We start from the raw sequence: 56,145 nt of genomic DNA, 5'->3' as shown, positions 1-56,145 counted from the left end.
GCAACTTCGTCAAGACGCTGCTGGATCGGGCCTACGCCAAGAAGTTCCGGTTCCCGACGTTCCTGGGCGCGTTCAAGTACTACACCTCCTACACGCTGAAGACGTTCGACGGGAAGCGCTACCTGGAGCGCTTCGAGGACCGCGTGGTCATGGTGGCGCTGACGCTGGCCGCCGGTGACACCATCCTCGCCGAGAAGCTCGTCGACGAGATCATCGACGGACGGTTCCAGCCGGCCACCCCGACGTTTTTGAACTCGGGCAAAAAGCAGCGCGGCGAGCCGGTGAGCTGCTTTCTGCTGCGCATCGAAGACAACATGGAGTCCATCGGGCGATCGATCAACTCCGCGCTGCAGCTGTCCAAGCGGGGCGGGGGAGTTGCGTTGCTGCTGAGCAACATCCGCGAGCACGGCGCCCCGATCAAGAACATCGAGAACCAGTCCTCGGGCGTCATCCCGATCATGAAGCTGCTCGAGGACTCGTTCTCCTACGCCAACCAGCTCGGGGCGCGCCAGGGCGCGGGCGCGGTGTACCTGCACGCGCACCACCCCGACATCTACCGATTCCTGGACACCAAGCGCGAGAACGCCGACGAGAAGATCCGCATCAAGACGCTGAGCCTGGGCGTGGTGATTCCCGACATCACCTTCGAGCTGGCCAAGAAGAACGAGGACATGTACCTGTTCTCGCCCTATGACGTCGAGCGGGTGTACGGCCTGCCGTTCGCCGACATCTCGGTCACCGAGAAGTACTACGAGATGGTCGACGACGCCCGCATTCGCAAGACCAAGATCAAGGCGCGCGAGTTCTTCCAGACGCTGGCCGAGCTGCAGTTCGAATCCGGCTACCCCTACATCATGTTCGAGGACACGGTGAACCGGGCCAACCCGATCGACGGCAAGATCACCCACTCGAACCTGTGCTCGGAGATCCTGCAGGTCTCCACGCCGTCGGTGTTCAATGATGACCTGTCGTATGCCAAAGTGGGCAAGGACATTTCGTGCAACCTGGGGTCGCTGAACATCGCCAAGACGATGGACTCGCCCGACTTCGCCCAGACCATCGAGGTGGCGATCCGCGCGCTGACGGCGGTGAGCGATCAGACGCACATCACCTCGGTGCCCTCAATCGAGCAGGGCAACAACGAGTCCCACGCGATCGGGCTCGGACAGATGAACCTGCACGGCTATTTGGCCCGCGAGCGCATCCACTACGGCTCCGAAGAGGGCGTCGACTTCACCAACATCTACTTCTACACCGTGCTCTACCACGCGCTGCGCGCGTCGAATCGTATTGCGATCGAACGGGGAAGCAAGTTCGGTGGCTTCGAGAGGTCGAAATACGCCTCGGGTGAGTTCTTCGACAAGTACACCGAGCAGGTGTGGGAGCCGGCCACCCCGCGGGTCCGCGAGATCTTCGCCGAGGCGGGCATTCGCATTCCGACGCAAGACGATTGGCGGCGGCTAAAGGAGTCGGTGGCCGAGCACGGCATCTACAACCAGAACCTGCAGGCCGTCCCGCCGACGGGGTCGATCAGCTACATCAACCACTCGACCAGCTCGATCCACCCGGTGGCGAGCAAGATCGAGATCCGCAAGGAAGGCAAGATCGGCCGCGTCTACTACCCGGCGCCGTATCTGACCAACGACAACCTGGAGTACTACCAGGACGCCTACGAGATCGGCTACGAGAAGATCATCGACACCTACGCCGCGGCCACCCAGCACGTGGATCAGGGGCTGTCGCTGACGCTGTTCTTCAAGGACACGGCCACCACCCGCGACGTGAACAAGGCGCAGATCTACGCCTGGCGCAAGGGAATCAAGACGCTGTACTACATCCGTCTTCGCCAACTGGCATTGGAGGGCACCGAGGTCGAGGGCTGCGTGTCCTGCATGCTGTAGGACACCGATTCACTCTCCGGGAGTGCTTTACAGGTTGTCGGCGCCCCAGCTGGCAAGCCGGTGTTCGCGCTCGGCGGGATCCATGTCTTCGACCCTTGTCATGATCGACCAGCGTTGCCCGAAAGGGTCGACGATTGAGCCGAACCGGTCGCCCGTGACGAAGGTCTGGGCCTCTTCGCGTACCGTCGCGCCCGCTCGCTGGGCCCGCGCCAGCACGGCGTCGACGTCGGTGCAGTAAAACACCACCGAATGGGTCACCGATTCTGTCCGGCCGGGGGCTTCGAGGTGGTAGCCGGGGTTGGGATCGGACAGCTGCAACCTGCCGTGGCCGAAGTCCAGTTCCGCGTGCGCGATCGTGTCATTCGGTCCGGCCATCTTCTCGACGAGTGTCGCGCCGAAGACGTCGATGTAAAAGCTGATGGCGGCTTCGGCGCCATCGACGACCAAGAACGGGGTCAAACTCGTGTAGCCCTCGGGAATCGGTTGCACATTCATGCAATCCAGGTTGGCTAGATTCGTCATGTGGAGGCTTGGAAAAACGCGCCACAGGCGATCGGTCCACAGCCGGGCGTGGTCGGACGCGCGGGCAGCGCATCGACGTTCGACCTCCGTCGCCAAGCGCCGTCGCAGGCCGCAGCCAAGTTCGTCGAGCATTTTTGGTCGGTGTGCTGGGATCTGACGGGACAGCCGCCGCGTGAAAGTCAGGTGATCACTTTCCCGTCGATCAACCTGAGCCATGAATGGGGCACCGACTCCCCGCGCCATGGATTCGCTTTGCCCGCCACGTTGGTACACGGCGTCGTCGAGAGGGTCTTCACCATCACGTTGTCGGGGCGTGGTGCGGTTGTCGGTGCGCGCTTCCGCGCCGGCGGGTTCACCGCCCGATTCGGACGCGATGCGGCTGCGCTGACCGGCCGAATCGTTCGAGTCGACGACGACTTGTTCAGCGGTCCAACGCTTTTCGACGACGACATCGAGCTCGCCGCCGCACAACTGGACATGGCGATCGGCGCTGCGACCATCTGCGACCCGACCTACGACGCCCTCACGGCGCTGCTCCGCCGGATGCACGACGACGAGGCTTTGCACCGCGTGGAGCAGGTGATGGCGTGCTCGCCCTGGAGCGCGCGAACCACTCAGCGCGTGTTCCGGCGCTATGTCGGTGTGCCGGTCAAGTGGGTGCTGTGCCGTTACCGCCTGCAGCAAGCTGCGTTGGCGATCGAGAGCGATCGACGCGTCGACTTCGCCGACCTGGCCGTCCGGCTCGGCTGGTATGACCAGGCGCATTTCACCAACGAGTTCCGGTCGATGCTCGGCTGCAGCCCGGGGGAGTACGCCCAGCGGCACCGTTAACCGCGGTGTCTTCGTCTGGGCCAGTCTGCCCAGGTCAGAAGCGACGACGGGGTAAAGTGCGTGAGGTGGTGAGAATGCCTCGACCTCCCAGGCCCCACCCGGCCGCCAAGCCGGGGGCCAAGGTCGACGCGCGCAGCGAACGCTGGCGCGAGCACCGCAAGAAGGTGCGCGGCGAGATCGTCGACGCGGCGTTCCGCGCCATCGACCGCCTGGGACCCGAGCTCTCCGTGCGGGAGATCGCCGAGGAGGCGGGCACCGCCAAACCGAAGATCTACCGGCATTTTCACGACAAGTCCGACCTGTTCCAGGCGATCGGGGAGCGGCTGCGCGACATGTTGTGGGCGGCGATCTTCCCGTCCATCGACCTGAAAACGGACTCGTCCCGCGAGGTGATCCGGCGCGCCGTCGAGGAGTACGTCAACCTGGTCGACAAGCACCCCAACGTGCTGCGGGTCTTCATTCAGGGCCGCTCGCCGGCGAGCCCCCAGATCCTCAACGAGGGACGCGGCATCACCCTGGCGGTGGCCGACATGTTCGACAACGAGTTGCGCGAGATGGAGCTGGACCACGCGGCCGTCGAGCTGGCCGGGAACGCGGCGTTCGGCTGCGCCGCCTCGGCCACCGAGTGGTGGCTGGGCCCCGACCCCGACAGCCCCCTTCGCATGCCGCGCGAGCAATTCGTCGCCCACCTCACGACCATCATGATGGGGGTCATCGTCGGCACCGCCGAGGCGCTCGGCATCCGCATGGACCCTGACCAGCCGATCCACAGCGTGGTCCCGGCCAACCGCGCCGCGGGCTGAGAACCTTCGGCACGTTGACATCACCCTGGCGATCGTCAACACTCGTCCCAACCGATACCCTGGGTACTGGGTATCTGCGCCAGCCGGGCGGCTACGGCCGAGGATGCCGGCGAGCGCCGACCCGAGACTGGCCCGACTAGAAAGACCGATCGACCGTGACCGACGTCGTGACACACACCGAGACCGCCCCGGTTCCGGCGGCCAAGGCCTCCAAACCCGTCCACACCCGCGCCGTCATCATCGGGACCGGGTTCTCCGGCCTGGGGATGGCCATCGCGCTGCAGAAGCAGGGTGTGGGCTTCGTCATCCTGGAAAAGGCCGACGACATCGGCGGCACCTGGCGCGACAACAGCTACCCCGGGTGCGCCTGCGACATCCCGTCGCACCTGTATTCGTTTTCGTTCGAGCCCAAGCCGGACTGGAAGAACCCGTTCTCGTATCAGCCCGAGATCTGGGACTATCTCCAGGGCGTCACAGAGAAGTACGGGCTGCGCCGCTACATCGAGTTCAACTCGCTGGTGGATCGGGCCCACTGGGACGACGACGAGCACCGCTGGCACGTGTTCACCGCCGACGGGCGCGAATACGTCGCGCAGTTCCTGATCTCGGGCGCCGGCGCGCTGCACATCCCGTCCATGCCCGACATCGAGGGTCGCGACGAATTCGCCGGTCCCGCTTTCCATTCCGCGGAGTGGGACCACAGCGTCGACCTGACCGGCAAGCGGGTGGCGGTGATCGGTACCGGCGCCAGCGCGATCCAGATCGTGCCGGAGATCGTCGGGCAGGTCGCCGAACTTCAGCTCTACCAACGCACCCCGCCGTGGGTGGTGCCGCGCTCGAACCCCGAGATCCCGTTGGCGGTGCGCCGGGCCATGGAGAACGTGCCCGGCCTGCGCGCGCTCGTGCGACTTGTCATCTACTGGGGCCAGGAGGCTTTGGCCTTCGGCATGACCAAGCGGCCCAACCTGCTCAAGTTCATTGAGGCGTACTGCAAGTACAACATTCGCCGATCGGTCAAGGATCGGGAGTTGCGCCGCAAGCTGATTCCCAACTACCGCGTCGGGTGCAAGCGCATCCTGAACTCCTCCACCTATTACGGTGCGGTCGCCGACCCGAAGACCGAACTGGTCACCGACCACATCGCCCGGATCACCGCCGACGGCATCGACACCGTCGACGGCACGCACCGCCAGGCCGACGTGATCGTGTACGCCACCGGCTTTCACGTCACCGACTCCTACACCTACGTCCAGATCAAGGGCCTGCACGGCGAGGATCTGGTGGACCGCTGGAACCGCGAGGGCATCGGCGCCCACCGCGGGATCACCGTGGCCGACGTGCCCAACCTGTTCTTCCTGCTGGGCCCCAACACCGGGCTGGGACACAACTCGGTGGTGTTCATGATCGAGTCCCAAATCCGTTACGTCGCCGACGCGATCGCCACCTGCGACAAGCTGGGCGCGCAGGCGCTCGCCCCGACCCGGGCCGCCCAGGACGAGTTCAACGACGAGCTGCAGCGCCGGCTGGGCCCGTCGGTGTGGAACAGCGGCGGCTGCAGCAGCTGGTATCTGGACGAGCACGGCAAGAACACCGTGCTGTGGGGCGGCTACACCTGGGAGTACTGGCGGGCCACGCGCTCGGTCAGGCCCGCGGAGTATCAGTTCTTCGGGGTCGGCACGGGCAGGCACGCGGCCGCCGTGCAAAGTTGAGCCAATTCGTTTGGAGATTTGGCCGCCGCCGGGCGTTACAGTGACAGGGAAATGAGCGCCTATCAGACCGTCGTGGTCGGCACCGATGGCTCGGACTCGTCGCTGCTCGCGGTGGAGCGCGCGGCGGCGATCGCCGCGGACCACGGCGCGCGATTGATCGTGGTGACGGCGCATCTCCCCGTCCCCAAGGAACGCGGCCGCTACGCCATCCCGCCTGGGAGCGACCACGGCCAGGACTATCGGACGGTTGGGGAGGCCCCGTACTACAGGATCCTTCGCGACGCCACGGAACGGGCGCACCAAGCGGGGGCCAATAACGTGGAGGAACGGTCGATCGTCGGCGCGCCCATCAACGTGCTGGTGCAGGTCGCCGAGGAGGTCCGTGCCGACCTGATGGTCGTGGGCAACGTCGGGCTCAACAGCGTCGCCGGGCGGCTGCTGGGATCGGTGCCGTCCGAGGTCTCCCGCCGGGTCAAGACCGATGTCCTGATCGTGCACACCGCCAACTGAGGCACCGGTACGAATCAGCGGAGCAGTTCCGCGAAGGCGCGCGCGGCCGCGTCCACGCCGGCGTCATCGTCGGTGGCCACGAGATCCAGTAGCAGGCCACGGATTACGGCCAGCCCGAGCCTCGCCAGGGCGGGGTCGACCGGGCCGTCGGCGGCCTCCTTGACCTCGCCCAGCCAGCCGTCGACGGCGCCGGGAACCATTCGCGCGAAAGGCTTTTCGCCCTGCGCGGCGCGGGCGTAACACTCGAAGAAGAGGCGCTCGAACTGTCGCAGTTCGGGCCGGCGGACATCGGCCCACATGGCGGCGAAGCCCTCGACCGGGTCGTCGGGCAACTCGGCCAGCAGCCCCATCTGGCGGCGCTCGACCTCCTCGACGATCGCTACCAGCAGTCCTTCCCGAGACCCGAAGTGGTGCAACAACATTCGGTGACTGGTGCCGACCGCGTCGGCCACCGCGCGCAGCGACCGGTCGCCGACGCCGCCGGTGGCGAACTCGGTGACGAGGGCATCGAGGAGTTGGCGGCGCCGCTCGGTGTCAGGGGTGCGCGCCATCGGCGCGGCTGAGCTGCTCGGAGCGGGCCTTGAGGCCCTGGGCCTCGAGTTTGAGGTATCGCCGGGTCATCGATCGCATGAGCCGCCCGACCAGCGCGCCGAGCATGCCGTTCTGGTCGATGCGCTGGCGCACCAGGGTGCCGCCGCCGGGCTGCGCGATCACATCATGGCGGGCGCTGGCCCGCGCGCCGGGGGCGCGTTGCTCCCAGGTCCAGGACGTCCCCGGCTCGAGCTCGGTGATCTTCCAGACCAGCTTCGACATGCGTGGCTGCTTGATCGCGAACCGCTTGCCGACCGCGAGCCCGGGCCCGTCCACCGCGGCCAGCGACGTCACCGAGGCCGTCCACTCGGGCCAGCGCTCGACATCGCTGAACACCTTCCACACCACGTGCGCCGGCGCGTCGATCTCGACGCTGTCTTCGGTAATCATGTACCAAATGGTACATCCCGTCCCCGGTTATGCCCACGAAACGCCGGCCCCCGCGCGCATACTGGAGTGAAGAGGCAAATCCGGCGGCCCGCGGGCGTCCGCGACACGCAAAACACAACTTCTTGTGTTGCGCTCGGTTGTCGTACCCCAGGGGTAGTGTCTGGAGCCTGACGTCCCTCAGGCAAAACGGCGTGTGAAGCGGGGTTCTGGTGACCGAAAACATGAAGCTGATTGACCGCGTTTCGGCGATCAACTGGAACCGGCTGCAGGACGAAAAAGACGCGGAGGTGTGGGACCGGCTCACCGGCAACTTCTGGTTGCCCGAGAAGGTGCCGGTGTCCAACGACCTGCCGTCGTGGGGCACCCTGACCGCCCACGAAAAGCAGATGACCATGCGGGTGTTCACCGGCCTGACGCTGCTGGACACCATCCAGGGCACGGTCGGGGCGGTCAGCCTCATTCCCGACGCGCTGACCCCGCACGAGGAGGCCGTCTACACCAACATCGCCTTCATGGAGTCGGTGCACGCGCGCAGCTACAGCAACATCTTCTCCACGCTGTGCTCGACGGCCGAGATCGACGACGCGTTCCGCTGGTCGGAGGAGAACCCCAACCTGCAGCGCAAGGCCGAGATCGTCATGCAGTACTACAAGGGCGACGAACCGCTCAAGCGCAAGGTCGCCTCCACGCTGCTGGAAAGCTTCCTCTTCTACTCCGGCTTCTACCTGCCGATGTACTGGTCGAGCCGGGCCAAGCTGACCAACACCGCCGACATGATCCGGCTGATCATCCGCGACGAGGCCGTCCACGGCTACTACATCGGCTACAAATTCCAGCGCGGCCTGGCGCTGGTCGACGACGCACGCAAGCAGGAGCTCAAGGACTACACCTACGAGTTGCTCTTCGAGCTCTACGACAACGAGGTGGAGTACACCCAGGACCTCTACGACGAGGTCGGGCTCACCGAGGACGTCAAGAAGTTCCTGCGCTACAACGCCAACAAGGCGCTGATGAACCTCGGCTACGAGGCGCTGTTCCCGCGCGACGAGACTGACGTGAACCCGGCGATACTGTCGGCGCTCTCACCGAACGCCGACGAGAACCACGACTTCTTCTCCGGCTCGGGCTCGTCGTACGTGATCGGCAAGGCCGTCGTCACCGAGGACGAGGACTGGGACTTCTAGCAGGGCATTCAGCCAAGCGGTGTGTGAACGCCGCGTGAATTGTGGCGACCCCGCGGCGGCCCGGTGGCGCCGCCGGCCGGGTTGCCGGGAGACTGGTGGGCGTGGCGATTACCCCATCTTCTACGGCCGCTTTCTTCCGTTCAGTGATCCAGTGGCTGCAATGCGGCTACCCCGACGGCGTTCCCGGACCCGACCGTGTACCGCTGTTGGAGCTGCTGCGCAGCACCCCGCTGACCGAGGACCAGATCAAGGAAGTCGTCGACGCGATAGACGAGGAAACCAGGCCGGGCGAGGAGATCAACCGCGACGTGATCGCCGATTTCATCTCCGACATGACCCACTACGACGCCGGCCCGGAGAACATCGCGCGGGTGGCCGCCCGGCTGGCCGCGGCGGGCTGGCCGCTGGCGGGCATCACACACCCGCCCGAGGCGGCCGAAAATCCCGGCGCGGCCAACGGCAAGGCCGAGCCGGCCCCCCACACGGCGTCCTGAGCCGCTACAGCTTCGAGATGTCGATGACGAAGCGGTAGCGGACGTCGCTGGCCAGGACGCGCTCGTACGCCTCGTTGATGTAGTCGGGGTCGATGACCTCGATTTCGGGCGTCACGTTGTGTTCGGCGCAGAAGTCCAGCATTTCCTGGGTCTCGGCGATCCCGCCGATGTTCGACCCGGACAGGCTGCGGCGCGCCAGCGCCAGCGGGAACGCGCCCACCTCCATGGGGTGCTCGGGGATGCCCAATTCGACGAGGGTGCCGTCGACGTCGAGCAGGCTCAGGTAGTCGTTGAGATTCAGGTTCGCCGAGACGGTGTTGAGCATCAGGTCGAAGCTGCTGCGCAACTTCTTGAAGGTCTCGCGGTCGGCGGTGGCGTAGTAATGCTTGGCGCCCAACCGCAGCCCGTCTTCCATCTTCTTCAGCGACTGCGAGAGCACGGTGACCTCGGCGCCCATCGCCGCGCCCAGCTTGACGCCCATGTGCCCCAGGCCGCCCAGGCCGATGATCGCCAGCCGGGTGCCCGGCCCGGCCTTCCAGTGCCGCAGCGGCGAGAACAGCGTGATGCCCGCGCACAGCAGCGGCGCCGCCTTGTCCAGCGGCAGCGAGTCGGGGATGCGCAAGACGAAGTTCTCGTCGACGACGACCGCCTGGCTGTACCCGCCCTGCGTCGACGTGCCGTCCTTATCGATCGAGTTGTAGGTGAAGGTCGCGCCGTTCTTGCAGTACTGCTCGAGCCCGGCGTCGCAGCTGCTGCACCGGCCGCAGGAATTCACCATGCAACCCACGCCGACGTGGTCGCCCACCTTGAACTTGGTGACCTCGGCGCCGACCTCGGTCACGACGCCGGCGATCTCGTGGCCCACGACCACGGGGTAATTCGGCGTGCCCCATTCGCCCTTGGCGGTGTGGATGTCGGAGTGGCAGATGCCGGCGAATTTGATGTCGATCGCCACGTCGCGCGGGCCCGGGTCGCGCCGCTCGATGGTGGTCTTGGTCAGCGGTTCGGTCGCCGACGTGGCGGCGTATGCCGAAACAGTGCGCATGAATATTCCTCTTCGGTCCGATGGCTTCGACCAAAATTTTAGCTAGGGTAACGTTCTTCCGCCAACTATCGGGGCGAACATCACGTTCGACTGGCCCGGCCTCAGTTGATGGGGGCGTTCACCAGGCGCAGGTCGTCGACGATGCCGCGGGCCGCGATCAGCCCCTCGCCGGTTTGCCAGATCTCGTCGTTGACGACATAGACCCGGTTGTCGCGGTTGGCCGACAGCTTGCGCCACGGGCCGCTGTCGAGCACCGTGGCGGCACGGTCGGCGGCGGCCGGGGTGGCGCACGACAGGTACACCACGTCGGCGTCGGCGATGGACAGGTCGGGATCCTTCGCGAGGTCGGCGTCGGTGGCGCCGATCTCGACGTAGGGCTTGTCGGTGAACCGCTGCGTCGCCGGCCGGTCGACGCCGACCGAGCCGAGCACGCTGGCCGGGAAGTTGTTGGCGCCGTAGACCCGGATCGCCTCGGTGGTCAGTCGCACGATCGACGCCTGAAAGTGGGAGGCGTCGTGGCGCGCGCCTACGTCGGTCGCCCGTTTCGCGAACCCGCCGAGCAACCCGTCCATCTCGGTGCCGCGCGCGGTGGCGGCGCCGACGGCGCGCAGGTTGTCCTCCCACCCCGCGCCCGGCGCGCCGGTGAACACCGTCGGGGCGATCGCCGCCAGCTGCGGATACAGGGTGGGCGTCAACCCCTGGGAGCCCAGGATGAGATCGGGGTGGGCCGCCTCGATCGCCTTCACGTCCGGGTGGGAGCGCGTGCCGGCGCCGGGCACACCGTGCACCGCGCCACCGAGATACGCGGGCTGGGTCGGCGAGCCGTCCGGCAGCGCGGCGGCGACCACCCGCGATTGCAGGCCCAGCGCGCACAACGCGTCGAGCTGATCGCCGGAGAGCACCACGATGCGCTGCGGGTCGGCGGGCACCTGCACCACGTCCGGCTCGACGCCGGCGGCGTTGTGGACGCGCCGCTTCGCGGCCCCCGCGTCGGCCTCGGCGGCCTCGCGGGCGCACGAATCGTCGGGCCGGCGGTCGTTTCCGAGCACCCCGGCCCCCGCGATTTGCGTGGTGGGGGTGACCAGCGAACGGGCCGGGGGCGTGGCGGCGGGCCGGTGGGATCCGCAGCCGCCGCATGCCAGCACGACCGCGGCCGCCACGGCGCCGGCGACGGCGAACCCGGGGGCCAGCCGGGGGGGTCTGATCACGCCGAACGACACACGTCAGACGCTAACATCGCCGACCCCCATGGCGATCGCGAGCGCGGCGGAGCCGGGCGAAGCGGGTCGCCACCATCGACCCGTGGCGATCGCGAGCGCGGCGGAGCCGGGCGAAGCGGGTCGCCACCATCGACCCCTCCCGGCGCCGCGACGAAGGACGCGGCGCCCCGCAGACCCGTTTACGACAGTTTGTAGGACCAGCCCTGACGTCGCCATCATCGACGGCTAAGATTCGACTCAATAGTGATGTTGGGCCAGTGTCCGATCCGGATGTTTGGAGAAGCTGTTGACAGCCGAAGCGCCCCCCTTGGGAGAACTCGAGGCCGTTCGTCCGTACCCGGACCGCATGGGCCCCAAAGGGAACCTCGTCTACAAACTGATCACGACCACCGATCACAAGCTGATCGGCGTGATGTACACCGTCACCTGCTTCGCCTTCTTCTTCATAGGCGGGCTGATGGCGTTGCTGATGCGCACCGAGTTGGCCGCTCCCGGGCTGCAGTTCCTGTCCAACGAGCAGTTCAATCAGCTGTTCACCATGCACGGCACGATCATGCTGCTGCTCTACGCCACCCCGGTGGTGTTCGGTTTCGCCAACCTGGTGCTGCCGCTGCAGATCGGGGCGCCCGACGTGGCGTTCCCGCGGCTGAACGCCTTCTCGTACTGGCTGTTCTTGTTCGGCGGGCTGATCGCCGCGTCCGGCTTCATCGTCCCGGGTGGGGCCGCCGACTTCGGCTGGACCGCCTACACACCGCTGTCTGACGCCGTCCACTCGCCCGGCGCCGGGGGAGACCTGTGGATCACCGGGCTGATCCTCGCCGGTCTGGGGACCATCCTCGGGGCGGTCAACATGATCACCACCGTGGTGTGCATGCGCGCGCCCGGGATGACGATGTTCCGGATGCCGATCTTCACCTGGAACATCCTGGTGACTTCGATCCTGATCCTGATCGCGTTCCCGATCCTGACCGCCGCGCTGTTCGGACTGGCCGCCGACCGCCATCTGGGCGCCCACATCTACGACGCGTCCAACGGCGGAGTCCTGTTGTGGCAGCACCTGTTCTGGTTCTTCGGCCACCCCGAGGTCTACATCATCGCGCTGCCGTTCTTCGGCATCGTCACCGAGATCATCCCGGTGTTCTCGCGCAAGCCGGTCTTCGGCTACACCACGCTGGTGTACGCGACGCTGTCGATCGCGGCCTTGTCGGTAGCTGTGTGGGCGCACCACATGTTCGCCACCGGAGCCGTTCTGCTGCCGTTCTTCTCGTTCATGACGTACCTGATCGCGGTGCCCACCGGGATCAAGTTCTTCAACTGGATCGGCACAATGTGGAAGGGGCAGTTGACCTTTGAGACACCGATGCTGTTCTCGGTCGGCTTCCTGCTCACCTTCCTGCTCGGTGGCCTGACCGGCGTGATGCTGGCCAGCCCGCCGCTGGACTTCCACGTCACCGACAGCTACTTCGTCGTCGCCCACTTCCACTACGTGCTGTTCGGCACCATCGTGTTCGCGACGTATGCGGGCATCTACTTCTGGTTCCCGAAGATGACCGGCCGCCTGCTCGACGAGCGGCTGGGCAAGCTGCACTTCTGGTTGACGTTCATCGGGTTCCACACCACCTTCCTGGTGCAGCACTGGCTGGGCGACCTCGGCATGCCGCGGCGCTACGCCGACTACCTGCCCAGCGACGGCTTCCAGCCCTACAACATCGCGTCGACCGTGGGCGCCTTCATCCTGGGCGCGTCGATGTTCCCGTTCGTCTGGAACGTCTTCAAGAGCTGGCGCTACGGCGAGGTCGTCACGGTCGACGACCCGTGGGGCTACGGCAACTCCCTGGAGTGGGCGACCAGCTGCCCGCCGCCGCGGCACAACTTCACCGAGCTGCCCCGAATCCGTTCGGAGCGGCCGGCATTCGAGTTGCACTACCCGCACATGGTGGAACGGCTGCGCGCCGAGGCGCATGTGGGCCGGGCGCACGGGCCCGCGGACAAGGACGTCACCAGGCTGGACGACGTCCAGGTTCGCAGCTGATGGCCTGACGGGCGGCTGTCGCGAGTGAACTCACCACCCAAGGTGTCGGTGCTGATCACCGTCACCGGCGTGGACCAACCGGGTGTGACCGCGACCCTTTTCGAGGCGTTGTCGCGGCACGGGGTCGAGCTGCTCAACGTCGAACAGGTGGTGATCCGGCACCGGCTGACGCTCGGCGTGCTGGTGTGCTGCCCGGCGGCCGTCGCCGACGGCGACGAGCTTCGCCACGACGTCGAGTCGGCCATCCGCAAGGTGGGCCTGGACGTCAGCATCGAGCGCAGCGACGACGTGCCGATCATCCGGGAACCCTCGACGCACACCATCTTCGTCCTGGGCCGGCCCATCACCGCCGGCGCGTTCGGCGCGGTGGCCCGCGAGGTGGCCGCGCTGGGCGTCAACATCGACCTGATCCGCGGGGTCTCCGACTATCCGGTGACGGGGCTGGAGTTGCGTGTCTCGGTGCCGCCCGGGACCGACGGCCGGCTGCGGACCGCCCTGAACCGGGTGTCCAGCGAGGAGCACGTCGACGTCGCGGTCGAGGACTACACGCTGGAGCGGCGGGCCAAGCGGCTCATCGTGTTCGACGTGGACTCCACCCTGGTGCAGGGTGAGGTCATCGAGATGCTGGCGGCCAAGGCGGGCGCCGAGGGCAAGGTCGCCGCGATCACCGACGCCGCGATGCGCGGCGAGCTGGACTTCGCGCAGTCGCTCGAGCAGCGGGTCGCGACGCTGGCCGGCCTGCCCGCCACGGTGATCGACGAGGTCGCCGATCAGCTGGAGCTGATGCCGGGCGCGCGGACCACGCTGCGGACCCTGCGGCGGCTGGGTTACGCGTGCGGCGTGGTCTCCGGGGGCTTCCGCCGGATCATCGAGCCGCTGGCCGAGGAGCTGATGCTGGACTACGTCGCGGCCAACGAGCTCGAGATCGTCGACGGCACCCTCACCGGGCGCGTGATCGGCCCCATCGTTGACCGGGCCGGAAAAGCAACGGCGCTAAGGGAATTCGCGCAGCACGCCGGTGTTCCGATGGCGCAGACCGTCGCCGTGGGCGACGGCGCCAACGACATCGACATGCTGGCCGCCGCCGGGCTGGGGATCGCGTTCAACGCCAAGCCCGCGCTGCGCGAGGTCGCCGACGCGTCGCTGAGCCACCCGTATCTGGACACGGTGCTGTTCCTGCTGGGCATCACCCGCGGCGAGATCGAGGCGGCCGACGCGATCGACGGCGAGGTCCGCCGGGTGGAAATCCCGCCCGAGTAGGTTGCTTGTGTCGATCCGATGGGCATACGGCACCATGGTCGGGTGCCCGAAAACGGAAGCGAGGCAGCCGACCCCGATCTGCTGATCGAATTGCGCGAGGTGGCGCTGCAGCGCGGCGGCAACGTCCTGGTCGGGCCGTTGGATTGGGCGGTCGAACTCGACGAGCGCTGGGTCATCGTCGGGCCCAACGGGGCGGGCAAAACCTCGCTGCTGCGGATCGCCGCGGCCGCCGAACATCCCTCGTCCGGCGTGGCTTTCGTGCTCGGTGAGCGGCTGGGCCGGATCGACGTGACGGAGTTGCGTTCCCGCATCGGCCTCAGTTCCTCGGCGTTGGCGCAGCGCGTCCCCGGCGACGAGGTGGTGCGCGATCTCGTGGTCTCGGCCGGCTACGCGGTCCTGGGCCGCTGGCGCGAGCGCTACGAAGACGTCGACTACCGCCGGGCGATCGACATGCTGGAGAGCCTGGGCGCGGAGCATCTGGCGGACCGCACCTACGGCACACTGTCGGAGGGCGAGCGCAAGCGGGTGCTGATCGCCCGCGCGCTGATGACCGACCCCGAACTGCTGCTGCTCGACGAACCGGCCGCCGGCCTGGACCTGGGCGGCCGCGAGGAGCTGGTGGCGCGGCTGGCCGACCTGGCCGCCGACCCCGACGCCCCCGCCCTGGTGCTGGTCACGCACCACGTCGAGGAGATCCCGCCCGGGTTCAGTCACTGCATGCTGCTCGCGGAAGGTCGGGTGGTGGCCGCGGGATTGCTCACCGACGTGCTGACCGCGGAGAATCTGTCCACCGCGTTCGGCCAAGCGATCGCCCTCGACGTCGTCGACGGGCGCTACTTCGCGCGGCGAGTCCGCACCCGCGCAGCCCACCGGAGGCAACTATGACGTCACCCGAGGAAGCCCCGCTGGTCCCCAGGCCGGCGGCGACCGTGATGCTGGTCCGAGACACGGGTCCGGGACTGGGCGTCTTCCTGATGCGGCGGCACGCCAAGATGGAGTTCGCCGCCGGGACAATGGTGTTCCCCGGAGGCGGCGTCGACGACCGCGACCGCAACGCCGACATCGCCTGGGCCGGACCGCCGCCGGAGTGGTGGGCGCAGCGCTTCGGCATCGAACCCGACCTGGCCGAGGCGCTGGTCTGCGCCGCGGCCCGCGAGACGTTCGAGGAATCGGGGGTGCTGTTCGCCGGGCCGGCGGGCCGGGGCCGTTCGGCGCCAGACAGTATCGTTGGCGACGCGTCGGTGTACGGCGACGCCCGCCGGGCGCTGGCCGACGGGACGTTGTCGTTCGCGGATTTCCTGCGGCGGGAGAACCTGGAGCTGCGCTCGGACCTGTTGCGGCCGTGGGCCAACTGGGTCACCCCGGAGGCCGAGCGCACGCGGCGCTACGACACCTATTTCTTCGTGGGCGCCCTGCCGAAGGGGCAGCGCGCCGACGGCGAGAACACCGAATCCGACCGGGCGGGCTGGACGACGCCGGAGGCGGCGATCGAGGACTTCGCGGCCGGACGCAGCTTTTTGCTGCCGCCGACCTGGACGCAGCTGGACTCGCTGGCCGGGCGGACCGTCGCCGAGGTGCTGGCCGTGGAGCGCCAGATCGTGCCGGTGCAGCCGCACCTCGAAATCCAGGGCGACAACTGGGTTTTCGAGTTCTTCGATTCCGACCGCTACCACCAGGCGCGGGAAGCCGGCGGGCTGGGGTGGCGGCATTGAGCGAGTTCGTCAGCGTCGTGGTCAGCGACGGCTCGCAGGACGCCGGCCTGGCCATGCTGCTGCTGTCGCGGCCACCGACGAACGCGATGACCCGCCAGGTCTACCGCGAGGTCATCGCCGCGGCCGAGGAACTGGGTCGCCGGGACGACGTCGCCGTCGTGATCCTGTTCGGCGGCCACGAGATCTTCTCGGCCGGCGACGACATGCCCGAACTGCGGACGCTGCGGGGCGCCGAAGCCGAGACCGCCGCCCGGGTCCGGCAGGAGGCCATCGACGCGGTGGCGGCCATCCCCAAGCCGACCGTGGCCGCCATCACCGGATACGCGCTGGGCGCGGGGCTCACGCTGGCGCTGGCCGCCGATTGGCGCATCAGCGGGGACAACGTGAAGTTCGGCGCGACCGAAATCCTGGCCGGCCTGGTGCCCGGCGGCGACGCGATGGCCCGCCTGACCCGGGCCGCCGGGGTGAGCAAGGCCAAGGAACTGGTGTTCAGCGGGCGATTCTTCGACGCCGAGGAAGCCCTGGCGCTGGGCCTCATCGACGAGATGGTGGCGCCCGACGACGTCTACGACGCCGCCGCACGATGGGCGCGCCGTTTCCTCGACGGCCCCCGGCACGCGCTGGCCGCCGCCAAGGCCGGGATCAACGACGTGTTCGACCTGGGGCGCGCCGAGCGGCTCGCCGCCGAACGCCGCCGCTACGCGGAGGTGTTTTCCGCTGGTCAGGGCGGTGGCGATCGGGCGGATCCCGGCGGCCGTTAGGCTGCCCTGCATGACGAGTTCGACCGACGCCGTTCCGACGCCCCACGCCACCGCCGAGCAGGTGGAGGCCGCCCGGCACGACAGCAAGCTGGCCCAGGTGCTCTATCACGACTGGGAGGCCGAAACTTACGACGAGAAGTGGTCGATCTCCTATGACCAGCGCTGCATCGACTACGCGCGGGGCCGTTTCGACGCCATCGTGCCCGACGCGGTGCTGCGGGAGTTGCCCTACGACCGGGCCCTCGAATTGGGCTGCGGCACAGGGTTTTTCCTGCTGAATCTGATCCAGTCCGGGGTCGCTCGCCGCGGGTCGGTGACCGACCTGTCGCCGGGCATGGTCAAGGTCGCCACCCGCAACGGGCAGTCCCTGGGCCTGGACATCGACGGCCGGGTGGCCGACGCCGAGGGCATCCCGTATGAGGACAACACCTTCGATTTGGTCGTCGGGCACGCCGTGCTGCACCACATTCCCGATGTCGAGCTTTCGCTGCGCGAGGTGATCCGGGTGCTGCGCCCGGGCGGGCGGTTCGTCTTCGCCGGCGAACCGACCAGCGCCGGCGACGTCTACGCCCGCGAGCTGTCCACGCTGACCTGGCGGATCGCCACCAACGTCACCAAGCTGCCGGGCCTGGGCAGCTGGCGGCGCCCGCAGGCCGAGCTCGACGAATCCTCCCGCGCCGCGGCGCTGGAGGCCATCGTCGACCTGCACACCTTCACGCCCGGTGACCTCGAGCGGATGGCCGCCAACGCCGGCGCGACCGAGGTGCGGACCGTCAGCGAGGAGTTCACCGCCGCGATGTTCGGCTGGCCGGTGCGCACCTTCGAGGCGTCGGTGCCGGCCGGGCGGCTCGGCTGGGGCTGGGCGAAATTCGCGTTCAACGGCTGGAAGGCCCTGAGCTGGGCGGATGCCAATGTGTGGCGGCGCGTGGTGCCGAAGGGCTGGTTCTACAACGTGATGGTGACCGGGGTCAAACCCTCCTGAGCGGTGGGCTGCGGTTCAGCGCCGACGACGTCGGCTACCTGCGGTCGCAAGCCGGCGCCGCGGCGCTGGCGGCCGTCGCCGAACTCGAGCTGACGGACGCCACCCGGGTCGCCGACGTCGCCGCGACCCGCGCCCGCTTCGGTGAGCGGGCGGCGGTGCTGGTGGAGACGGTCCTGTTGCGCCGCCGCGCCGCGGAGAAACTGAGCGGGCTGGGGTGCGCCGTGTCGGACTGGCTGTTCACCGACGAGGCGCTGCAGCAAGCCACCGCCGCGCCGGTGGCGGTGCACCGGGCCGGGCGGCTGGCCGAGGCCGCCCCGGACGCCGTCGTGCACGACGCGACGTGTTCGATCGGCACCGAGCTGGCCGCGCTGCGCGGCCGCGGGATCACGACGGTGGGCAGCGACGTCGACGCCGTGCGGCTGGCCATGGCCCGCCACAACGTGGGGGCGGCGGGGCTCTGCCGCGCCGACGCGCTGCACCCGGTGACCCGCGATGCCGTGCTCGTCGTCGATCCGGCGCGCCGCGCCGAGGGTCGGCGGCGCCTGCGCATCGACGACTATCAGCCCGGCCTGGCCGCGTTGCTGGAGGCGTATCGAGGCCGGGATTTTGTCGTAAAGTGCGCTCCGGGAATCGATTTCGACGAGGTGCGGCGGCTGGGCTTCGACGGAGAGATCGAGGTGACGTCCTATCGCGGCTCGGTTCGGGAAGCCTGCCTGTGGTCGTCGGGATTGGCGCGGCCCGGCGTCACCCGGCGGGCGAGCGTCCTCGACCGCGGCGAACAGGTCACCGACGCCGACCCCGACGACTGCGGCGTGCGCCCAGTCGGGCGGTGGATCGTCGACCCGGACGGCGCCGTGGTCCGGGCCGGGCTGGTGCGCCACTACGGCGCGCGGCACGGGCTGTGGCAGCTCGATCCCGACATCGCCTACCTCTCGGGTGATCGGCTGCCGGCCGGGGTGCGGGGCTTCGAGGTGATCGAGCGGCTGGTCTTCGACGAACGACGGCTGCGGCAGGCGCTCTCGGCGCTGGACTGCGGGTCGCTGGAGGTATTGGTCCGCGGGGTGCGGGTCGACCCCGACGCGCTGCGCAAACGGATGCGGCTGCGGGGCCGCCGGCCGCTGTCGACGGTCATCACCCGGATCGGGTCGGGAACCTCGGGGCGCGCGACGGCGTTCGTTTGCCGGGCGTCCCGGTAGCGCCGGGTACGCTGGCGGCGGTTACTTTTCCGGTCGCACCCCCGCCCTGGCTAGTTTGCGAGGACAATTCCACGATGCGTTATCTGATAGCCGCTGCGCTGCTCGCAACGGCGGTGTTGTTGGGCTGGCCGGCCGCCGCCGAGCCGCCGTCGTGCGCGAGCCTCGGCGGCAGCGTCGAGGCCGGCCAGATGTGCCGCGTGCACGCCACCGGCCCCAACTACATGCTCACCATGACGTTTCCCACCGACTACCCGGATCAACAGGCGCTGACCGACTACATCACCCAAAACCGGGACGGCTTCGTCAACGTCGCGCAGAGTTCCGGGGGGCGCGACCAGCCGTACCAGCTGGAGGCCACCACCGACCAGCACAGCGCCGGTCAGCCGCCGCACAACACCCGCAGCGTGGTGCTCAAGTTCTTCCAGGACGTCGGGGGAACGCGGTCGTCGATCTGGTACAAGGCGTTCAACTACAACCTCGGGACGAAGCAGCCCATCACCTTCGACACCCTGTTCCCGCCGGGGACGACGCCGCTGGACGCCATCTTCCCGATCGTGCAGCGCGACCTGGAACGTCAAACCCCTTTGGGCGCCGCGATTTTGCCGTCGACGGGCCATGATCCGTCGCACTATCAGAATTTCGCCATCACCGACGATCAGCTGATCTTCTACTTCGCCCCGGGCGAGATGCTGCCGGCGTTCGGGGGGCCCGCCCAGGCCCAGGTGCCGCGCAACGCGATCCCGCCGCTGGCAATCTGACCACGGCTCAGACCGGCCCGGCCCGCAATTCCATCGCCACGGCCAGCGCCGCCAGCGCCACCTGGGCGAGGCAACCGATGATCGGGACGAAGAAGGCCCTCCTCCCGCGCACCAGCAGGTACACGGCGACCACGACGTCGGCGACCAAGAGGGCGGCCCCGCCCCAGGTGCCCAGGTTCATGGCCCGGTCGATCCAGGCGGGATCGCCGCACTTCTGATAGCTGCACGGGTCGGTGCTCATCACCAGCAGGCCCAGGACCACAAAGGTCGCCCCGTAGAGGCCGCCATGGATGACCAGCAGGACGAGCGTCGCCACGATGTCGGCGGTGCTTGCGCGCCGGCCCTCCGCCGTGGTGGTCGCGGCGTCCTGCGCTGTGGGGTCGTCGATCGGCACTTAAGGAGTATGTCCCGGTCAGGCCGGCGCGAAACCGTAGACCTGGCCGTCGCTGGTGGCGGCCACCACCCGCCGGTCGGTGCCGACCGCAACCCCGAGCGGATACCCGGTGGCCGCCGGCAGCGGATAACTGTTCAGCGTGTGGCCGTCACCGGGATCGAAGACCAGCACCGACATCCCGGGGGCGCCGTTGGCGGGCGGTCCGCCGACCACCGTGTAGCCGACCCCGGCGCCCGCGAGGCTCGACGACGACAGGGGGACGGCGTCGTCGCGGCGCCACACCTGGTCGGCGTGATCGCCGGCGTCCTTGAACGCGACGAGCCGCGTGTCGGGCCCGCCACCGGACACGATCAGCCCCTGCGGGGTGATCGCCGGGGGAGTCTGCGCCAGAAATCCCAGCGGCGCCGACCACTTCACCTTCGCGTCCGCTGTGCGCAGCGCCCACAGGCGTTCGTCGCGGCCGTTGACGTAGACGGTCGACCCGTCGGCCGAGAGCACCGGGCTGGCGATGGCGCCGGCGCCCACGGCGTCGCTGGTCCACTCCTTGGTCAGCAGCGGCGTCTGCCCGGGGTGGTACTTCAGGCCCACCAGCACAGCGGCCGGTGCCCCCGGCTGCCAGACGCCGAGCACCGCCATCCCGTTGGCGGCCGAGAAGGCGGGGGCCGCCGCCACCGGGCAGCCCTGGCGCGCCGGCGCGCAGTCGGCGAGCCCGCGCGTCGCATCGGTGGGATCGATGCCGTCCACCAGATCGAGCGGGCTGCTCACCACCTGGCCGCGATGTGAGTCGAAAACCAGCACCTGCCCCAGGTGCGTGGCGACGAGTAACTCGCCGCTACCGAGGAACCGCGGCGTCGTGGGCATGCCGATGACCGGCTGGCGCCAGCGCGTCCACTGCGTCACCGGGAACGACAGGAAGGCGCCGGGCTGGCCGACGTAGAGGTTGTCGAAGCCGTCGAGCAGCGGCCCGCCGAAGCCGCCGCCCTGGAACAACCGCACACACCAGCGCTGGCGTCCGTTGTGGTTGTTCTCCCACTCCATCAGCGAACAACCCGCGGAGGTCTGGGCGTTCAGTGCCAGATAGCCCCGCGCGCTCAGCGCCGGTCCGGCGGCCAGGCTCCCCTTGACCGACCGGGTCCACTGCAACGACAGCTTGGTGGCCCCGCCGGTGGGGGTGTAGCTGCTGTTGGCGGCGTCGGCGTATTGCGCCGGCCAGCCTTGTGCGGCCGATGCGTCCACCCACGAGTCGGTGGTGCCGCAGCCGCCGACCCCGGCCACGAGCGCCGCCGCCAGCAGCGCGGATGAGCAACGCCGAAGCCCACTGACGAGGTGTCGGGCAAGCACGTCGGTTTCCAAGTCCTTCCCCAGGGCGTGCGCAGGTGCGGCGGTCGAGTACACGTGAGGGTATCGCTTGGGCTCTCGACTAGGCTTTCCGGCCATGACGAGCATGTGGGGCGCCCCGGTCCATCGCCGCTGGCGTGGATCGAACCTGCGCGACCCGCGCCAGGCCAGGTTCCTCACGCTGGCCTCGCTGAAGTGGGTGCTGCGCAACCGCGCATACACCCCGTGGTACCTGGTGCGCTACTGGCGGTTACTGAAGTTCAAGCTGGCCAACCCGCACATCATCACCCGCGGCATGGTCTTTCTCGGCAAGGGTGTGGAAATCCATGCCACGCCCGAGCTCGCGCAGCTCGAGATCGGGCGCTGGGTCCACATCGGTGACAAGAACACCATCCGCGCGCACGAGGGTTCGCTGCGGTTCGGCGACAAGGTGGTGCTGGGCCGCGACAACGTCATCAACGCCTACCTCGACATCGAGCTCGGCGATTCGGTCCTGATGGCCGACTGGTGCTACGTCTGCGATTTCGACCACCGCATGGACAACATCGACATGCCCATCAAGGACCAGGGCATCGTCAAGTCCCCGGTGCGGATCGGCCCGGACACCTGGGTGGGGGTCAAGGTGTCGGTGCTGCGGGGCACGTCGGTCGGGCGCGGTTGCGTGCTGGGATCGCATGCGGTGGTGCGCGGGGTGATTCCGGACTACTCGATCGCGGTGGGCGCGCCGGCCAAGGTGGTCAAGAACCGCCAGCTCGCCTGGGAGAGCTCGGCCGCGCAGCGTGCCGAACTCGCCGCCGCCCTGGCCGACATCGAACGGAAAAAGGCCTCCCGCTAGCTGTCCGGTTGCGGCCGGTCGTCGACCTTGAAATGGAAGTTGACGTCGCCCGCGGCGACGTTCGTGACGGTCACCAGCACACCGTATTTCTGGCCGTGGTCGGTGAGCTGACACCGAAGTGTCGCGCCCGCAACGCCTCTCAGATTGTCGGGGCAGGTCACCGAGTCCGGCTTTCTGCCCACCCGCTGGCCGAGCTGGGTGCTGATCGCGGCGGCGACCTGCTCCTTGCCGACCATCTCCACCATGTCGAACTTGACGTCGCCGCCCTCGACGCTGGTGACCGTGACGTTGACGCCGAACGGCCGGTTCTTGACCTTCATTTCGCAGGTCACCTGCGCGCCGAGGGTTGCGGGCAGGTCGTTCGGGCAGTTCACCGACTCGGGCTTGTTGCCCGCGGCGTCGGTCATCTTCGCGGAGATCTGGCCGGCGACCTCGCTCCTGCTCACCGCGTGCGACGAACCGATCGAGCAGGAACAGCCCGCGACGGCGGTGATGAGGCCGGCGGCAGCGCACGAAACCGGCAGCGCGCGGATGACGGTCATTGTCGCCTCCCGAATGGCTTGACCAGCTGAATCGGCCGATCATGGCATGCCCATCGGCTACGGGTGCACGATTGGGCAAACGAGCGCCGAGATCAGATGCTCTGATAGCGCCGCAGCGCTTCGGCCCGTTCGGCGGCGTGGTCGACGATGGGCTGCGGATAGTTGTCCGGCCGCCGGCCCCTGCGCAGGTGCACGTCATCGGCCGAGCGCAGCTCGGGCACCCAGCGGCGGATGTAATCGCCTGTGGGGTCGAACTTTTCGCCCTGTGTCGTCGGGTTGAACACCCGGAAGTAGGGCGCGGCATCGGTGCCGCAGCCCGCACACCACTGCCAGCCGTGCTGGTTGTTCGCCATGTCCCCGTCCACGAGCTGGTCCAGAAACCATTCGGCGCCCCACTGCCACGGCAGATGAAGGTCCTTGACCAGAAACGACGCGACGCTCATCCGCACCCGGTTGTGCATGAACCCGGTTTCGCGCAGCTGCCGCATCCCGGCGTCGACGAAGGGAAAACCGGTCTCACCGGCCTTCCACGCCGCGAAGCGGCGCTCGGCCTCGGCGCCGGAGTCGGTCGGGATGCCGTCGAAATCTTTGTTCCAGTTGCGCCACGCGCTCGCGGGCCAGTGGTGCAGCACGTCGGCGTAGAAATCGCGGAAAGCCAACTCCCGCAGGTACGCCTGCGCCCCGCCGCCGCGCAGGTCCAGGTCGGCGGCCAGGGTGCGGGGGTGGACGGTGCCGAATTTCAGGTGCGCCGACATCCGGCTGGTGCCGCGCAGGTCGGGCCTGTTGCGGTCGTCGGCGTAGCTTCTCAATCCGTTGTCGAGGAAGGACTTCCACTGGGCGCGCGCCGCGGCCTCGCCGGCGGCGACATCGAGCGAGACACCGGGGTCGGGGATTTCGCAGTGCTCGACTTGCAGGCGCGCCGGATCGAGCCAGCGCGCGGAGGCGGCGCCCGATGTGGCCGGGGCCCGCCAGCCGACTTTGTGCCACTGCCGCAGAAACGGTGTGAACACCTGGTACGGGGAGCCGTCCGGCTTGGTGACGCGTCCGGGCGAGACGAGGTACGGCGAGCCGGTCGCCACCAGCGGGACCGCGCCCAGTGCGGCGCGCACCCGTTCGTCGCGGCGCGTGCCGAACGGCGCGAAGTCCTCGGAGATGTGCACCGACGTCGCGCCGATCTCCTTGGCGATGTGGGGAATCTGGGTGTCGGGCCGCCCGCGGGTGACGAGCAGCCGCCCGTCGAGGTCCGCGCGCAGCCGCCGCAGCGAGTCACCCAGGAACTGCAGCCGGCGCTGTCCCGACGAGCTTTCCAGCCGCGGATCGAGCACAAAGCAGGCGAGCACCTCGTGGGCCTCGGCCGCGGCGAGCAGCGCCGGATGGTCACGCAGCCGCAGATCGCGGCGAAACCACAACAGGGCGGGCATGATTCGGCCCCTTAACGGTTGAGCCGCCAGATGTGGGTGGACAGGACGGTCGCGAAGCCGCACCACATGGGGTAGGGCAGTAGCGCCGGCCCGCCCCGCGGGCCGGCTTGCGCGGTGCGCCTCACCAGGTCGGCGCTGCTGGCCGTCAGCGCCGCGGCACCGACCGCGGCCGCACCGAGCTTGTGGTACCGAAAGAAGAGCCAACTCCACCCGGCGTTGAGGAGCAGATTGACCACCAGGGCAGCGGCGTAGCTGCGCGCCTGGTCATGGCGCCCGGTGGCGCGAAACCGGTCGATGGCCACCGCCGACGTGACCGCGATGTCCGCGTAGAGCGTGGTCCACGCGACGGGGAAGGCGGCGCGCGGCGGCTGGTACGCGGGCTTGCGAAGCCGCGCGTACCACGGCGAGGCGGCGTTGGCGCTGGCGACGCTGCCGGCGCCGGCGGCCGCGGCGACGCCCAGGGCCGTCGCACCTAAGATCGATTTGTTCACGGCGTGCTCCGTTCGCGTTGGGCCCGATCCGCTTGTTGTTCAACGGGTTCGGCATTGGCGGGGCTGGTGGGCCACCAGATTCGGTCGCCGATGAGGGCGAACAACGCCGGGATGACCAGGGTGCGCACCACGAAGGTGTCGAGCAGGATGCCCAGGCCGACGATGATCCCCAACTGCGTCAGGACGATCAACGGCAGCACCCCGAGCACGCAGAACACGGCGGCCAAAACGATTCCCGCGCTGGTGATTACGCCTCCGGTCGCCGACACCGCGCGCACCATCCCGTCGCGCGCGCCGTGCCGTGCGGCCTCTTCGCGGGCGCGGGTGACCAGAAAGATGGTGTAGTCCACGCCGAGGGCGGCCAAGAACAGGAAGGCGAACAGCGGGGTGGTGTTGTCCAGTGCCGGAAAACCGAAGATATGGATGCTCGCCCAGCCGCCCATGCCCAACGCGGCCAGGGCACCCAGAATCGTCGCGGCCAGCAGGGTCGGCGGCGCGAGGGCGGATCGCAGCAACGCATACAGGACGACCAGGATGACGGCCAGGATCGCCGGGATCAGCAGCACGCGGTCATGCGCGGCCGCGTCCCGGACGTCGAGGGCCTGCGCGTCGGCGCCGCCCACCAGCGCGCCGGGGTCGGCGGCCCGGGTCGAATCCCGCAGTGCGGCAACGATGCCGAACGCCCGGTCGGACGACGGCGGTGCGTCGATCACCACCGACCACTTCGTCAGCCCCGTTTCCGCGCGGCCGGACTCGGTCACCGAGACGACGCCGGGCGTGGCCCCGATCGCCTGCCGCACGGGCGACGCGTGGGCGGTGGGCGCGACAACCAGTGTCGGGTTGGCCAGGCCGGCCGGGAAGTGTTCGGCCACCACGGCGTAACCGGACACCGAATCCGCGCGCACGCGGAACTGCTCGGTCTGCGACAGCCCGATCCGGGTCCCCCACAAGCCCGTGCCCAGGGCGGCCAGCACCGCGATCGCGACCACCGCAACCAGCGCGGGACGACGGGCGACCGATTCCGCGATGCGCCGCCAGGCACCGGAATCCCGGTCCTCGGCGTCGTCGGCGTGCGGGATGAACGGCCAGAACAATCGGCGGCCGCACACGGCCAGCATCGGCGGCAGGATGACCAGCACCGACACCGCGGCGACCACGAGGCCGCACGCCGCCAGCGCGCCCAGACTGCGTGTGCTCGGAGTGGCCGCGAACAGCAGCGTGAGCAGCGCCAGCACCACGGTGGCATTGCTGGCAACGATGGCCGGCCCCGCCCGGCGCACGGCGTGCCGCAGCGCGACGCGGTGCCCGGAATGGCGCCGTAGCTCTTGGCGATACCGGGAGATCAACAACAGCGCGTAATTGGTGCCCGCCCCGAACACCAGCACGCTGGTGATGCCCGAGGTGGCGCCGTCGAAGCTCAGCCCGGTCAGCGACGCCACCGCCGTACCGACCGCGGCGGCGACCCGGTCGGCGAATCCGACGACGAGCAAGGGGACCAGCCACAGCACCGGGGACCGGTACGTGGCGATCAGCAGCAGCGCCACCACCGACGTCGTCACGGCGAGCAAGGTGATGTTGGCGTTGGTGAAGGCGCTGGCGATGTCGGCGCCGAACGCCGGCCCGCCCGTGACGTGCACCTGCAGATCCGTGGGCAGGCCGCTCGCCGCGGCCGTGCGCAGCGCCGTGACCGTGCGGTCGAGGTCAAGCCCCGACAGGCCGCCGCTGATCGGCACGATGCCCAGGACGGCCTTCCCGTCGGTCGACGGCAGCGCGGGCGCCGCGCCATCCCCGCCGGGCGGCGCGGCGGCCTGGGCCCGATCGCGGGCCGCGCGTGCGGCCGAAACGTCCGAGGGGCTGAGCACCGCGCCGTCGGTCCGGCTGACCACGACAATCACCGGGGCGCGGTCGCCGCCGGTGAACTGCCGCGACAGCGCGTCCACCTCGGCCGACGCGGAGTCGTCGGGCAGCGATTTCGGTGACTGGCCCGCCGCCGCGTTCTCGCCGATGAGAACCATGAAACCGACCCCCAGCAGGGCCGCGACCAGCGCGAGCAGCCACGAACGTCGACCCGTCACAGCGGTGGCCAAGGGCTCCCATACCACGAACACAACCCTTTCAGTTAGTTAAACATTAATCAACTGAAACGACGCAGCGCCACGAAGTCGGCATGGCGCTGCGCGAAAGGGGGCACTATGAACATTATGGACGCGATGCGGAGACATTGATGGACGCGAGGCTTGCCGGCGATGACCGCTGACCGTGGCGCGATGAAGAATCGCAAGCGGCGGCACATCGACGTGTGCCTGAGCGAGCCGGTCGGTTATGCCGGGGTCAGCACCGGCCTGGACCGGTATCACCTGCCCTACAACGCGCTCACGCAGACCAGCCTGGGCGACATCGACCTGTCCACCACGTTTTTCGGTGCCAACCTGCGCTCTCCGATCCTCATCGGCGCGATGACCGGGGGCGCAGAGTTGTCCGGGACGATCAACCGCAATCTGGCGGCCGCCGCCCAACAGCTCGGCGTCGGCATGATGCTCGGCTCGCAGCGCATCATGCTCGACAGCGCGCTGGGGGAGCGCGCCGCGGACAGCTTCACGGTTCGCGACGTCGCCCCAGATGCGTTGCTGTTCGGCAACATTGGGCTATCCCAGCTGGCGAAGGCGGCCGTGCCGGACCTGGCCAAGGCCCTCGATCGGGTGGGCGCCGACGCGCTTGCCGTGCATACCAATCCGTTGCAGGAAGCGATGCAACACAACGGCGACACCGACTTCTCCGGCTCGGTGGACCGGCTGCGCGAAGCGGCCGACGCCCTCGGCTACCCCGTGTTGCTCAAGGAGGTCGGCCACGGGATCGGCGGCGCCGCGGTGGCCGAACTCCTTGGGGCCGACGGCACGCTTCCGGTTGCCGGAATCGACGTGGCGGGCGCCGGCGGCACGTCGTGGTCGCGGGTCGAACAGTTCGTGCGTTACGGCGAACTGCGCCATCCGGAGTTGGCCGACTGGGGAATCCCCACCGCGCGTGCGGTCGTGGAGGTGCGCGAGGCGCTGCCGGAGATCCCGCTGGTGGCGTCCGGTGGCATTCGAACCGGGATGGACGCGGCCAAGGCGATCGCCCTGGGGGCCGACGTCGTGGCGGTGGCCCGGCCGCTGCTGCCGGCCGCGATCGAATCCACTGCGGCGGTGGTGGATTGGCTGCAGCCGTTCATCGATGAGCTTCGGGTTTGCCTGCACGGCTGCGGTGCGGCAAACCTCGCGGCGCTGCGCGACGTCGACCTCGTCCGCGTTACGTAGCTTCGCGCGACGTGGCTGTCATCCTCGCGTACGGCTCGCCGGCACTCGGACATCTGCTGCCGGTCGGCGCCCTGCTGGCCGAACTCGCCCGGCGGGGTCACGACGTTCATGTGCGCACCATGGCGGGCGGCGTCTCGACGATGCGCTCGGTTGGCGTGCACGCCGCGCCCGTCGATCCGCGAATCGAGGCGATTGCCGGGAAGGACTGGCGGGCGCGAAACGCCTTGGAGGTCTTGACCTCGTCGGTCGACGTGCTGTGCCGGCGAGCGGTGTTCGAGGTCGACGACCTGCGTCGGGCCGTGGCCGAGGTTCGGCCGGATGCGGTCATCGTGGACGCGAATTGTTGGGGCGCCTTGTCGGCCGCAGACGCCGGGGAGATTCCGTGGTCGCTGTTTTCGCCGTTCACCCCGTACCTGCGCTCCCGGGGCGTGCCGCCGTTCGGTCCCGGGCTGCGGCCCCTGCCGGGCGTCGTCGGTGACCTGCGGGACGCCACGGTACGCCCGATCGTGAGGTACCTGTTCGACCGGCCAATGCTGCCGCGCGTCAACGCAATTCGCGTGCAGCTGGCGGTGCCACCGGTAACGTCGGTGGACGGCTTCATGCGCCGCGCGCCGCTGCTGCTGGCCGTCGGAGGCGAGCCTTTCGAGTATCGGCATCCGGGATGGCCCGATGTGTTGCACCACATCGGCGCGTGCGTATTCGAGCCGACCGAAACCGTGACAGCGGGTTGGATCGATGACCTCGACCGGCCCGTCGTGCTGGTGAACACGTCGTCGTTGCGGCAGGCCGACGAACCGCTGGGGCGAATCGCCTTGCACGCGCTGGCCGATGAGGACGTGCACGTCGTGGCGACGTTTCCGGCGGGCATACCCACCGATTTGCCGCGCCCCGACAACGCGACGGTATGCCGTTTCGTGCCGCACACCGCCGTCCTGGAGAAGGCCGCCTGCGCGATCACGCATGGCGGAATGGGGACCACACTGAAGGCTCTCGACCGGGGTGTACCGGTCTGCGTCGTTCCCTTCGCCCGCGATCAGGCCGAAGTCGCCCGGCGGGTGGAGGTCGCTCACTGCGGCACCCGGCTGAGGGCGAAAAAACTCACACCGGCGCGGCTGAGAGCGAAGGTGCGTCAGGCAATGACGATGGCGGACGGTGCGCGACGGGTGGCCGCCGGGTTCGCGGCCACCGGAGGTGTGGCCCGCGGAGCGGATCTCATCGAGCAGCGGCTGTTGGGATGCACCGTCGAGCGCCCGGTGCACTAACCGGCCCGGTGCGTCTCAGCGCACGGCGCCGCCGCGGCCTTTCGCCGGGGTGCGCTTCCCCTCGGGGGTGGCGGGCCGTTTGGGAGCCGGTGCGGTGAGCGTGGATTCGAAGGCGGACATCGCCTCGATCATCGCCGTGAAAACCCGATGAGCGGCCGCCAAGTCGCGGTCGGGAAGCTCGGCGAGGGCGGTATGCAGTTCGGCGCCCAACGGCGTGAAAAATGAGCGCGCCAGCGCCATTCCAGGTTTCTCGTAGCGCAGCAGCGTCTTGCGGCGGTCCTGCGGGTCCGGTTCGCGCCGGAGGTGCCCTGCGTCGATCATGCGGTCCACGAGATAGGTGATGGCGGCGGGCGATACGTCCATGCGCCTCCGCAATTGCGCCGCCGTCAAAGGCGTTCCGGCAGTCTCGGCGACCATGATGTGCAGCAGGGCGTGGAAGTCGGTGCCGCTGACCTCGTTTTGCCGCGCGAAGTGCCGGCCGATGCGGTCGGACTGCGCCGTGATCGCGCGCATGTCCGCCGACATCAACTTCTCGAGTTCGGCTCGGTCCATTCGCCGGTCAGCGGCGCCGCGCTTGGTCACTTACCCGCATCCTCTTGCAAGATAGGCCGACCAGCGTTTCGGGACCGCTGCGCGCGGCCCCCGGTCCGGTCGGTGGCCATCAGCCTACGGCACCCCTACCGGATCACCGTGGCTTAGCCGGTGGGTCGAGGCGGTGTCACGACTTCGCGGGGTCGTGACCCCAGTTCATCAACGAGTAGCGCCAGGGGCTCTCGTCGATGTTGCCCTGTGGACGTTGCGCCAGATGGCGCTTGGCGTACCCGACAACCTTGCGCATGTGCGCGTAGTCGGCCTCGGTGAGGTCTTTTCGCTTCGCCGTGAGTATCTCGACGATGCGGCGCCCGCTGGCATGACCGGTCGACTCGCTCTCGCCCTGCTTTTGTCCCACGGCGTTCGACTCTTCTGTGGCGAGCCACTTTTCCAGCTCACCGGCGGTCATGTTCACCGCGTCGTGGAAGCGGGCCCAGGTGGTGTCCTTGTCCTCTGTCATCGGATGACCCTCGACACGAATCAGTCCGCGCGGCGCAGCGCGTCCGGCTTGTGCACCGCATCCGCGCCCGTCTTGTCGCTGCGCACCTTGTACTGCGGCTGGTCCGCGGAGGCGCGCACCGTGCGCCCGGCGGCCTCGGTATCCGAGGTGATCTCGCCCTCGACGGTACCGCGGACCGTCGTGCCGTGGCTTTGCCACTCGACCGCGTCGCCCTTGTCGAATTCTCTGTTGCTCATAGGTTTTCACCATTCGTCGATTCGTCGTTGGGCGACGCGGTGTGGGCGGGGTGACCCGCGGTGCGCCGCTCCTCTTTCATCGCCATCTCGTAGCGGTGGCGCTGTCCGCCGGCGAGTCGCATTCGCACCAGCTGTTCGATCTCCTTGAAGCAGCGGTAGTAGCCGTCGTCGTAGTCTTCGACCACCTGAAAGCTCCAGCGCCCCGGGAGGACGTTGCGCCCGATCAGCTCGCGGCTGATGTGTTGGGCCAGACCGGCGTGCCCGAGTTCGTGCAACCGCGACACCGCCTCGTCGAGTTGGAGGTCGGCATGGCCGGTGAGTTGGTGGAAGGAGTACAGGTGTCCCCGGGCGCGCTCGATGGTTTCCAGCGCCTCGGTGACTTTTCCCACCGCCTGCGTGGCGCCCTCGCCGGTGTTGTCGAAGCTCATGGTGTTCCTTCCCCGTATTCCGCTATGGCATTCCCGCTGAGCAGGGCGCCGAATCGCGGAGACGTTTCATGTATTCAATAGTCAAATGCTTGTGGCTACAGACCGCGGCGTCCTGCGGTTTGAACAGGTGCTCCTCGGGTATGTGATGGCCGATGACCGTGCACGAGACGTCGCAACGCCTGCGGGGCGCCCAGCGCAAAGTGCTGCGCCTGCAACGGCGTGTGTGGCTTGCCGAACTGGCCCTGTGGCCGGCCGCGATCGTGTTCGCGGCGCTGGTGCTGGGCACCGTATGGCTGCTGTGGCGGCGCTCAGCCGTTCACGCCGACGGGCCGCCTCCGGGGATGAAGGATCCGCCGCGCCAGGACGCACCATGAGACGCCGGCCGCGCTGAACGCCAACGCCTGTGCGGCACCAATGCGCCCGGTCGGCACGAAATGACCTGCGACATAACGCTCGATGAAGCCCGCGGTCGGCAGCGGATTCATCCCCGCGCTGCGGCGGGCCCACGATTCCAGGATGGTCAACGGGCAGGGGAGCCTGAGCGTGACGACGGCGATACCCCAACCCACCGCCGGCACGTGCAGCGCCATGGTGCGCGGCCAGCGCAATGCGAGAAAGCCGCCGCTGGGCACGTAGAGCAGGTACGCAAGGTGCGCGCCGACGGTCACTGCGACCGCGACTGCGTAGTGCCTCGTGACGGCCGAGGCGGACTCGGGTGCGGAACTGATCCGACGATTCTTGCATGCGCACCGCTGTGGGTCATCCGCGTGCGGCGCGTACCTGGTAACGACGCTCGGCGTAGGCGAGGTCGTCGCGCCAGAGCCTGCTCGACGCGAAGCGCATGAGCGGCGTGATCAGCGGCGCCACCCGGGATGCCCGCTTGAACCCGGGCCGCCCCGAGTGCGCGATGGTGGCTTCCAGGACGGCGGTGCGGGGGCGGCCATCGGGGCCCAAACCGATTGGGGTGGCGTGGGTTTCGACGACGCTGCCCGCCCCCTCCCCGTCCACGATGCGCATGACGATGGTGCGGGCCTCCGGGCAGCTGAACTCCGCGACGACCGGCACCCCCAGGCGTCCCATCCGGAACGTCACGGCCACCAAGAAGCGGTCGGCGTGTTCGGTCGGTGTGGTGAGCACCTCGAGGCGGGTGAACGAGTACGGGTGAAACCAGGCGCCATGCCACGGATCGAGCCGGTTGGCGATGACGTCGATCGGCTCGCAGACGCCCTCCATGCGGGCGACTGCGGCCAGGGTGTCGCCGGTCGGCCGGTCCGGAATCACCGGAAGCTCCAGCGGCGGCTCCCGTCCGACCGCATCGAGCCGCACCCAGACCAGGGTGCCGTCGTCGTGACCGGGCAATGGGCTCCAACCGAATTCGCGGGCGCGCCCGTCCAGGGTCAGCCCGTGCCACCGGCACACCAGCGTGCCGCGGTGCACCGTGCCGGTGGCGAGGTCGGCCCCCAGGTGCGGGCAACTGCGCGGTCCCACGCACAGGCGGTGCTGCTCGTCGCGCCAGGCGACGACCTCGACGCCGGCGACGAGCGCGCCGAACGGCCGCCCGCCGACCACCTGCCGGCTGGCGGCGAACGCGTACCAGTTGCCGGTGGGGCGATGCTGTGAGCGGCGCAGCGCGGCGTCGATGACGGCGGGTTGTGCATCGCGATAGGTCGGGCGCTGATCGGCCCACGACACACGCGGGATCACCTGCAGGGGCCAATCTTTGGGCCACGCCCGCAGGCTTTGCAGCTGGTCGCGGATCTTCATCGCCGGGCGGCTCCCTCGCGGGTGGCAAGCCATCGCAGCAGTGGTGAACGGCCCCGGGTGGGCACCGTGGACAACGGGTGTCCGGCCAGTCCCCAGCGTTTCAGCAGTTGGTTCGCGGCGCACCACCCAGTGGTGGCGGCGCGCTCCATCAGCGCCACCGGCAGGTCGATCCGGATGGCGTCGCCGGCCAACACCAGGCCCGGTGTCGGGGTGATCACCGCGGGGCGGTCCGTATAGGTGCCCGGCGCGAAAAGCGGGCAGTCGCTGCGGTGCAGCAGCCTCTCGTGAACGATGTGTGCCGCCGCCGTTTCCGGGTACACCGCGTGCAGCCGGCGGAGCGCGGCGGCGCGCGACGGCGCCGAATCCAATGCGTAGGAATGCAATTCGACCACCGAACCCTGATGCGCGCACGCCCACGCGCGGGCTTCGCGTTCGTAGCGTTCCAGCACGCTGATGTTGTCCAGCGGCTTGTACCCGGCCGTGCCCAGAAACGCCGGGCGCCGCGCCGAGACGGGGCGATCGAGCCAGAACCGATGCACGGCGAACGGCGGCGCGGTGCGCAGCCGCGAGATCCGGGCCCGCCAGTCATCGGTGCCAAGGCCGCTCGATCCCGCCACGATCCGCTGCAGGCCCGCGACGTCGGTGGCCAGCACCACCGCGTCGACGTCGAGCCGCTCGCCGGAATCGGTGTGCACGCGAAAGCGCCCCGCCGAATCCCCCTCGATGCCCAGGGCGGCGGTGCCGAGCCGAAACCGCACCCCGCGCCCCTCGAGGTAGCCGCACAACGGCTGCCACAGCGCGCTGTCGTAGTTCGCGCACGGGACGTCGAAGATCAGCCCCTCGGCCGATCCCAGGAAGTAGATGTGGAACATGGTCGCCAACTCGGCCGCGGACAGCTTGGCGGGGTCGGCGAAGAAGCTGCGGGAGAACACCTCGAACGCCAGATGCCGTGCGGCCTCGGGGAATCGGATGTTTTCGAGGAACGCCGCGGCGTCGATGTGGTCGAGGCGCTCGTAGGTGCCCGGCACCGACACCGCGGCCAGCGGCGCGGCGGCGCGGGCATCGATGCGGGTGAAGTCGCGAAGGCGGAACGTCGGGCTGCGCGCGGCGAAGGCGACGGCGTTCCACGGCGGGGTGCGCGGCAGCCCGCGGAAGCTGTCGCGCCGCCCCGCGCCGTCGATGAGCGGGTAATCCTCGACGGGAGTCAGCATCCGCAATCGCGGGTCGATCCGGGCCAGCAGGGCGCGCAGGTTGTAGTACTGCCGGAAGAACGCGTGGAAGCCGCGGTTCATCGCGAGGTCGACGCCGCCGTCGCGCTCGGTCCAGCCGCCGACCCGACCGCCGAGGTAGGGTTCGCGTTCGATGACCTCGACCGCGACGCCGCGCTCGGCGAGTCCGGTGGCGGCGGCCAGTCCGGCGATCCCGCCGCCGACGACGGCGACCCGGGGCCGCGACGGCAGCGCGCCGGCGTCCGGCAATCCCGTTGGTGCGGGCAATGTTCGGCGGCGACGGTCGGCGTGCGCGGTCATGACGGCGCGTCCGCCAGGAAGGTGTGCACGATGTTGGCTTCCCAGCCGGGCATCGTCTCGCTGTGCACGGCGGTGAAGCCGGCGTCGGCGAGGCGGGTCCGGAACCGCGCGGCGCCGTCGAATGCGAGCACGCTACGCCACAGGTAGCGATACAGCGCGGTGTCGCGGGTGCGCCACCACCCGGACGGGATGATGATGCCCCAGCAGACCGCGTGCCAGATGCGGGTGGCGGCCCGGGAGTCGCGCACCGAATACTCGTGCACTGCCAGGGTGCCGCCGGGGCGCAACAGTGTGCGGAAATTGCGCAGTTGGTCGTCGCGGTCGGCGACGTTGCGGATCAGGTACGCGGCCAGGATGGCGTCGAAGGGCCCGGTGATCCCGTGCTCCGCCAATTGTTCGACGGGGGTGTGGACGAAGCGCACCGTGGCGGGCCAGTCCTTCGCGCGCGCCGCGTCGAGCATTCCGCGCGACGCGTCCACGGCGACGATGTCGGCGTGGGGCGCGACGGCGAGCAGTGCGGCCGTCGAGGCGCCCGTCCCGCAGCCGGCGTCGAGCAGCCGTAAGCCCTTGCCGCGGGCCGGAATCCGCATCCGGCGCGCCGACAGCAGCAGTTGCGCGTGGTAGCCCGGGCTGGCGCCGACCAGCCGGTCGTAGGCCGCGGCACCCGCGTCGAACGCGGCTGCCAGGTCGGCGGGGGCGGGGCCCGCATCACCGACGCGCATGTTGCCGTTCCCACAGCAGCAGCACCGCGGTGACCAACGCGAAACCGAACAGAAAGTCTTCGACCGGAATGTCGAACGGGAAGCGCAGCCCGCTCAGCTGCCGATCGTCGTAGCTGACGATGGGCGAGCTGAGCTTTGTCAGCCATCCGTCGACCGGGATCTGGAATCCCAGGACGATCACCATCGACAGCCAGTAGGCCGGCCGGCGAAACAGCCCGGTGCGCAGCACCGCCAATTCCAGTGCGCAGACGGCCAATACCGCCAGCGCGGCGGGCAGGGTGTAGCCGAGACCGCTCACCGCCGGTGCACCCTTGCCAGGATGGCGCCCACTGCGTTGTAGGTCAGCAGCGCGCATGTCGGAATGACGAGAAAGAACAGCACCTCTTCGATCGGCACCCGAAACGGGATGCTCAGGCCGCTGAGGTACGCGCCGTCGTAGGTCCACACGCGCGCGGCGACGGCGATCTCATCCCAGATCAGGAACACCGCGGCGACCGGCAGCACCGCCTTGAGGAAGCGTCGCCACTGTCGGTAGACGCCGGGGCCCAACGCCTCCAGCGGCGCCGTGATCAGCAGGCATGCGGCCAGGACCACAAGGTATTGCCACCGATCGCTCATGCGGCCCCCGAGTTGAGATCGTCCCGCTCGCGATTTCGCGCCCGCCACGACCGTATCAGTCCCGCACCGGCGACCCGAAGCCGTCGAGCCCGGCCCACGGTGGCCCGGTGGTCGAACACCGCGAACTCGCTTCTTTCGATGCAGTCCAGGATCTCGGCGTACAGGGCGGCCGCGGTTGCCACGCACGGCCGTGAGCGACGCGCCAGCGTGGCGATCCCCGCCGCGGCGAATCGGTAAGTCTGACGCGCGATTTCGTGCTGCGCGGCCAGGGCGCGGCGCACCCGGGGGTCGGTGCGGCGATGCGCATGACACCACGTCAACAGCTCCCGATCCACGCCGTCGGCCGCGAGTTCGTCGGTCGGCAGGTAGACCCGGCCGCGCACCAGATCTTCGTCGACATCGCGCAGGAAGTTGGTGAGCTGGAAGGCCCGGCCCAGCGCCGCGGCATACGGCGCGGCCTCCTCCATCGGCGTCACGGTTCCCAGGATCGGGAGTACCTGCAGCCCAATGGCTTCCGCGGAGCCCCGCATGTAGAGGTTGAGCGCTGCGCGGTCGGGATAGTCGGTGACCGTGAGATCCATCCGCATCGAGTTCAGGAAGTCCTCGAAGAGCCCGGCGCTGATCCGGTAGCGCCGTGCGGTGTGCGTCACCGCCGCCACCAACGGATCGTCGAGGTGGGCGCCGTCGGAGAAGAAGCGCTCGGACAGTTGCTGCAGCCGCCTGCCACGACTGCAAGGGTCCAGCCGCGGATCGAGATCGTCGAGGATGTCGTCGGCGTAGCGGGCGAAGCCGTACAGCGCGTGCACGGGCGGCCGTTGGTCGGGCGCGAGCAGCCGGGTCGCCAGGAAGAAGGTGCGGCCATGGGCGGCATTGAGTTCCCGGCACTGGCGGTATCCCTCGCGCAGCCGCGGATCGTCGATTCCGGCCGCGGCCAATTCGCTGCGCATCATGGCAAACCGGCTTTCGTGTCGAGGACGGCGATGGCCCTCGTGGCGGCCCCGGTGATGCGGTCCGCGGCGAGCCGCCCGGAAATCAGGGTGGTCGGCACGCCGACGCCGGGCACCGTGGAGGAACCGGCGAGCACCGCGTTGTCGATGCCGCGCACCATGTTGGCCGGCCGGAACGGCCCGGTCTGACCGAACGTGTGGGCCAGCGCGAAGGGGCTGCCGGCCGCCATGCCCTGACGGGCCCAGTCGGCGGGTGTGACGACGTCGAGAACCGTTGCGTCCTCCCGCAATCCGGGGAGCAACCGGTCCGCGACGTGTGCGACGAGGCCCTCGGCGTAGGCGGCGCCGGCCCGCGACCAATCGATGGTGCCGCGCTCCAGGTTCGGCGCGGGGGCCAGGACGTAGAGCAGATCGCGGCCCTCGGGAGCCAGCGCCGGGTCGCCGGCCGTCGGGCGGGTCACCAGCAACGACGGATCGGTCATCAACCGGCCGTCGCGGATGATGTCGGTGAAGGTCTGATCCCATGCCTCGCCGAACAGGATGGTGTGGTGGGCCGTGTCGCGAGCGACCGCGGGGCAACCCAGGTGCGCCACCACCGCCGACGGGGAGGCCCGCAACCGCACGGCGCGGCGGGGTGTGCGGCCCAGCAGCGCGTAGGTCTGGGGCAGTTCGGTGGTCAGCACGATCGCGTCGCACGAGATGCGCCCGGCCTGTTCGGTGAGTACGGCCCTGACCCGGCCGCCGGATTGTTCGAGGGCCGTAACGGTTGCGCCGTAACGGAATTGGACGCCGGCGTCGGTGGCCGCCGCGGCCAGCGCGTCGGGCAGCGCGCGCACGCCGCCCCGCGGGAACACCACGCCCGCGATGGTGTCCATGTAGGCGATGACCGCGTAGACCGCCAGGGCGTCGCGCGGCGCCACCCCGGCGTACAGCGACTGGAAGGTGAAGATCCGCTGCAGTCGCTCATCGCTGATGTGCCGCTTGACCATGCGATCCCACCTGCGGAAGCCGCCGATCGCCGTCAGCTGCGCCAGCCGCGGCGTGAGCAGCGAGAGCGGGGAATCGAAATTGGCACCGATGAACCCGTCGAATTCGGTGCGGTACAACCTGGTCAGCCACGTGCGCAGCCGCCGGTAGCCCGCCGCCTGCCCGGAACCGGCGAAGTCGGCGATTGCGTCGGCCATCCGGTCTGCGTCACTGTGCACATCGAGCGCGCTGCCGTCGGCGAACACGGCGCGGTAGGCGGGATCAACCGGCGACAGCTCCAGCCGGTTGGACCTTGTCTCGCCGACGGCCGCGAAGGTCTCGTCGATGATGTCCGGCATCGTGAGCACCGTTGGCCCGGTGTCGATCCGGTACCCGTCGATGTCGAGGCGCCCGGCCCGCCCGCCCGGCCATGGCTCACGTTCCACCACGGTGACCGCGCGCCCCCGCCCGGCCAGGTGCAGCGCCGCGGACAGGCCGGCCAGGCCGGCGCCGACCACCACGACGTGATCGGTGCGTCCGTCGATGGTCCGCATGGTCAACGCGCTCCCGACTCGGTACCGGTCATACGGCGCGATCCGTACAAGCCGCCGCCATTTCGGCCAGCGCGATGCGAACGGGCTCCTCGATCGGCAGGTCCCCGAGGTGGGCGCGCGCGGACGCGACGCGGTCGCCGATCATCTCTTCGATCAGCCCCACGGCCCCGGTCCCGATGATCAGCGCCTTCCACCTGTCGATCGCGTCACGCCCGAGGGCTTCACGATTCGCCAGCTCGGTGAGTTCACGGCGGGTCGCGGGATCGGCCAGCTGGTGGGCGGCCACCACGACGCTGGTTGCCTTGCGCTCGAGCAGGTCTATCGCGCTGGCTTTACCCGTTACCGCGGGTGAACCGAAGACGCCGAGCACGTCGTCGCGGAGCTGAAACGCCTCGCCGACGGCGCGGCCGTAGCGGCCCAGTTGGCACAGCGTGTGAGCGCCGCAGCCGGCCATGGCCGCCCCGATCTCCAGGGGTCGGCGCACGGTGTAGTTGCCCGATTTGCGCCGTGCCACATCGAGAACGAATTCCAGCCCGGGCGCCTGCCGCGCGTCGTTGATCAGGTCGGCGAACTGTCCCACGGCGAGCTCGGTGCGCATCGCGTCGTAGCGCGGCCACGCCAATTGCAGCCGCCGGGGATCGATTCCGCTGTCCCGCAGCATTTGTTCGGCCCAGATCAGGCACAGATCTCCGAGCAGGATGGCCGCGGACTCGCCGAATCGCCGTGAGGCGCCGGGCAATCCGCGTTCCCGGTGCCACCGCCCGAATTGCCGGTGCGCCGACGGGCGGCCGCGCCGCACGTCGGAGCCGTCCATGACGTCGTCTTGCAGCAGCGCGAAGGCGTGCACCAACTCAAAGCTCGCCGCGGCCCGCAACGCCGCGGGGTCGGCCGGCGCGCCGCACAGCCACCCCAGGTACACGAACGTCGACCGCAGGCATTTACCGCCGGAGACGAAGTCGGCCAGGATGTCGCCGACCGCTTCGATGCCCGCCCCGTCCAGGTCGGCGGCGCGTCGCTGCGCGACGAACTCGGCGACCTCGACCAAAACCCTCCGCCGGACCTCCGACCGCCACTCGCCGAAGTCGTCACCGCCCGAGGAGCCCGTCACGGGCGGTGATGCGCCCGCGGGCGAAAACGACAAAGCTCCCATGGTGCCCAAGCGCTCCCTCCCGGACGGCTGGGAATGGCCGGGCCTGCGCTGGCCCGGCACACGCGGTCATACCCGCCGACGAGGCGGGCAAACCACGGCACGAGCCGCCAGGCCCCGCCCCGCGCCGCCCGGTGGGAGATACCACGTTGTTCAATAACTTAAACATTCACTTGATGAAGGTGATCCGTGTTTGCCGAGTCACGCTGGGCCCGAAACCGAGCACGGAGCCGAAACGCCAACCCGTGCGGTGTTTTAACCCCCATCGGGGTCACGACGCGGCGCTGCGGGGGACCCGGCTACGCGGCTGTCTCGGGCGGGCGAGTTCGGAGACGAAACGCCGTCGCGCCGCAAGGATGTCTTCGATGGTTTGAAAGGCCTCCGGTACCGAGTCGGTGGTCGCCAACCCGTTGTCGTGCACGATCCGCAGCAGCGGCCGGATCGCCTTGCCGGTGACCACGCTGCAGTGCACGCGGGCTTTACGGAGCTCGTCGTTGACGAACAGCAGCGCCCGAAAGCCCTCGACGCTGAGGAAGCGCAGTCGGCTCAAATCGAGGACCACCGGGGTCTTGAGCCGGGCGAAGCCGCGGATGGCTTCGGTGAGGTCTCTCGCATTCGCGGCATCGATCTCGCCGTCGACGCGCACCACCGTGGCGAGGCAGCGCGCATAGACGAACACGTGCGCCCTGGCGAATTGGGCCATGTGGCGGCCGCGTGTGGGATGTTGTTGGTCCGCCGAATCCGCGGAGTGAAGAGCAGCCATTGAAGCGCCTATCGATTGTGGTGAGAAGGGAGTGACCAGTGTTTGCACACCGCTCCCGCTAAAGACGCAGCTGTGAACTCAACCTGACAGCAGCCTAGCGTCCCCGCCGTCGCGCGGTAGCAAAGTTTCGTTTTCTGGACGGTGAGCAACGACGCCGATGAACCCGGTGGTGAATGCGTGTTTGGCGGCGTAACCGCGGGGTATACGCGGGCCACGTAACAAACGCGACGAATCCCTTGACGGACGGACGCGAGGGGTGGTGCGGCCCAATGGAAAAGCTCGGCCGCCGCTGGTGCCGGTTAGCGCTTGCGCCCGCTGCCATCATGATGTTTATCGGCGCACCGGGATGGGCTGGCGCCGACCCGGGGATCACGGTGTTTCCGGGAATGGAGATTCGTCAGGGCAACACGGTATGCATGCTCGGAATGGTCGAGCCGCGGCTGCGGGTCGCGCTGACCAGCGGGCAATGCGACGGTGGGCAGTCGATGGTGACCGACCGTGACCGCAAGCCGATCGGCGATGTGGTCCTCGGCCGTAGGCAGGTCGACACGGACTCGGCTGCGGACACGTCGATGCTGCCGGTCGAATACGAAGTCATCGCTCTTGCAGGCAATGTCACGGCCTCGGACGTGTTGCCCACGGGCCGGCAGTTGCGGTCGACGCCCGGGCTGCGCGCGCAGCCGGGCCTGCCCGTGTGTCAGCTGCGCCGCTCGACCGGGCAGCGCTGCGGGCCGGTCGGCACGGTCACCAACGGCCGTTTCGCCATCCCCGACATGGTCGTGGACGGTCGCGACTTCGGCGGGCCGGTCTACGCGCTGACCGACGACAACAAGGCCGTCATCGTGGGGCTCTACGAGGGCATGTGGAGGGCCTCACCCCAGTTCGAGTCGTGGCAGGCGGTCATGGCGCAGGTCTACATCGACAGCCACTCCTACAGCGGGCAACAACAGCTGCCCGCTCTGCGCATGATCAACTGGCGCACCGCCGCTCGCGCTGTGGCGGCGCCGTAGCCGTCCCGTCGTCACCCAGGGACGTCGCGCGGCGTGTTTCCCCCGACACAGAACGGGAATCCGCCGCCGGTGAATGTTTTCGATCTTGTGGCGCTGCCCTTCCAGTGGGGCTCCGCGATCCGGGGCAAACGGATCTTTCATCCGAGCGGGGTGCTGGCGAGGGGCTTCATCGAACGCATCGCCCCGGCGGGTCAGGGCTTGCCGATCCCCTCGTCGGAGATCGTTGCCCGGGTATCCAAGGCCAGCGGCACACCGGGCGCGCTGCCCGACTTCGTCGGCCTGGCTTTCCGGTTGACGCCCCCGGAGCCGGCGGGAAAGCCGTGGGACATCTTGCTCGTGTCCGCCGGGTCGGGGGTGCTGTCCCGGGCGGTGGCGCTGCGGCCGACCGCGTCGTGGAACGGACAGACACTGACCACCCTGATGCCGTTGCACTATCAGAACCACAATTGGTGGCTGCGGGCCCGCACCCCGAGCGACATCGACGGCCTCGGCTTGTCGCTGGCCAGCGTCCGCAACCGTCTCGAACACGGCAATATCGAGATCGCGCTCGACCAAGCCTGCGGCAGAGGGCATTTCACCCCGGTGGGCCGCTTGACGCTGACCGCGGTCGTCGACGACGAACAGCATCGCGACGTGTCGTTCGATCCCGTCGTCAACACCGCGCCGGGCCTGAGCCTGCACCCGCGGTGGCTCGCCGACCTGCGCGCCCGCGCGTATCGGCAGAGCCGTGACGGCAGGGATGCCGATGAGTAGCCGGGCGTAGGAAAGGGGGTAGCCGGTGCCCAAGCGCATCGTGATCACCGGGGCCAGCGGCAACGTCGGCACCGCCTTACTGCGCCGGCTCACCGCCGACGACTCGGACTATGAGATCGTCGGAATCAGCCGGAGGCGACCGCCTTCGGACGACGTGTACCGGTCCGCCCACTGGCACGAGCTGGACCTGGCCGACCCGGGCGTGGAGCTCGAGCTGCTCAAGGTCTTCCGCGGGGCCGCGTGCGTGGTCCATCTGGCGTGGGGTTTCCAGCCCACCCGCAACAGGCGTTATTTGGACGCGGTCGGGGTCAACGGCAGCGCGGCGGTATTGAGCGCGGCACACAACGCGAAAGTGCCGCACCTGCTGCACATGTCGTCGGTGGGGACCTACGCCGCCGGGCGATACGGGCAGAAGGTCGACGAGACCTTCTCGACCGCGGGCATACCATCCTCCGCGTACAGCAGGGCGAAATCCGCGGTGGAGCACATGCTCGACGGCTACGAGCGGCACAACCCCGACGGGGTCGGAATCACCCGGATGAGGCCCGGTTTCATCCTGCAGCGCGACGCCGCGTTGGGTCTGCGGCGCTACACCCTGCCCGCCTACGTGGACCCGCGTTGGGTGCGCTGGTTGCCGCTGCTACCGCTGGACCGCTCGCTGAGCGTGTCCATCGTGCACGCCGACGACGTCGCCGACGCGTGCGTCAAGGCGATCGAGCGCCGCGCACTCGGGCCCTTCAACCTGGCCGCCGAACCGCCGGTCGGCCGCGATGACATCGCAAAGGCGTTGCGGGCACGCCCGATTCACGTGGCCTCCCCGCTACTGGGGCTGCTGGTGGCGGCGTCGTGGCGGGCCAGGTTGCAACCCCTCGATCGTGGCTGGCTGGACATGGCGTTTTCGTTGCCGCTGCTGGGCACCGACCGCGCGCGTAACGTTCTCGGATGGTCGCCGCGGTGGAGTTCCGAGGCTGCGCTGGCCGACCTGGTCGACGGGTTCTTGCATACCTGGGGAACCCAGAGCCCCGTCCTTCGTGCGCGTTCGTGCGCCGAGGCCATCAGCCGCGACCTTCACGAAGGCCCGCTCACCGTCCGCCGGGTGCCCTAACCGTTGACTGCCCGCGGCCCAACAGGTGACGCAGCGCCTGGGTCAGGTCGGGTTGACGGAACCGGTGCCCGGCCGCGACGAGCTTGCGGGGTGCCACCCGCTGGCTCGCGCAGGCCAGTTCGCGGGCGCCCTGCCCCCCGAGCAGGAGGCGAGGCCCCAGCGACGGCACCGGCAACACGGCCGGCCGATGCAGCACCGCCGCCAGGGTCGACGTGTACTCCGCGTTGCGGACGGGTTGCGGCGCAACGGCATTCACGGGCCCCGACAGCGCCGCGTCCCACAGCGCGCGGTGATACACATCGACCAGGTCGTCGATTCCGATCCAGGACAGCCATTGCCTGCCGTCGCCCAGCCGCCCCCCGAGCCCGGCGGCGAACAGCGGACGCATCAGCCTCAGCGTGCCGCCGCGCGGTGACTGGACGATGCCGGTGCGCACCCGCACCACCCGCAGCCCCGCCTCCTGCGCGGGTGCGGTCGCCTCCTCCCAGTCGGCCACCACGTCGGCCAGGAATCCCTCCCCACGGTCGCTGTCCTCGCTCAGCGTGTCGTCGCCGCGGTCGTATCCGTAATAGCCGACCGCTGACGCCGAGATCAGCGCGGCGGGCCGGGGGTCGGTGCGGGCCAAGAGTTCGGCGAGGCGCCGGGTGGGCCCAATCCTGCTGTCCCGGATGGCATCCCGGTGCTTGTCGGTGAACCGTCCGGCGATGGAGGCGCCAGCCAGATGGATGACCGCGTCGACGCCGGCCAACAGCTGCGGGTCGGGATCCGCGGGGTCCCAACGCCGTTCGTCGGTGTCGCGTGCGTCGCGCCTGACCAGCCGGATGACCCGGTGCCCGCCGGTGCGCAGAAACGCCGTCAGCGCCGAACCGACCAGCCCCGACGATCCGGTGACGGCGATCGTCGATCGCTTCAGACCGTTCTCGGCGGCCACCCGGTGGGCAGCCAAGTCGTCGGCCAGCTGGCGGTGCCGGTAGTCGAACATGGGCCGCAACAGCGATCCCGGCACCGCGGTCTCGACCCGGTCGATCACCCGGGTGCGGTCATCGCCGATGTCTACGAACTCGTGGGTGTGGCGCCAGCGCAACGCCATTCGCGCCGGAAGCGTGGCCAGGCCGTCACCACCGAGGGCGTCGACGAACCGGCGCGGGGGATCGTAGCCGTCCGGCTGATGCACGGCGACCCAGCGCAGGCCGCCGGGCAGCGCCAGCGTCGCCCGCCCGTCCTCGAGCGAGGATGCCTCGGCGATGAGGCGCATCGGCTGCCACGGCGGCGAGAGGCGGTGGAAGGCACCCGGCCTGGCATGCCAATCGAAGACGTCCGTGATCGGCGCGTGCACCACGCTCGAATAGTCCAGGCCCATGCCTGAAACGTTAGAAAGCTCGCTACCGGTCCGGCAAGGCGTGTTCGACGATGGGGAGCCGCGCCTGCGGCTGCCGCTCGCCGCGCTTGGCCGACAGATAGACCTGCGCGGTCTTGTCGGCCACCGTATGCCAATCGAAGTCGGACGTGAGGCGTTCGCGGGCGGCCCGGGCGCGTTGTTGCGCGGCGCGCGGATCGTCGAGGACGGTGCGAATCGCCGCGGCCAGCCGGGTCACGTCGCGGGGCGGGCACGATACGCCGGTCCGACCGTCGATCACCGCCTCGCCCAGCCCGCCGATGTTCGACGTCACCAGGGGAGTGCCGGCCGCGGCCGCCTCGAGCGCCACGATGCCGAACGGCTCGTAGTGGCTGGGCAACACCGCGGCGTCGGCGCGATGCAGTACGGCCAACAGCTCCGCGTGCTCGAGGTGCCCGACGAACCGAATCGCCTTGAGCACCCGGTGTTTACGGGCTTGCTCGATGAGCCAGCCCTGCTGGGTGCCCTCGCCGGCGATGGTCAGCGTGGTGCCCGGGTGGGTGCGCCTGACCCGCGGGAGCGCGGCGATGACGTCGTGCACCCCCTTTTCGTACTCCAGCCGCCCCAGGTAAAGCAGTTCGGCCGGCCCCGTGCGCGGCCGCCGCGCCGCGAACGGCCACCGCGCCGTCTCGATGCCGTTGCAGATCACGGTGATCTCGGCCAGCCCCGGACCGAACAGTTCGGTGATCTCGTCGGCCATCGACCCCGAACAGGTGATCAGCGAATCGGATTCGCGCACCAGCCAGGACTCGACCGCGTGCACCTGACGGCTGAGCGCGCCGCTGACCCAGCCGGAATGCCGACCGGCCTCGGTCGCGTGGATCGTGGAAACCATTGGCACGTCATAGAATTGGGCCAGCGCGATCGCCGGATGGGCCACCAGCCAGTCGTGGGCGTGCACGACGTCGGGCCGCCACGCGTGGCTGCTGCCGGGTTTCTTCAGGCTCAGCCCGGCGCGGACCATGGAATGCCCCATCGCGAGCGTCCAGGCCATCATGTCGGTGCCGAAGGTGAACTCGTGCGGATCCTGCGCGGCCGCGATCACCCGAACACCCTCGCTGATCTGGTCGGACGACGGATGGCTGCGGGGATCGGTCCCGGTGGGTCGGCGTGACAGCACCACGACGTCGTGACCTGCGGCCGCCAGCGCGGTGGACAGGTGGTGGACGTGCCGGCCGAGCCCGCCGACGACCACCGGCGGGTACTCCCACGACACCATCAGGATCTTCACTTCGTGGTCCACCTCATCGGGGCAACCTGCGGGCGTCGAGGGCGCCGAAGAGTCCGTCCGCGCGGTTCCACCCCTCCGCCAGGCGCTGCGCGGTGTCGCGCCGCCCGGACGCCAGCGCCCCCGCGATCTCACGGGTGGCGTGCGCGTGCAGGTGGGCGCGGTAGCGGGCGTAGTCGGCGGCCGAATCCTTGCTCACCATGAACGGCCAGTCGCTGGAGACCGTCAGCAAGGTTTCGCGCAGGATCTGGTCGGCGACGTGGTCGCGGGGGATGGGCCCGTCCAGCGTCGCGGTTTGGGACAGCGCCTTGTCGACGGTGCTCAGCGCGGTGTCGACCACTTCGTTGTTGAGCTGCACCAGGTCGGCGACCTGGTCGCCGGCCCACACCTGCCAGTCCTTGCCCGAACCCCACGAGCTGGGCGGCAGGGCCACCGGGCTACCGACGAAGCCGTCGGCGATCGCGTCGGTCAGGGTGCCCACCCGCACGCCGGCCTCGGGCAGGGCGCGCAGCACCCGCTCCAACCAGGTCGGGCCCTCGTACCACCAGTGGCCGAACAGCTCGGTGTCGAAGGCGGCGATCACATGCGCGGGCCGCCCGATGCGCGCGGACTCGCTCGTCAGGCGGTTGCGGACCGTCTCGACGAAGTCGGCGACGTGAATGTCGACGGCGTGGTCGGCCCGCTCGGGGTCGTAGGGCGCCTTGCCTTCCGAGGGCACGTTGCGGCCGGTGACCCTGGCCGGCTTGAGCCCGGTGAGGTGGTCATAGGTGTGGAAATCGCGATAGGCGGCGTGCCCGGGGTAGCCGGACTTCGGCGACCACACCCGGTAGCTGACCTGCAGGTCGCGCCCGAACGCCACCACGTCGGTGTCGCCGACGGGCCGGCCCAGCGCAGTGTCGCCGTGCAGTGACGGGCCGTCGACCATGAAGTGCGTGACCCCGGCGGCGGCGTAGTCGTGTTCGAGCCCGGGCGCGTACGCGCATTCGGGCGCCCAGATGCCGGTGGGGGTGTGCGCCAGCCGCTGCCCGGCGTCGGCCAGCCCCTCGCGCAGGGCGAACTCGCGCAGGCGGGGGGCGAGCAGCGGTTGGAACGGGTGGGCCAGCGGCCCGCCGAGCAGCTCCACCGTGCCGGCGTCGAGCAACCCGCGCAGCGGCGCGCTGCCGCCGTGCCGCCATAGGGTGGCGAAGTCCTCAAGGGCGTTCTCGGCCTCCGCCTCCTCGCGAATCCCCAAGGCGCGCAACGCCTCCGGCGTGCACGACTGATAGCCGGCCGACTTCGATCGGGGAATCGACCGCACACTGGCCGCCTCGGCTGCGCGCAGCCGCCAGTTCGCCAGCCAATGATGCATGCCGCCAAGGCAATACGGGTCGTCGAGTTGCGCGTTCACCACCGGCGTGACGCCGAGCGTGATCAGTCCCTGGCGGTCCTCGCCGGCCAGCGTGTTCAGCACGCGCATCAGCGGCAGGTAGGCCGCCGCCCAGGATTGATACAGCCATTCCTCACCGACCGGCCAGCGGCCGTGGTGGGCCAGCCACGGAAGATGGGTGTGCAAAACCAGGGTGAACAGTCCGGGGACCCGGTCTGGCGTCGAGTTCACGGCGCTACCGCGATTGCGATCAGGTCGAGGCTGTCGTCGATGTGCCGGCCGGTCGCCGCGCCGGATCCGCTTTCTACGAGTTCGAAGTCGTCGGTGGTGACCGCGGCGACGTCCGCCGCCAGGTCGGGTGGCCACGGGGCGTCGGTTACCGCGCGCGCGATCTGCGCGTCGATGATCGAACCGCCGTGCCGGGCGTCCATCTCCTGCAGCCGCGGACCGTGGAACAGGCCGCTGATCGACACGTCCGAAAAACCGCCGGCGATGAGCAGCTCAGCCATCTCGTCGGCGTTGAGTTCGCGGGTGTGGAACGGGTTGATCGGGGTGTCGCGCCCGGGCGAGAAGGTGATCCGGTTGGGCGTCGACATCATCAGCAGCCCCGACGGTCGCAGCACCCGCGCGCACTCGGCGACGAATTGTGTTTGGTCCCACAGATGCTCGATGACCTGGAAGTTGACCACAATGTCCACCGACGAATCGGGCAGCGGGAGCCGCGCGAGGTTGGCCTGCATGACGTCCACCCGGGGGTAGCGGGCGCGGACGTGGGCCACGGCGGACTCGTCGTAGTCCACCGCGATGACGCGGCGAGCGACGCCGGCGATCAGGTCGGCGCCGTATCCCTCGCCGCAGCCCGCCTCGAGCACCTCGCGGCCCACGCAGCGCTCGGCAAGCCGCTGGTAGACCACCTCGTGGCGCCGAAACCAGTAGTTTTCGATGTCCAAACCCGGGATGGTGCGCTCGCCCGTCAGCATCATCACCGCGTCGCCCACCGACGCGGTGACGCCGGGGGTGTGCGGGGGGAGGTCAGGTACCGGTGCGCTCATTGCATAGGCAGGCTAACGCGAAGTGTCGGATTCGCGAACCACACAAGTGGGTAACCCCGCGCGCGCAGGGGGAGGCGGGCCGCAAGAACCTGCAGCACTACCAGCTATGGTGTGAAGGCATACCGCACAAAGTTACCGGGTAGTAACACGGCTGTGCGTTGCGAAAAACGCGTACCGAGGTCTCGCAGTCGAGCGCTGCGGACCCCTTCGAGGAGGACGAACCACACTCATGACGAACATCGTGGTCCTGATTAAGCAGGTCCCAGACACTTGGTCAGAGCGCAAGCTGACAGACGGCGATTACACGCTGGACCGCGAGGCCGCCGACGCGGTGCTGGACGAGATCAACGAGCGCGCGGTAGAAGAGGCCCTGCAGATCCGGGAGAAGGAAGCCGCCGACGGCGTCGAGGGGTCGGTGACCGTGCTGACCGCGGGTCCCGAGCGCGCCACCGAAGCGATCCGCAAGGCCCTGTCGATGGGCGCCGACAAGGCCGTCCACCTCAAGGACGACGGCCTGCACGGCTCCGACGTGGTGCAGACCGGGTGGGCGCTGGCCCGCGCGCTGGGCACCATCGAGGGCACCGAGCTGGTGATCGCCGGTAACGAGGCCACCGACGGCACCGGCGGGGCGGTCCCGGCCATCATCGCCGAGTACCTGGGCCTGCCGCAGCTCACCCACGTGCGCAAGCTCTCCCTCGAGGGCGACAAGGTGACCGGCGAGCGCGAGACCGACGACGGCGTCTTCAACCTCGAGGCCACGCTGCCCGCGGTCGTCAGCGTCACCGAGAAGATCAACGAGCCGCGCTTCCCGTCGTTCAAGGGCATCATGGCCGCCAAGAAGAAAGAGGTCACGGTGCTGACCTTGGCCGAGATCGGGGTCGAAAGCGACGAGGTCGGGCTGGCCAACGCCGGATCCACCGTGCTGTCGTCGACGCCGAAGCCGCCGAAGACCGCGGGTGAGAAGGTCACCGACGAGGGCGAGGGCGGCAACCAGGTCGCCCAGTACCTGGTCGCCCAGAAGATCATCTAATTCGAGCACCCCATCGAAGACCATTCCTGAGACGAGAAGAGCGATATAACCATGGCTGAAGTATTGGTGCTCGTGGAGCACGCCGAAGGTGCGCTGAAGAAGGTCACCTCCGAATTGATCACCGCCGCCCGCGCGCTGGGCGAGCCCTCCGCCGTCGTGGTCGGGGCGCCGGGGACGGCCGCCCCGCTGGCCGACGGGCTGAAGGAGGCCGGCGCCGCCAAGATCTACGTCGCCGAGTCCGACGACGTGGACAAGTACCTGATCACCCCGGTGGTCGACGTGCTTGCCGCGCTGGCCGAGTCGAACGCGCCCGCGGCCGTGCTGCTGGCCGCCAACGCCGACGGCAAGGAAATCGCCGGCCGGCTCGCGGCCCGGATCGGTTCCGGTCTGCTGGTCGACGTGGTCGAGGTCAAGGAGGGCCCCAAGGCCATCCACTCGATCTTCGGTGGCGCGTTCACCGTCGAGGCCCAGGCCAACGGCGACACCCCGGTGATCACCCTGCGCGCCGGCGCCGTCGACGCCGAGCCGTCCGCCGGAGCCGGCGAGCAGGTCACCGTCGAGGTCCCGGCCCCCGCCGAGAACGCCACCAAGATCACCGCCCGCGAGCCCGCGGTCGCCGGTGACCGCCCCGAGCTGTCCGAGGCCACCATCGTGGTCTCCGGCGGTCGCGGCGTGGGCAGCGCGGAGAACTTCAGCGTGGTCGAGGCCCTGGCCGACTCGCTCGGCGCGGCCGTCGGCGCGTCTCGTGCCGCCGTCGACTCCGGCTACTACCCGGGCCAGTTCCAGGTGGGCCAGACGGGTAAGACGGTCTCGCCGCAGCTCTACATCGCGCTGGGCATCTCCGGTGCGATCCAGCACCGCGCCGGGATGCAGACGTCCAAGACCATCGTCGCGGTCAACAAGGACGAAGAGGCACCCATCTTCGAGATCGCCGACTACGGCGTGGTGGGCGACCTGTTCAAGGTCGCCCCGCAGCTGACCGACGCGATCAAGGCACGCAAGGGCTGAGCTTCTCGGCCTCGAAGAGCCCCCGGCGCCGCGGCGCCGGGGGCTTTCTTGTGTGCCACGCCCGTCCGGTGCGTCACACCGGCCCCACCAGTCCCCGGCCCAGGGGGATGTGCCGTTGTGCCCACCTCCGAGCGACAACCGCAACGGCGGCCGTCGTTGTCGCTCGGAGGTGGGCACAAAGCTCCTCCCGCCTTCCAGTGATCCGAGTGACGGATGGGACGACGGCGCCCCCGCGTCGTCGGTTGGCTCGGTCTCATTTCGTCATCTGACGTGCACCGACACGTCACAGCGCCGATGCCGACCCGCTCACCGGCTACGCCACGTTGTGTCTCATGAGCATCGCTTCTGTCCTCATCCCCGCCGACAAGCTCAGCGGCGCGTCGACCACGCCGCGCTACTCGCTGTTGCTGTCCACCGATCCCGGCCTGATCGAAGCGGCGCAGCGACTCCGGTATGACGTCTTCACCAGCACCCCCGGCTTCGCCCTGCCGCTGGACGGCGGGCACGGATCGGACCGGCGCGACGAGGACCGCTTCGACGAGTTCTGCGACCACCTGCTGGTCCGGGACGACAACACCGGTGAGCTGGTGGGCTGCTACCGCATGCTGGCGCCGGCGGGCGCCATCGCGGCCGGCGGGCTCTACACCGCCACGGAATTCGACATCCGCGCGTTCGACCCGCTGCGGCCGTCCCTGGTCGAGATGGGGCGCGCCGTGGTGCGCGACGGGCACCGCAACGGCGGCGTGGTGCTGCTGATGTGGGCGGGCATCCTGGCTTACCTCGACCGCTACGGCTACGACCACGTCACCGGGTGCGTGTCGGTGCCCATCGGCGACGAGGCCGACGATCAACCGCCGGGCAGCCGGCTGCGCGGCGTCCGCGACGTCATCCTGGCCCGTCACGGCGCGCCCGCGCACCACCGGGTGCGGCCACACCGCCCCGTCGTCGTCGACGGGACCGCGCTCGACGACATCCCGGCGCCCGCGCGGCCCTCGGTTCCGGCGCTGCTGCGCGGCTACCTGCGGCTGGGCGCGCGGGTGTGCGGGGAGCCCGCGCACGACCCGGATTTCGGTGTCGGTGACTTCTGCGTGCTGCTGGGCAAACAGCACGCCGACACCCGATACCTGAAACGCCTCCGCTCGGTGTCGGCCGCCGCGGAGATGGCGGGGAAATGACCGGCATCGCGCACTCCTGGCTACCGCGCGCCTCGTGCGGCGCCGGCTGCGTGCGCCCCGGCGACGCGGTCGCCTGCCCGCCGCCGCTGGTGGCGCTGCGGGTCACGCTTCGCCTGCTGCTGGCGCTGCTGCTCGCGCCGGGGCTGCCGCTGCTGGCCCTGCCACTGCCGGGCCGCACCCGCGTGCAGCGCATCTATTGCCGGCTGGTGCTGCGCTGCTTCGGTGTCCGGATTGCGGTGTCGGGCAACCCGATTCGCAACCTGCGCGGTGTGCTGGTGGTCAGCCCGCACATGTCGTGGCTCGACGTCTTCGCGATCGGCTCGGTGTTGCCCGGGTCGTTCGTCGCCCGTGCCGACATGTTCAGCGGGCCGGCGACCGCGATCGTGGCCCGCGTCTGCAAGGTCATCCCGATCGAGCGGTCCAGTTTGCGGCGGCTGCCCGGCGTGGTGGACGCCGTCGCCCACCGGCTGCGCGCCGGGCAGACGGTGGTGGCGTTTCCGGAGGGCACCACGTGGTGTGGTCGCGACTGCGGGGCGTTCTATCCGGCCATGTTCCAGGCCGCGATCGATGCCGGACGGCCGGTGCAGCCCCTGCGGCTGACCTACCACCACATCGATGGCGGCCTCTCGACGGTGCCGGCCTTCGTCGGCGACGAGACCCTGCTGGGCTCGATCCGCCGGCTGCTCGCGCAGCGCCGCACGCTGGCGCGGGTGCACGTCGAGTCGCTGCAGCTCCCGGGGACCGATCGGCGTGCCCTGGCCGGCCGCTGCCAGTCGGCGGTGGGCGCCGGAACGGCCCGGGGCGCTGGTCACGGGCGCGTGCTGGTGGCCTGAGCCCACCGGTGGGCCGGTATCGTGGGTCGCGTCATGGTCTATTTGGATCACGCCGCCACCACCCCGATGCACCCCGCCGCCGTCGAGGCGATGACGGCTGTGCTGGGCACGGTGGGCAACGCCTCCTCGCTGCACACCAGCGGCCGGGCGGCGCGGCGCCGCATCGAGGAATCCCGAGAACTGATTGCCGACAAGCTGGGGGCGCGTCCCTCGGAGGTGATCTTCACCGCCGGCGGCACCGAGAGCGACAACCTGGCCGTCAAGGGCATCTACTGGGCCCGGCGCGACGCCGAGCCGCGGCACCGGCGCATCGTCACCAGCGAGGTCGAACACCACGCCGTGCTGGACTCGGTCAATTGGCTCGTCGAGCACGAGGGAGCCGAAGTGACGTGGTTGCCGACCGCGCCCGACGGCTCGGTGTCGGCGGCGGCGCTGCGCGAGGTGCTCACCCACCACGACGATGTCGCGCTGGTCTCGGTCATGTGGGCCAACAACGAGGTCGGCACCGTGCTGCCCGTCGCCGAACTCGCCGCCGTCGCAGCCGAATTCGGGGTGCCGATGCACAGCGATGCCATTCAGGCGGTGGGGCAGTTGCCGGTGGACTTCGCCGCCAGCGGGCTGTCGGCGATGAGCGTGACCGCGCACAAGTTCGGGGGCCCCGCGGCCGTGGGTGCGCTGCTGTTGCGCCGCGACGTCGCGTGCGTGCCGCTCGCACACGGCGGCGGCCAGGAGCGCGACATCCGTTCGGGGACGGCCGATGTCGCCGGTGCGGTCGGAATGGCCGCGGCGGCCCGGATCTCGATCGACGGGCTCGAGGTCAACAGCGCCCGGCTGCGGGCGCTGCGGGACCGGCTGGTCGACGGGGTGCTCGGCGGCATCGAGGACGTCAGCCTCAACGGTGCCCGCGACCCGCTGCGCCTTCCCGGCAACGCGCACTTCACGTTCCGCGGTTGCGAGGGCGATGCGCTGTTGATGCTCCTGGACGCCAACGGAATCGAGTGCTCGACCGGTTCGGCGTGCACCGCCGGTGTCGCGCAGCCCTCGCACGTGCTGATGGCCATGGGAGCCGACCCGACCAGCGCCCGCGGGTCGCTGCGACTCTCATTGGGGCACACCAGTGTTGACGCCGACGTCGATGCGGTGCTGCGGGTGCTGCCCGGGGCGGTGGAGCGGGCGCGTCGGGCGGCCCTGGCCGCGGCGGGGGCGTCCTAAGTGAAGGTGCTTGCAGCCATGAGCGGTGGCGTCGACTCGTCGGTCGCCGCGGCCCGGATGGTCGACGCCGGACACGACGTGGTGGGCGTGCACCTGGCGCTGTCGTCCTCGCCCGGCACGCTGCGCAGCGGCTCGCGCGGCTGCTGCTCGAAAGAGGACGCCTCGGACGCGCGGCGGGTCGCCGACGTGCTCGGAATACCGTTCTACGTCTGGGATTTCGCGGAAAAGTTCCAGGCGGACGTCATCGACGAATTCGTGTCGTCCTATGCGCGCGGCGAGACGCCCAACCCGTGCGTGGTGTGCAATCAGAAGATCAAGTTCTCGGCCCTGTCGGCGAGAGCCGTTGCGCTCGGGTTCGACACGGTGGCCACCGGCCACTACGCCCGGCTTTCCGGCGGTCGGCTGCGCCGCGCCGTGGACCACGACAAGGACCAGTCCTACGTGCTGGCCGTGCTGAGCGCCGAGCAGCTGCGCCACGCCGCGTTCCCGATCGGCGACACCCCCAAGTCACAGATCCGCGCCGAAGCCGCCCGCCGCGGCCTGGCCGTCGCCGAAAAGCCGGACAGTCACGACATCTGCTTCATCCCGTCGGGCGACACCCGAGCCTTTTTGGGCTCACGCATCGGGGTTCGCCGCGGTGCCGTGGTCAATGCGGACGGGACGGTGCTCGCCGAGCACGACGGCGTGCACGGCTTCACCATCGGGCAACGCAAGGGTCTCGGCATCGCCGGGCCCGGCCCCGACGGTCGCCCGCGCTACGTGACCGCGATCGACGCCGAGACCGCGACCGTGCGGGTGGGGGACGTGGCCGAACTCGAAGTGCGCGAATTGACCGGGCGGGCACCGGTATTCACCTCGGGTGTGACGCCGTCGGGGCCGATCGAGTGCGCGGTTCAGGTGCGCGCGCACGGTGAGACGGCCGACGCCGTGGCCGAACTCGTCGGCGGCGAACTCGTCGTGCGGTTGCGCGTCCCGCTGCGCGGTGTCGCGCCGGGCCAGACGCTGGTGCTGTACCGGCCCGACCCCGACGGGGACGAGGTGATCGGCAGCGCCGTCATCGCCGCGACGTCGCGCTGATCGCGAACTAGCGCGGCACGTTCGCGGCGATGTTCGTCATCACGATGTCGGACACCGATTGCGCGAAGCCGCAGAACGTGACCTCCAGCATGGCCACCGACAGGATCCGGTAGTCGCGGCCGCAACCGCCGGGCCGCAGGTGCAGCGAGGTGCCGTCGGCGTTCCACTCGCCGACGTAGAGCTGCCCACCCGAGCCGTTCGCGCAGTCCCCGACGGTGCCCACCAGGGCGTTGAAGGCGGTCCGCGCGGTCTCGGCGTCGCGATAGGCCGCCGCGCCCTCCGAGATCAACGCGCCGTCGGGCGGGTCCTGAAAGGTCGTCTTGTGAAACGCCTCGAGGTCGGTCCCGAAGGTCGCGGTCTCGTCGTAGATGAACCGGCACTCCCGCGGCGCGGTCTGGGCCAGCGCGTCGATGTTCACCGGGCTGGTGCCGTCCATCGAGGGAATGATGGTCAGGTGCTCACCGGCGCCGGTGATCGCACGCATCCGCGACTGGTCCAGCAGGATCGTGTCGACGTTGACGCCCTGCACCATCCGGCGGTTGGTGTCGGGACCCGCGAGCGCCGCGCCGTCCACCACCCGGGTGCACGACACCGCCATCAGCACCGCCCCGCACCACAGCGGTAGCCTCGCCCACTTCGTCCTCTGCGACACCGTTTTTGCACCCCTCTGCGGTTGAACCTACCCGCGGGGACCCTCGGCACACAGCCCCTGCCGACCGGCGGCCCGGGCGACGTCGAATACGGTTGGCCGGTGAGTGTTTTCGCGGGGCCCAGTGGCGTCGGTTCCTGGCCGGGCATCGCGGCGCGGGAGGCCGCCGCCGTGATCGTCGGCGAATTGGCGGGGGCGCTGCCGCACATCGTCGAACTGCCCGCCCGCGGGGTGGGCGCCGACCTGCTGGGCCGGGCCGGGGCGCTGCTGGTCGACGTCGCCATCGACACAGTGCCGCGCGGGTATCGCCTCGTCGCCCGTCCGGGCGCGGTCACCCGCCGCGCCGTCAGCCTCCTCGACGAGGACATGGACGCGCTGGAAGAGGCGTGGGAGGCCGCCGGCCTGCGCAATGACGGCCGCGTGGTCAAGGTGCAGGCGCCGGGCCCCATCACGCTGGCCGCCGAGATCGAGCTGGCCAACGGGCACCGGGCGATCACCGACCCCGGCGCGCTGCGCGACCTCACGTCGTCGCTGGCCGAAGGCGTCGCCGCGCATCGTGCTCAGCTGTCGCGGCGCCTCGAGACGCCGGTGGTCGTCCAGTTCGACGAGCCGTCGCTGCCAAAAGCGTTGGGGGGCGCGTTGAGCGGGGTGACGGCGCTCAGTCCGGTCGCGCCGCTCGACGAGGCGGTGGCCGGCGGCCTGCTCGACGCCTGCGCCGAGACGGTGGGCGGCGAGGTGGCGCTGCACTGCTGTGCACCCGGCGTGCCCTGGGACCTGTTGCAGCGCAGCGCATTCAGCGCGGTCTCGGTCGATCCGGGCGCCTTGAGCGCGGCGGATCTCGACGGCATCGCCGCGTTCGTCGAGTCCGACCGCGCCGTCGTGCTGGGCGTCGTCCCCGCTAGCGCCCCGGCGCGGCGGCTGTCGGCCGAGGAGGTCGCCGGTGGTGTGGTCGCGGTGACCGATCGCCTCGGCTTCGCCCGCTCGGCGCTGCGCGAACGCATCGGCGTCACCCCGGCCTGTGGTCTGGCCGGCGCCACCCCCGCGTGGGC

59 protein-coding genes (2 of these 59 only partly in view) are annotated in these 56,145 nt (G+C 69.5%); 29 read left to right on the top strand and 30 right to left on the bottom strand.

The features are described from left to right. Positions 1-1,901, top strand: partial view of a class 1b ribonucleoside-diphosphate reductase subunit alpha gene (gene nrdE / locus P6281_RS19065; RefSeq protein WP_014385517.1) — the 3' portion only. Its footprint begins 217 nt before the window's first position; the window shows 1,901 of its 2,118 coding nt (coding positions 218-2,118); its start codon lies off the left edge, out of view; it ends in the stop codon at positions 1,899-1,901. A 27-nt stretch (positions 1,902-1,928) separates the two neighbouring features. Here the strand turns inward: nrdE and P6281_RS19060 are convergent, their stop codons facing one another. Continuing rightward, positions 1,929-2,396 carry a VOC family protein gene (locus tag P6281_RS19060; RefSeq protein WP_008259180.1) on the bottom strand — a complete coding sequence of 156 codons (468 nt, stop codon included), beginning with the start codon at positions 2,394-2,396 and terminating at the stop codon, positions 1,929-1,931. 27 nt (positions 2,397-2,423) lie between these two features. Between P6281_RS19060 and P6281_RS19055 the strand changes: the two genes are divergently transcribed. The 4 genes from P6281_RS19055 (at position 2,424) to P6281_RS19040 (ending at position 6,276) form a co-directional block, all read left to right on the top strand. Further along, positions 2,424-3,254 (top strand): helix-turn-helix domain-containing protein, encoded by an 831-nt coding sequence (locus P6281_RS19055; RefSeq protein ID WP_008259179.1) that lies wholly within the window; start codon positions 2,424-2,426, stop codon positions 3,252-3,254. A gap of 74 nt (positions 3,255-3,328) precedes the next feature. After that, positions 3,329-4,057 carry a TetR/AcrR family transcriptional regulator gene (locus tag P6281_RS19050; RefSeq protein ID WP_041785136.1) on the top strand — a complete coding sequence of 243 codons (729 nt, stop codon included), beginning with the start codon at positions 3,329-3,331 and terminating at the stop codon, positions 4,055-4,057. Positions 4,058-4,212: 155 nt separating this feature from the next. Further along, positions 4,213-5,766, top strand: coding sequence for a flavin-containing monooxygenase (locus tag P6281_RS19045; protein WP_008259176.1), 1,554 nt, complete (start codon positions 4,213-4,215; stop codon positions 5,764-5,766). A 51-nt stretch (positions 5,767-5,817) separates the two neighbouring features. Further along, positions 5,818-6,276: a universal stress protein gene (locus P6281_RS19040; protein ID WP_008259174.1), complete on the top strand. Its 459-nt coding sequence runs from the start codon at positions 5,818-5,820 to the stop codon at positions 6,274-6,276. Positions 6,277-6,290: 14 nt separating this feature from the next. On the opposite strand, the gene P6281_RS19035 is transcribed toward P6281_RS19040, so the two are convergent. Both P6281_RS19035 and P6281_RS19030 read right to left on the bottom strand, forming a co-directional pair. Further along, a complete protein-coding gene (locus P6281_RS19035) occupies positions 6,291-6,827 on the bottom strand; it encodes a TetR/AcrR family transcriptional regulator (protein WP_008259171.1) in 537 nt (178 codons plus the stop codon). After that, entirely contained in the window at positions 6,811-7,257 is a 447-nt protein-coding gene (locus P6281_RS19030) for an SRPBCC family protein (protein ID WP_008259170.1), read from the bottom strand. Before P6281_RS19030 ends, P6281_RS19035 begins: the two co-directional genes overlap by 17 nt. A gap of 209 nt (positions 7,258-7,466) precedes the next feature. Between P6281_RS19030 and nrdF the strand changes: the two genes are divergently transcribed. Both nrdF and P6281_RS19020 read left to right on the top strand, forming a co-directional pair. Further along, positions 7,467-8,441 carry a class 1b ribonucleoside-diphosphate reductase subunit beta gene (nrdF, locus tag P6281_RS19025; RefSeq protein ID WP_009954743.1) on the top strand — a complete coding sequence of 325 codons (975 nt, stop codon included), beginning with the start codon at positions 7,467-7,469 and terminating at the stop codon, positions 8,439-8,441. 143 nt (positions 8,442-8,584) lie between these two features. After that, positions 8,585-8,935, top strand: coding sequence for a DUF3349 domain-containing protein (locus P6281_RS19020; protein ID WP_008259162.1), 351 nt, complete (start codon positions 8,585-8,587; stop codon positions 8,933-8,935). Positions 8,936-8,939: 4 nt separating this feature from the next. Here the strand turns inward: P6281_RS19020 and P6281_RS19015 are convergent, their stop codons facing one another. After that, positions 8,940-9,980, bottom strand: a complete 1,041-nt coding sequence (locus P6281_RS19015) for an NAD(P)-dependent alcohol dehydrogenase (RefSeq protein WP_008259160.1) — start codon at positions 9,978-9,980, stop codon at positions 8,940-8,942. 101 nt (positions 9,981-10,081) lie between these two features. Further along, entirely contained in the window at positions 10,082-11,200 is a 1,119-nt protein-coding gene (locus tag P6281_RS19010; RefSeq protein ID WP_008259159.1) for an iron-siderophore ABC transporter substrate-binding protein, read from the bottom strand. A gap of 286 nt (positions 11,201-11,486) precedes the next feature. On the opposite strand from P6281_RS19010, the gene ctaD reads away from it, so the two are divergent. The 8 genes from ctaD (at position 11,487) to P6281_RS18970 (ending at position 19,901) form a co-directional block, all read left to right on the top strand. Next, a complete protein-coding gene (ctaD, locus tag P6281_RS19005) occupies positions 11,487-13,232 on the top strand; it encodes an aa3-type cytochrome oxidase subunit I (RefSeq protein ID WP_008259158.1) in 1,746 nt (581 codons plus the stop codon). 24 nt (positions 13,233-13,256) lie between these two features. Beyond that, on the top strand, positions 13,257-14,492 hold the full coding sequence (gene serB / locus P6281_RS19000) for a phosphoserine phosphatase SerB (protein ID WP_008259156.1): 1,236 nt from the start codon (positions 13,257-13,259) through the stop codon (positions 14,490-14,492). 24 nt (positions 14,493-14,516) lie between these two features. Then, on the top strand, positions 14,517-15,377 hold the full coding sequence (locus P6281_RS18995; protein ID WP_029385157.1) for an ABC transporter ATP-binding protein: 861 nt from the start codon (positions 14,517-14,519) through the stop codon (positions 15,375-15,377). Beyond that, complete coding sequence (locus P6281_RS18990; protein ID WP_014380772.1) at positions 15,374-16,204, top strand: NUDIX hydrolase; 831 nt, start codon at positions 15,374-15,376, stop codon at positions 16,202-16,204. Before P6281_RS18995 ends, P6281_RS18990 begins: the two co-directional genes overlap by 4 nt. Beyond that, complete coding sequence (locus P6281_RS18985; RefSeq protein ID WP_043955815.1) at positions 16,201-16,965, top strand: enoyl-CoA hydratase; 765 nt, start codon at positions 16,201-16,203, stop codon at positions 16,963-16,965. The genes P6281_RS18990 and P6281_RS18985 overlap by 4 nt, the downstream gene beginning before the upstream one ends. 10 nt (positions 16,966-16,975) lie before the next feature. Continuing rightward, positions 16,976-17,947, top strand: a complete 972-nt coding sequence (locus P6281_RS18980) for a class I SAM-dependent methyltransferase (protein ID WP_008259148.1) — start codon at positions 16,976-16,978, stop codon at positions 17,945-17,947. Continuing rightward, the gene (locus P6281_RS18975; protein ID WP_179960106.1) at positions 17,905-19,143 is read left to right on the top strand and encodes a THUMP-like domain-containing protein; all 1,239 of its coding nucleotides are present in this window, start codon (positions 17,905-17,907) and stop codon (positions 19,141-19,143) included. The genes P6281_RS18980 and P6281_RS18975 overlap by 43 nt, the downstream gene beginning before the upstream one ends. Before the next feature lie 74 nt (positions 19,144-19,217). Further along, a complete protein-coding gene (locus P6281_RS18970) occupies positions 19,218-19,901 on the top strand; it encodes an esterase (RefSeq protein WP_014380768.1) in 684 nt (227 codons plus the stop codon). Positions 19,902-19,908: 7 nt separating this feature from the next. Here P6281_RS18970 and P6281_RS18965 read toward each other — a convergent pair whose 3' ends face one another. Both P6281_RS18965 and P6281_RS18960 read right to left on the bottom strand, forming a co-directional pair. Beyond that, positions 19,909-20,295 (bottom strand): DUF6264 family protein, encoded by a 387-nt coding sequence (locus P6281_RS18965; RefSeq protein ID WP_014380767.1) that lies wholly within the window; start codon positions 20,293-20,295, stop codon positions 19,909-19,911. A gap of 18 nt (positions 20,296-20,313) precedes the next feature. Continuing rightward, positions 20,314-21,648 carry an outer membrane protein assembly factor BamB family protein gene (locus tag P6281_RS18960; protein WP_008259132.1) on the bottom strand — a complete coding sequence of 445 codons (1,335 nt, stop codon included), beginning with the start codon at positions 21,646-21,648 and terminating at the stop codon, positions 20,314-20,316. Positions 21,649-21,730: 82 nt separating this feature from the next. On the opposite strand from P6281_RS18960, the gene P6281_RS18955 reads away from it, so the two are divergent. Then, positions 21,731-22,468 carry an acyltransferase gene (locus P6281_RS18955; protein WP_008259129.1) on the top strand — a complete coding sequence of 246 codons (738 nt, stop codon included), beginning with the start codon at positions 21,731-21,733 and terminating at the stop codon, positions 22,466-22,468. On the opposite strand, the gene P6281_RS18950 is transcribed toward P6281_RS18955, so the two are convergent. The 4 genes from P6281_RS18950 to P6281_RS18935 form a co-directional block, all read right to left on the bottom strand. After that, positions 22,465-23,010 carry a DUF4333 domain-containing protein gene (locus P6281_RS18950; protein WP_036429584.1) on the bottom strand — a complete coding sequence of 182 codons (546 nt, stop codon included), beginning with the start codon at positions 23,008-23,010 and terminating at the stop codon, positions 22,465-22,467. The genes P6281_RS18955 and P6281_RS18950 overlap by 4 nt on opposite strands. A gap of 92 nt (positions 23,011-23,102) precedes the next feature. Further along, a complete protein-coding gene (locus P6281_RS18945; RefSeq protein WP_008259125.1) occupies positions 23,103-24,431 on the bottom strand; it encodes a cryptochrome/photolyase family protein in 1,329 nt (442 codons plus the stop codon). Between the two features lie 11 nt (positions 24,432-24,442). Then, positions 24,443-24,922, bottom strand: a complete 480-nt coding sequence (locus tag P6281_RS18940; protein ID WP_008259124.1) for a TspO/MBR family protein — start codon at positions 24,920-24,922, stop codon at positions 24,443-24,445. Next, positions 24,919-27,024, bottom strand: a complete 2,106-nt coding sequence (locus P6281_RS18935) for an MMPL family transporter (protein ID WP_369751693.1) — start codon at positions 27,022-27,024, stop codon at positions 24,919-24,921. The genes P6281_RS18940 and P6281_RS18935 overlap by 4 nt, the downstream gene beginning before the upstream one ends. A gap of 144 nt (positions 27,025-27,168) precedes the next feature. On the opposite strand from P6281_RS18935, the gene fni reads away from it, so the two are divergent. Continuing rightward, entirely contained in the window at positions 27,169-28,215 is a 1,047-nt protein-coding gene (fni, locus tag P6281_RS18930) for a type 2 isopentenyl-diphosphate Delta-isomerase (protein ID WP_008259122.1), read from the top strand. An 11-nt stretch (positions 28,216-28,226) separates the two neighbouring features. Continuing rightward, positions 28,227-29,477: a glycosyltransferase gene (locus P6281_RS18925; RefSeq protein WP_008259121.1), complete on the top strand. Its 1,251-nt coding sequence runs from the start codon at positions 28,227-28,229 to the stop codon at positions 29,475-29,477. Between the two features lie 15 nt (positions 29,478-29,492). Here P6281_RS18925 and P6281_RS18920 read toward each other — a convergent pair whose 3' ends face one another. The 4 genes from P6281_RS18920 to P6281_RS18905 form a co-directional block, all read right to left on the bottom strand. After that, positions 29,493-30,059: a MarR family winged helix-turn-helix transcriptional regulator gene (locus P6281_RS18920; RefSeq protein WP_008259120.1), complete on the bottom strand. Its 567-nt coding sequence runs from the start codon at positions 30,057-30,059 to the stop codon at positions 29,493-29,495. Between the two features lie 136 nt (positions 30,060-30,195). Next, positions 30,196-30,528 (bottom strand): DUF3140 domain-containing protein, encoded by a 333-nt coding sequence (locus P6281_RS18915; protein WP_009955826.1) that lies wholly within the window; start codon positions 30,526-30,528, stop codon positions 30,196-30,198. Between the two features lie 20 nt (positions 30,529-30,548). Then, positions 30,549-30,764 carry a DUF2945 domain-containing protein gene (locus P6281_RS18910; RefSeq protein WP_008259118.1) on the bottom strand — a complete coding sequence of 72 codons (216 nt, stop codon included), beginning with the start codon at positions 30,762-30,764 and terminating at the stop codon, positions 30,549-30,551. Further along, entirely contained in the window at positions 30,761-31,192 is a 432-nt protein-coding gene (locus P6281_RS18905; RefSeq protein ID WP_008259117.1) for a hypothetical protein, read from the bottom strand. The genes P6281_RS18910 and P6281_RS18905 overlap by 4 nt, the downstream gene beginning before the upstream one ends. Before the next feature lie 152 nt (positions 31,193-31,344). On the opposite strand from P6281_RS18905, the gene P6281_RS18900 reads away from it, so the two are divergent. Then, on the top strand, positions 31,345-31,566 hold the full coding sequence (locus P6281_RS18900) for a hypothetical protein (RefSeq protein ID WP_008259116.1): 222 nt from the start codon (positions 31,345-31,347) through the stop codon (positions 31,564-31,566). On the opposite strand, the gene P6281_RS18895 is transcribed toward P6281_RS18900, so the two are convergent. The 10 genes from P6281_RS18895 to P6281_RS18850 form a co-directional block, all read right to left on the bottom strand. After that, entirely contained in the window at positions 31,501-31,824 is a 324-nt protein-coding gene (locus P6281_RS18895) for a DUF2784 domain-containing protein (RefSeq protein ID WP_369751753.1), read from the bottom strand. The genes P6281_RS18900 and P6281_RS18895 overlap by 66 nt on opposite strands. 127 nt (positions 31,825-31,951) lie before the next feature. After that, positions 31,952-32,956, bottom strand: a complete 1,005-nt coding sequence (locus P6281_RS18890; RefSeq protein ID WP_036459388.1) for a DUF5914 domain-containing protein — start codon at positions 32,954-32,956, stop codon at positions 31,952-31,954. Further along, entirely contained in the window at positions 32,953-34,485 is a 1,533-nt protein-coding gene (locus P6281_RS18885; protein WP_014385501.1) for an FAD-dependent oxidoreductase, read from the bottom strand. Before P6281_RS18885 ends, P6281_RS18890 begins: the two co-directional genes overlap by 4 nt. After that, the gene (locus P6281_RS18880; RefSeq protein ID WP_014385500.1) at positions 34,482-35,207 is read right to left on the bottom strand and encodes a class I SAM-dependent methyltransferase; all 726 of its coding nucleotides are present in this window, start codon (positions 35,205-35,207) and stop codon (positions 34,482-34,484) included. Before P6281_RS18880 ends, P6281_RS18885 begins: the two co-directional genes overlap by 4 nt. Then, positions 35,194-35,505, bottom strand: a complete 312-nt coding sequence (locus tag P6281_RS18875) for a lycopene cyclase domain-containing protein (RefSeq protein ID WP_009955833.1) — start codon at positions 35,503-35,505, stop codon at positions 35,194-35,196. Before P6281_RS18875 ends, P6281_RS18880 begins: the two co-directional genes overlap by 14 nt. Continuing rightward, positions 35,502-35,825 carry a lycopene cyclase domain-containing protein gene (locus tag P6281_RS18870; RefSeq protein WP_014385499.1) on the bottom strand — a complete coding sequence of 108 codons (324 nt, stop codon included), beginning with the start codon at positions 35,823-35,825 and terminating at the stop codon, positions 35,502-35,504. The genes P6281_RS18875 and P6281_RS18870 overlap by 4 nt, the downstream gene beginning before the upstream one ends. Beyond that, positions 35,822-36,775 (bottom strand): phytoene/squalene synthase family protein, encoded by a 954-nt coding sequence (locus P6281_RS18865; RefSeq protein WP_014385498.1) that lies wholly within the window; start codon positions 36,773-36,775, stop codon positions 35,822-35,824. Before P6281_RS18865 ends, P6281_RS18870 begins: the two co-directional genes overlap by 4 nt. Then, positions 36,772-38,292: a phytoene desaturase family protein gene (crtI, locus tag P6281_RS18860; RefSeq protein ID WP_036459377.1), complete on the bottom strand. Its 1,521-nt coding sequence runs from the start codon at positions 38,290-38,292 to the stop codon at positions 36,772-36,774. The genes P6281_RS18865 and crtI overlap by 4 nt, the downstream gene beginning before the upstream one ends. Positions 38,293-38,320: 28 nt before the next feature. Further along, complete coding sequence (locus tag P6281_RS18855; protein ID WP_179300674.1) at positions 38,321-39,442, bottom strand: polyprenyl synthetase family protein; 1,122 nt, start codon at positions 39,440-39,442, stop codon at positions 38,321-38,323. A 268-nt stretch (positions 39,443-39,710) separates the two neighbouring features. Then, the gene (locus tag P6281_RS18850; RefSeq protein WP_009955839.1) at positions 39,711-40,142 is read right to left on the bottom strand and encodes an STAS domain-containing protein; all 432 of its coding nucleotides are present in this window, start codon (positions 40,140-40,142) and stop codon (positions 39,711-39,713) included. A gap of 329 nt (positions 40,143-40,471) precedes the next feature. On the opposite strand from P6281_RS18850, the gene P6281_RS18845 reads away from it, so the two are divergent. The 3 genes from P6281_RS18845 to P6281_RS18835 all read left to right on the top strand — a co-directional run bounded on the left by P6281_RS18845 (position 40,472) and on the right by P6281_RS18835 (position 43,070). Next, on the top strand, positions 40,472-41,212 hold the full coding sequence (locus P6281_RS18845) for an Rv1815 family serine proteinase (protein ID WP_014380751.1): 741 nt from the start codon (positions 40,472-40,474) through the stop codon (positions 41,210-41,212). A gap of 69 nt (positions 41,213-41,281) precedes the next feature. Further along, positions 41,282-41,965 carry a phosphodiesterase gene (locus P6281_RS18840; RefSeq protein WP_014942676.1) on the top strand — a complete coding sequence of 228 codons (684 nt, stop codon included), beginning with the start codon at positions 41,282-41,284 and terminating at the stop codon, positions 41,963-41,965. A 25-nt stretch (positions 41,966-41,990) separates the two neighbouring features. Next, positions 41,991-43,070 carry an NAD-dependent epimerase/dehydratase family protein gene (locus tag P6281_RS18835; protein WP_014942675.1) on the top strand — a complete coding sequence of 360 codons (1,080 nt, stop codon included), beginning with the start codon at positions 41,991-41,993 and terminating at the stop codon, positions 43,068-43,070. Here P6281_RS18835 and P6281_RS18830 read toward each other — a convergent pair. From P6281_RS18830 to P6281_RS18815, 4 genes are read right to left on the bottom strand one after another with little or no spacing between them, the layout of a single operon-like run. Further along, entirely contained in the window at positions 43,048-44,430 is a 1,383-nt protein-coding gene (locus tag P6281_RS18830) for a TIGR01777 family oxidoreductase (protein WP_014942674.1), read from the bottom strand. The genes P6281_RS18835 and P6281_RS18830 overlap by 23 nt on opposite strands. Before the next feature lie 22 nt (positions 44,431-44,452). Beyond that, complete coding sequence (locus P6281_RS18825; RefSeq protein ID WP_038538750.1) at positions 44,453-45,697, bottom strand: glycosyltransferase family 4 protein; 1,245 nt, start codon at positions 45,695-45,697, stop codon at positions 44,453-44,455. Between the two features lie 13 nt (positions 45,698-45,710). After that, the gene (locus P6281_RS18820) at positions 45,711-47,291 is read right to left on the bottom strand and encodes a 1,4-alpha-glucan branching protein domain-containing protein (RefSeq protein ID WP_009955845.1); all 1,581 of its coding nucleotides are present in this window, start codon (positions 47,289-47,291) and stop codon (positions 45,711-45,713) included. Then, entirely contained in the window at positions 47,288-48,112 is an 825-nt protein-coding gene (locus tag P6281_RS18815; protein WP_014385494.1) for a class I SAM-dependent methyltransferase, read from the bottom strand. Before P6281_RS18815 ends, P6281_RS18820 begins: the two co-directional genes overlap by 4 nt. A gap of 229 nt (positions 48,113-48,341) precedes the next feature. On the opposite strand from P6281_RS18815, the gene P6281_RS18810 reads away from it, so the two are divergent. From P6281_RS18810 to mnmA, 6 genes are all read left to right on the top strand, one after another. Next, on the top strand, positions 48,342-49,142 hold the full coding sequence (locus P6281_RS18810) for an electron transfer flavoprotein subunit beta/FixA family protein (protein WP_008259088.1): 801 nt from the start codon (positions 48,342-48,344) through the stop codon (positions 49,140-49,142). Positions 49,143-49,193: 51 nt separating this feature from the next. Further along, positions 49,194-50,150: an electron transfer flavoprotein subunit alpha/FixB family protein gene (locus P6281_RS18805; RefSeq protein ID WP_009955847.1), complete on the top strand. Its 957-nt coding sequence runs from the start codon at positions 49,194-49,196 to the stop codon at positions 50,148-50,150. 332 nt (positions 50,151-50,482) lie between these two features. Further along, positions 50,483-51,325: a GNAT family N-acetyltransferase gene (locus tag P6281_RS18800; RefSeq protein ID WP_202349299.1), complete on the top strand. Its 843-nt coding sequence runs from the start codon at positions 50,483-50,485 to the stop codon at positions 51,323-51,325. Then, positions 51,322-52,158, top strand: a complete 837-nt coding sequence (locus P6281_RS18795) for a lysophospholipid acyltransferase family protein (protein ID WP_014380748.1) — start codon at positions 51,322-51,324, stop codon at positions 52,156-52,158. The genes P6281_RS18800 and P6281_RS18795 overlap by 4 nt, the downstream gene beginning before the upstream one ends. Before the next feature lie 33 nt (positions 52,159-52,191). Next, positions 52,192-53,370 carry a cysteine desulfurase family protein gene (locus tag P6281_RS18790; protein WP_009954359.1) on the top strand — a complete coding sequence of 393 codons (1,179 nt, stop codon included), beginning with the start codon at positions 52,192-52,194 and terminating at the stop codon, positions 53,368-53,370. Next, complete coding sequence (mnmA, locus tag P6281_RS18785; RefSeq protein ID WP_009954358.1) at positions 53,371-54,447, top strand: tRNA 2-thiouridine(34) synthase MnmA; 1,077 nt, start codon at positions 53,371-53,373, stop codon at positions 54,445-54,447. 7 nt (positions 54,448-54,454) lie between these two features. Here the strand turns inward: mnmA and P6281_RS18780 are convergent, their stop codons facing one another. Continuing rightward, a complete protein-coding gene (locus P6281_RS18780) occupies positions 54,455-55,045 on the bottom strand; it encodes a sensor domain-containing protein (RefSeq protein ID WP_202377396.1) in 591 nt (196 codons plus the stop codon). 153 nt (positions 55,046-55,198) lie between these two features. Between P6281_RS18780 and P6281_RS18775 the strand changes: the two genes are divergently transcribed. After that, positions 55,199-56,145: the 5' portion of a methionine synthase gene (locus P6281_RS18775; RefSeq protein WP_202376621.1), read on the top strand. Its footprint extends 70 nt past the window's final position; the window shows 947 of its 1,017 coding nt (coding positions 1-947); it begins with the start codon at positions 55,199-55,201; its stop codon lies off the right edge, out of view.

This window comes from Mycobacterium sp. 5-140-3-2 (genome assembly GCF_035666375.1).
GTDB classification, from domain to species: Bacteria; Actinomycetota; Actinomycetes; order Mycobacteriales; family Mycobacteriaceae; genus Mycobacterium; species Mycobacterium intracellulare.
The sequence above is the reverse complement of the archived record's forward strand: the minus strand, read 5'-3'. Positions and strand labels throughout refer to the sequence as shown.

Bases quoted from the DNA above. Each gene is read 5' to 3' on its own strand.
- P6281_RS19060 (WP_008259180.1), bottom strand. From the start codon at position 2,396: ATGAATGTGCAACCGATTCCCGAGGGCTACACGAGTTTGACCCCGTTC.
- P6281_RS19050 (WP_041785136.1), top strand. From the start codon at position 3,329: ATGCCTCGACCTCCCAGGCCCCACCCGGCCGCCAAGCCGGGGGCCAAG.
- P6281_RS19040 (WP_008259174.1), top strand. From the start codon at position 5,818: ATGAGCGCCTATCAGACCGTCGTGGTCGGCACCGATGGCTCGGACTCG.
- P6281_RS19035 (WP_008259171.1), bottom strand. From the start codon at position 6,827: ATGGCGCGCACCCCTGACACCGAGCGGCGCCGCCAACTCCTCGATGCC.
- P6281_RS19030 (WP_008259170.1), bottom strand. From the start codon at position 7,257: ATGATTACCGAAGACAGCGTCGAGATCGACGCGCCGGCGCACGTGGTG.
- P6281_RS19015 (WP_008259160.1), bottom strand. From the start codon at position 9,980: ATGCGCACTGTTTCGGCATACGCCGCCACGTCGGCGACCGAACCGCTG.
- P6281_RS18990 (WP_014380772.1), top strand. From the start codon at position 15,374: ATGACGTCACCCGAGGAAGCCCCGCTGGTCCCCAGGCCGGCGGCGACC.
- P6281_RS18980 (WP_008259148.1), top strand. From the start codon at position 16,976: ATGACGAGTTCGACCGACGCCGTTCCGACGCCCCACGCCACCGCCGAG.
- P6281_RS18970 (WP_014380768.1), top strand. From the start codon at position 19,218: ATGCGTTATCTGATAGCCGCTGCGCTGCTCGCAACGGCGGTGTTGTTG.
- P6281_RS18955 (WP_008259129.1), top strand. From the start codon at position 21,731: ATGACGAGCATGTGGGGCGCCCCGGTCCATCGCCGCTGGCGTGGATCG.
- P6281_RS18950 (WP_036429584.1), bottom strand. From the start codon at position 23,010: ATGACCGTCATCCGCGCGCTGCCGGTTTCGTGCGCTGCCGCCGGCCTC.
- P6281_RS18945 (WP_008259125.1), bottom strand. From the start codon at position 24,431: ATGCCCGCCCTGTTGTGGTTTCGCCGCGATCTGCGGCTGCGTGACCAT.
- fni (WP_008259122.1), top strand. From the start codon at position 27,169: ATGACCGCTGACCGTGGCGCGATGAAGAATCGCAAGCGGCGGCACATC.
- P6281_RS18915 (WP_009955826.1), bottom strand. From the start codon at position 30,528: ATGACAGAGGACAAGGACACCACCTGGGCCCGCTTCCACGACGCGGTG.
- P6281_RS18910 (WP_008259118.1), bottom strand. From the start codon at position 30,764: ATGAGCAACAGAGAATTCGACAAGGGCGACGCGGTCGAGTGGCAAAGC.
- P6281_RS18905 (WP_008259117.1), bottom strand. From the start codon at position 31,192: ATGAGCTTCGACAACACCGGCGAGGGCGCCACGCAGGCGGTGGGAAAA.
- P6281_RS18900 (WP_008259116.1), top strand. From the start codon at position 31,345: ATGACCGTGCACGAGACGTCGCAACGCCTGCGGGGCGCCCAGCGCAAA.
- P6281_RS18890 (WP_036459388.1), bottom strand. From the start codon at position 32,956: ATGAAGATCCGCGACCAGCTGCAAAGCCTGCGGGCGTGGCCCAAAGAT.
- P6281_RS18885 (WP_014385501.1), bottom strand. From the start codon at position 34,485: ATGACCGCGCACGCCGACCGTCGCCGCCGAACATTGCCCGCACCAACG.
- P6281_RS18880 (WP_014385500.1), bottom strand. From the start codon at position 35,207: ATGCGCGTCGGTGATGCGGGCCCCGCCCCCGCCGACCTGGCAGCCGCG.
- P6281_RS18870 (WP_014385499.1), bottom strand. From the start codon at position 35,825: ATGAGCGATCGGTGGCAATACCTTGTGGTCCTGGCCGCATGCCTGCTG.
- P6281_RS18865 (WP_014385498.1), bottom strand. From the start codon at position 36,775: ATGATGCGCAGCGAATTGGCCGCGGCCGGAATCGACGATCCGCGGCTG.
- crtI (WP_036459377.1), bottom strand. From the start codon at position 38,292: ATGCGGACCATCGACGGACGCACCGATCACGTCGTGGTGGTCGGCGCC.
- P6281_RS18855 (WP_179300674.1), bottom strand. From the start codon at position 39,442: ATGGGAGCTTTGTCGTTTTCGCCCGCGGGCGCATCACCGCCCGTGACG.
- P6281_RS18850 (WP_009955839.1), bottom strand. From the start codon at position 40,142: ATGGCCCAATTCGCCAGGGCGCACGTGTTCGTCTATGCGCGCTGCCTC.
- P6281_RS18845 (WP_014380751.1), top strand. From the start codon at position 40,472: ATGGAAAAGCTCGGCCGCCGCTGGTGCCGGTTAGCGCTTGCGCCCGCT.
- P6281_RS18830 (WP_014942674.1), bottom strand. From the start codon at position 44,430: ATGGGCCTGGACTATTCGAGCGTGGTGCACGCGCCGATCACGGACGTC.
- P6281_RS18815 (WP_014385494.1), bottom strand. From the start codon at position 48,112: ATGAGCGCACCGGTACCTGACCTCCCCCCGCACACCCCCGGCGTCACC.
- P6281_RS18810 (WP_008259088.1), top strand. From the start codon at position 48,342: ATGACGAACATCGTGGTCCTGATTAAGCAGGTCCCAGACACTTGGTCA.
- P6281_RS18805 (WP_009955847.1), top strand. From the start codon at position 49,194: ATGGCTGAAGTATTGGTGCTCGTGGAGCACGCCGAAGGTGCGCTGAAG.
- P6281_RS18800 (WP_202349299.1), top strand. From the start codon at position 50,483: ATGAGCATCGCTTCTGTCCTCATCCCCGCCGACAAGCTCAGCGGCGCG.
- P6281_RS18795 (WP_014380748.1), top strand. From the start codon at position 51,322: ATGACCGGCATCGCGCACTCCTGGCTACCGCGCGCCTCGTGCGGCGCC.
- P6281_RS18790 (WP_009954359.1), top strand. From the start codon at position 52,192: ATGGTCTATTTGGATCACGCCGCCACCACCCCGATGCACCCCGCCGCC.
- P6281_RS18780 (WP_202377396.1), bottom strand. From the start codon at position 55,045: ATGGCGGTGTCGTGCACCCGGGTGGTGGACGGCGCGGCGCTCGCGGGT.